The 50,790-nt window shown below is 69.4% G+C and carries 41 protein-coding genes and 1 pseudogene (1 of these 42 only partly in view); 25 read left to right on the top strand and 17 right to left on the bottom strand.

Annotation, left to right across the window (positions count from 1 at the left end; all coding sequences use genetic code 11):
- Positions 1-267 precede the first annotated feature (267 nt).
- Genes ASG72_RS18965 through ASG72_RS18945 form a run of 5 tightly spaced genes read right to left on the bottom strand, consistent with a single transcriptional unit; the run spans position 268 to position 7,616 of the window.
- Complete coding sequence (locus ASG72_RS18965) at positions 268-1,416, bottom strand: acyl-CoA dehydrogenase family protein (protein ID WP_056715965.1); 1,149 nt, start codon at positions 1,414-1,416, stop codon at positions 268-270.
- Between the two features lie 40 nt (positions 1,417-1,456).
- Positions 1,457-2,656, bottom strand: a complete 1,200-nt coding sequence (gene pimC / locus ASG72_RS18960; protein WP_056715964.1) for a pimeloyl-CoA dehydrogenase large subunit — start codon at positions 2,654-2,656, stop codon at positions 1,457-1,459.
- A 5-nt stretch (positions 2,657-2,661) separates the two neighbouring features.
- Positions 2,662-3,849, bottom strand: a complete 1,188-nt coding sequence (locus ASG72_RS18955; RefSeq protein ID WP_056715962.1) for an acetyl-CoA C-acyltransferase — start codon at positions 3,847-3,849, stop codon at positions 2,662-2,664.
- A gap of 9 nt (positions 3,850-3,858) precedes the next feature.
- Positions 3,859-5,538, bottom strand: a complete 1,680-nt coding sequence (locus ASG72_RS18950; protein WP_056715959.1) for an AMP-binding protein — start codon at positions 5,536-5,538, stop codon at positions 3,859-3,861.
- Positions 5,535-7,616 (bottom strand): 3-hydroxyacyl-CoA dehydrogenase NAD-binding domain-containing protein, encoded by a 2,082-nt coding sequence (locus ASG72_RS18945; RefSeq protein ID WP_056715957.1) that lies wholly within the window; start codon positions 7,614-7,616, stop codon positions 5,535-5,537. Before ASG72_RS18945 ends, ASG72_RS18950 begins: the two co-directional genes overlap by 4 nt.
- Before the next feature lie 240 nt (positions 7,617-7,856).
- Between ASG72_RS18945 and ASG72_RS18940 the strand changes: the two genes are divergently transcribed.
- The 9 genes from ASG72_RS18940 to ASG72_RS18900 all read left to right on the top strand — a co-directional run bounded on the left by ASG72_RS18940 (position 7,857) and on the right by ASG72_RS18900 (position 16,104).
- Positions 7,857-9,023 (top strand): ABC transporter substrate-binding protein, encoded by a 1,167-nt coding sequence (locus tag ASG72_RS18940; RefSeq protein ID WP_056715954.1) that lies wholly within the window; start codon positions 7,857-7,859, stop codon positions 9,021-9,023.
- 93 nt (positions 9,024-9,116) lie between these two features.
- Positions 9,117-9,989, top strand: a complete 873-nt coding sequence (locus tag ASG72_RS18935; protein WP_056715951.1) for a branched-chain amino acid ABC transporter permease — start codon at positions 9,117-9,119, stop codon at positions 9,987-9,989.
- Positions 9,990-9,999: 10 nt separating this feature from the next.
- Positions 10,000-10,953 carry a branched-chain amino acid ABC transporter permease gene (locus ASG72_RS18930; RefSeq protein WP_056715948.1) on the top strand — a complete coding sequence of 318 codons (954 nt, stop codon included), beginning with the start codon at positions 10,000-10,002 and terminating at the stop codon, positions 10,951-10,953.
- Entirely contained in the window at positions 10,940-11,653 is a 714-nt protein-coding gene (locus ASG72_RS18925) for an ABC transporter ATP-binding protein (RefSeq protein WP_056715945.1), read from the top strand. The genes ASG72_RS18930 and ASG72_RS18925 overlap by 14 nt, the downstream gene beginning before the upstream one ends.
- A complete protein-coding gene (locus tag ASG72_RS18920; RefSeq protein WP_056715941.1) occupies positions 11,646-12,362 on the top strand; it encodes an ABC transporter ATP-binding protein in 717 nt (238 codons plus the stop codon). The genes ASG72_RS18925 and ASG72_RS18920 overlap by 8 nt, the downstream gene beginning before the upstream one ends.
- A gap of 10 nt (positions 12,363-12,372) precedes the next feature.
- Complete coding sequence (locus tag ASG72_RS18915) at positions 12,373-13,335, top strand: nitronate monooxygenase family protein (RefSeq protein WP_056715940.1); 963 nt, start codon at positions 12,373-12,375, stop codon at positions 13,333-13,335.
- A 2-nt stretch (positions 13,336-13,337) separates the two neighbouring features.
- The gene (locus tag ASG72_RS18910) at positions 13,338-14,078 is read left to right on the top strand and encodes an enoyl-CoA hydratase-related protein (RefSeq protein ID WP_056715937.1); all 741 of its coding nucleotides are present in this window, start codon (positions 13,338-13,340) and stop codon (positions 14,076-14,078) included.
- Positions 14,079-14,086: 8 nt separating this feature from the next.
- Complete coding sequence (locus ASG72_RS21355) at positions 14,087-14,908, top strand: IclR family transcriptional regulator (RefSeq protein WP_056716558.1); 822 nt, start codon at positions 14,087-14,089, stop codon at positions 14,906-14,908.
- Positions 14,905-16,104, top strand: coding sequence for a CaiB/BaiF CoA-transferase family protein (locus ASG72_RS18900; RefSeq protein WP_056715933.1), 1,200 nt, complete (start codon positions 14,905-14,907; stop codon positions 16,102-16,104). Before ASG72_RS21355 ends, ASG72_RS18900 begins: the two co-directional genes overlap by 4 nt.
- Here ASG72_RS18900 and ASG72_RS18895 read toward each other — a convergent pair whose 3' ends face one another.
- From ASG72_RS18895 to ASG72_RS18880, 4 genes are all read right to left on the bottom strand, one after another.
- A complete protein-coding gene (locus tag ASG72_RS18895; RefSeq protein WP_056715929.1) occupies positions 16,105-17,604 on the bottom strand; it encodes a tripartite tricarboxylate transporter permease in 1,500 nt (499 codons plus the stop codon).
- Between the two features lie 10 nt (positions 17,605-17,614).
- A complete protein-coding gene (locus ASG72_RS18890) occupies positions 17,615-18,091 on the bottom strand; it encodes a tripartite tricarboxylate transporter TctB family protein (protein WP_056715926.1) in 477 nt (158 codons plus the stop codon).
- A gap of 122 nt (positions 18,092-18,213) precedes the next feature.
- A complete protein-coding gene (locus ASG72_RS18885) occupies positions 18,214-19,212 on the bottom strand; it encodes a tripartite tricarboxylate transporter substrate binding protein (RefSeq protein ID WP_056715924.1) in 999 nt (332 codons plus the stop codon).
- A gap of 126 nt (positions 19,213-19,338) precedes the next feature.
- Positions 19,339-20,754 (bottom strand): serine protease, encoded by a 1,416-nt coding sequence (locus ASG72_RS18880; RefSeq protein ID WP_056715918.1) that lies wholly within the window; start codon positions 20,752-20,754, stop codon positions 19,339-19,341.
- A 188-nt stretch (positions 20,755-20,942) separates the two neighbouring features.
- Here ASG72_RS18880 and ASG72_RS18875 point away from each other — a divergent pair, with 188 nt between their 5' ends.
- Positions 20,943-26,195, top strand: coding sequence for an alpha-2-macroglobulin (locus tag ASG72_RS18875; protein ID WP_056716555.1), 5,253 nt, complete (start codon positions 20,943-20,945; stop codon positions 26,193-26,195).
- Between the two features lie 4 nt (positions 26,196-26,199).
- Entirely contained in the window at positions 26,200-28,293 is a 2,094-nt protein-coding gene (gene pbpC / locus ASG72_RS18870) for a penicillin-binding protein 1C (RefSeq protein WP_200939978.1), read from the top strand.
- Positions 28,294-28,335: 42 nt separating this feature from the next.
- On the opposite strand, the gene ASG72_RS18865 is transcribed toward pbpC, so the two are convergent.
- Together ASG72_RS18865 and ASG72_RS18860 are read right to left on the bottom strand one after the other, a co-directional pair.
- On the bottom strand, positions 28,336-31,410 hold the full coding sequence (locus ASG72_RS18865) for an efflux RND transporter permease subunit (RefSeq protein ID WP_056715911.1): 3,075 nt from the start codon (positions 31,408-31,410) through the stop codon (positions 28,336-28,338).
- The gene (locus ASG72_RS18860; RefSeq protein WP_056715910.1) at positions 31,407-32,495 is read right to left on the bottom strand and encodes an efflux RND transporter periplasmic adaptor subunit; all 1,089 of its coding nucleotides are present in this window, start codon (positions 32,493-32,495) and stop codon (positions 31,407-31,409) included. Before ASG72_RS18860 ends, ASG72_RS18865 begins: the two co-directional genes overlap by 4 nt.
- Before the next feature lie 216 nt (positions 32,496-32,711).
- On the opposite strand from ASG72_RS18860, the gene ASG72_RS20915 reads away from it, so the two are divergent.
- The 5 genes from ASG72_RS20915 to phnE (ASG72_RS18835) all read left to right on the top strand — a co-directional run bounded on the left by ASG72_RS20915 (position 32,712) and on the right by phnE (ASG72_RS18835) (position 37,125).
- Positions 32,712-33,284 (top strand): TetR/AcrR family transcriptional regulator, encoded by a 573-nt coding sequence (locus ASG72_RS20915; RefSeq protein ID WP_056715909.1) that lies wholly within the window; start codon positions 32,712-32,714, stop codon positions 33,282-33,284.
- 151 nt (positions 33,285-33,435) lie between these two features.
- Positions 33,436-34,254 carry a phosphonate ABC transporter ATP-binding protein gene (phnC, locus tag ASG72_RS18850; RefSeq protein WP_082540484.1) on the top strand — a complete coding sequence of 273 codons (819 nt, stop codon included), beginning with the start codon at positions 33,436-33,438 and terminating at the stop codon, positions 34,252-34,254.
- Positions 34,255-34,312: 58 nt separating this feature from the next.
- Complete coding sequence (gene phnD / locus ASG72_RS18845; RefSeq protein WP_056715908.1) at positions 34,313-35,230, top strand: phosphonate ABC transporter substrate-binding protein; 918 nt, start codon at positions 34,313-34,315, stop codon at positions 35,228-35,230.
- Between the two features lie 162 nt (positions 35,231-35,392).
- Entirely contained in the window at positions 35,393-36,274 is an 882-nt protein-coding gene (gene phnE / locus ASG72_RS18840; protein ID WP_056715906.1) for a phosphonate ABC transporter, permease protein PhnE, read from the top strand.
- A complete protein-coding gene (gene phnE / locus ASG72_RS18835; RefSeq protein WP_056715903.1) occupies positions 36,271-37,125 on the top strand; it encodes a phosphonate ABC transporter, permease protein PhnE in 855 nt (284 codons plus the stop codon). The genes phnE (ASG72_RS18840) and phnE (ASG72_RS18835) overlap by 4 nt, the downstream gene beginning before the upstream one ends.
- A 21-nt stretch (positions 37,126-37,146) precedes the next feature.
- Here phnE (ASG72_RS18835) and phnF read toward each other — a convergent pair whose 3' ends face one another.
- Positions 37,147-37,893 carry a phosphonate metabolism transcriptional regulator PhnF gene (gene phnF / locus ASG72_RS18830; protein ID WP_056715900.1) on the bottom strand — a complete coding sequence of 249 codons (747 nt, stop codon included), beginning with the start codon at positions 37,891-37,893 and terminating at the stop codon, positions 37,147-37,149.
- A gap of 87 nt (positions 37,894-37,980) precedes the next feature.
- Here phnF and phnG point away from each other — a divergent pair, with 87 nt between their 5' ends.
- The 9 genes and pseudogenes from phnG (at position 37,981) to ASG72_RS18785 (ending at position 45,841) form a co-directional block, all read left to right on the top strand.
- Complete coding sequence (gene phnG, locus ASG72_RS18825) at positions 37,981-38,415, top strand: phosphonate C-P lyase system protein PhnG (RefSeq protein WP_056715897.1); 435 nt, start codon at positions 37,981-37,983, stop codon at positions 38,413-38,415.
- Complete coding sequence (gene phnH, locus ASG72_RS18820; protein WP_056715895.1) at positions 38,415-39,035, top strand: phosphonate C-P lyase system protein PhnH; 621 nt, start codon at positions 38,415-38,417, stop codon at positions 39,033-39,035. Before phnG ends, phnH begins: the two co-directional genes overlap by 1 nt.
- The gene (locus tag ASG72_RS18815; protein ID WP_056715892.1) at positions 39,035-40,156 is read left to right on the top strand and encodes a carbon-phosphorus lyase complex subunit PhnI; all 1,122 of its coding nucleotides are present in this window, start codon (positions 39,035-39,037) and stop codon (positions 40,154-40,156) included. The genes phnH and ASG72_RS18815 overlap by 1 nt, the downstream gene beginning before the upstream one ends.
- Before the next feature lie 83 nt (positions 40,157-40,239).
- A pseudogene (locus ASG72_RS18810) lies at positions 40,240-41,127 on the top strand (alpha-D-ribose 1-methylphosphonate 5-phosphate C-P-lyase PhnJ); the annotation flags it as partial.
- A 700-nt stretch (positions 41,128-41,827) separates the two neighbouring features.
- A complete protein-coding gene (gene phnK / locus ASG72_RS18805) occupies positions 41,828-42,622 on the top strand; it encodes a phosphonate C-P lyase system protein PhnK (protein WP_056715889.1) in 795 nt (264 codons plus the stop codon).
- 53 nt (positions 42,623-42,675) lie between these two features.
- Positions 42,676-43,374: a phosphonate C-P lyase system protein PhnL gene (phnL, locus tag ASG72_RS18800; protein WP_056715886.1), complete on the top strand. Its 699-nt coding sequence runs from the start codon at positions 42,676-42,678 to the stop codon at positions 43,372-43,374.
- Positions 43,374-44,513 carry an alpha-D-ribose 1-methylphosphonate 5-triphosphate diphosphatase gene (locus ASG72_RS18795; protein WP_056715883.1) on the top strand — a complete coding sequence of 380 codons (1,140 nt, stop codon included), beginning with the start codon at positions 43,374-43,376 and terminating at the stop codon, positions 44,511-44,513. The genes phnL and ASG72_RS18795 overlap by 1 nt, the downstream gene beginning before the upstream one ends.
- Entirely contained in the window at positions 44,510-45,205 is a 696-nt protein-coding gene (locus ASG72_RS18790) for a DUF1045 domain-containing protein (protein ID WP_082540482.1), read from the top strand. The genes ASG72_RS18795 and ASG72_RS18790 overlap by 4 nt, the downstream gene beginning before the upstream one ends.
- An 18-nt stretch (positions 45,206-45,223) precedes the next feature.
- The gene (locus ASG72_RS18785) at positions 45,224-45,841 is read left to right on the top strand and encodes a chloramphenicol acetyltransferase (protein WP_056715881.1); all 618 of its coding nucleotides are present in this window, start codon (positions 45,224-45,226) and stop codon (positions 45,839-45,841) included.
- A gap of 9 nt (positions 45,842-45,850) precedes the next feature.
- On the opposite strand, the gene ASG72_RS18780 is transcribed toward ASG72_RS18785, so the two are convergent.
- The 5 genes in view from ASG72_RS18780 to ASG72_RS18760 are tightly spaced (at most 57 nt apart) and all read right to left on the bottom strand, a layout consistent with a single transcriptional unit that may run on beyond the window.
- Entirely contained in the window at positions 45,851-46,513 is a 663-nt protein-coding gene (locus tag ASG72_RS18780; RefSeq protein ID WP_056715880.1) for a methyltransferase, read from the bottom strand.
- On the bottom strand, positions 46,510-47,664 hold the full coding sequence (locus tag ASG72_RS18775) for a glycosyltransferase family 4 protein (protein WP_056715879.1): 1,155 nt from the start codon (positions 47,662-47,664) through the stop codon (positions 46,510-46,512). The genes ASG72_RS18780 and ASG72_RS18775 overlap by 4 nt, the downstream gene beginning before the upstream one ends.
- Before the next feature lie 57 nt (positions 47,665-47,721).
- Positions 47,722-49,485, bottom strand: coding sequence for a S8 family serine peptidase (locus ASG72_RS18770; RefSeq protein WP_056715878.1), 1,764 nt, complete (start codon positions 49,483-49,485; stop codon positions 47,722-47,724).
- 31 nt (positions 49,486-49,516) lie between these two features.
- Entirely contained in the window at positions 49,517-50,197 is a 681-nt protein-coding gene (locus tag ASG72_RS18765; protein WP_056715872.1) for a hypothetical protein, read from the bottom strand.
- 39 nt (positions 50,198-50,236) lie between these two features.
- Positions 50,237-50,790: the 3' portion of a sigma-70 family RNA polymerase sigma factor gene (locus ASG72_RS18760; RefSeq protein ID WP_056715869.1), read on the bottom strand. Its footprint extends 7 nt past the window's final position; only the last 554 of its 561 coding nucleotides appear in the window; the start codon falls outside the window, past its right edge; the stop codon is at positions 50,237-50,239.

Genomic DNA, 50,790 nt, shown 5'->3' with positions numbered 1-50,790 from the left:
GAGCGCGACGTCCCCCTGAGTTGCTTCGTCGGCTGCGCCTCCTCGCAATGACGGCCATCCGTCCTTGCGAGCGCAGCGAAGCAACCCAGCTCGTTAAGCTCTACGACCCCCTAGGTTGCTTCGTCGGCTGCGCCTCCTCGCAATGACGGCCATCCGTCCTTGCGAGCGTAGCGAAGCAACCCAGCTCGTAGAGCTCTACGCCCCCCGGGTCGCCTCCTCGCCCACGCCTCCTCGCAATGACGCTGTGTTCCGTCGATCACGCATCGCTCAGGCCGCCAGCCCATCGGCCGCCGCGACGCGGCGGAGATGGTGCGGTGTGTCTCCGAACAGGCTCTCGATCATGGTCAGCCGCTTGAAATAATGCGCGCCGAGATATTCCATCGTCATGCCGATGCCGCCATGGAGCTGCACCGCCTCCTGACCCACCAGCCGGCAGGAGCGGTTGATCTGCACCTTCACCGCCGAAAGCGCCGCCGCCCGCTCCTGCGCATCCTCATGCTCGACCATCATCGCCGCGTAATAGGCCATGGATCGCGCCTGTTCGAGCGCGATCAGCATGTCCACGGCCCGATGCTGCAGCACCTGGAACTGGCCGATCGGCGCGCCGAATTGCTGGCGGGTCTTGAGATAATCGACGGTCAGGGCGTGCAGCGCCGCCATGATGCCGACAGCCTCCGCCGCCAGCGCCGCGATCGCGTGCTCGGCCACGCGCTCCAGGATCGGCAGACCCTGCCCCTCCTCGCCGATCAGCGCCTCGGCCCCCAGCCCGACATCCGAGAAGGCGATCTCGGCCGCCCTTCCGCCGTCCTGCGTGGCATAGCCATGGCGCGTGACGCCCTGCGCATCGGCGGGAACCAGAAACAGGCTGATGCCGTCGCGCGCGCGCCGCTCGCCGGAGGTGCGGGCGCTGACCACGAAATGCCCGGCGCTGTCGCCATGGATGACGACCGCCTTGCGGCCGTCAAGCACATAGCCGTCGCCCTGGCGGCGCGCGCTGCAGGCGACGTCCGACAGCGTGTAGCGGGACTGGGTTTCGGTGAAGGCGAGCGCCAGCCGCGCGCTGCCCTCGACGATGCCGGGGATGATGCGCTCCTTCAGCGCGGCGGAGGCTCCGAGCCGCAGCGCGCCGCCGGCCAGCACCACCGTCGCCAGATAGGGCTCCAGCGCCAGCCCCTTGCCCAGCGCCTCCATCACCACCAGCGTCTCGACCGGGCCGCCGCCGAAGCCGCCCTCCGCCTCGCTGAAGGGGATGCCGAGCAGGCCCATCTCGGCGAATTGCGCCCAGACCTCGTGGCTGAACCCGTCGGGCCCGCTGCCCAGGGCCTTGCGCGCCTCCAGCGAGCCGTAGCGCGCCGCCATCAGGCGGGAGACGCCGTCCTGCAGCTGCGTCTGTTCCGGGGAGAGATCGAAATCCATCGTTCAGTCCTTTTCGCAGCGGCGCAGGCGCGCGCCACCGTCACAATCCCAGCACCGCCTTGGCGATGATGTTCTTCTGGATCTCGTTCGACCCGCCATAGATCGAGACCTTGCGGTTGTTGAAATAGCTGGCGGCCGCGCCATCGGCCCAGTCGAAATCGAAGGGCCAGTCATTGGCCAGCGCCGCGCCGCGCACCGGCGCCGCCAGTGCGAAAGGGCCCGCCACTTCGAGCAGCAACTCGGTGGTCGCCTGCTGCAGCTCGGAGCCCTTGATCTTCAGGATCGAGGAGGCCGGATCGGGCTTGGTCGGATCGCGCCGGCCCTGCGCCGCGACCACGCGCATCTGCGTGAGCTCGAGCGCCTTGAGCTCGATCTCGACCTCGGCCAGCCGCTCGCGGAAGCCGGCATCCTCGAAGAGCATGCCCTCGCCCGCCGGCATCTCCCTGGCCAGCCGCTTGATCCGCGCGAGGCGCTCCTTCGACAGGCCGATGCGGGCGATCCCGGTGCGCTCGTTGGCGAGCAGGAATTTCGCGTAGTCCCAGCCCTTGTTCTCCTCCCCGACCAGGTTCTCGACGGGGACACGGACATTGTCGAAGAACACCTCGTTGACCTCGTGGCGGCCCTCCAGCGTGATGATCGGGCGCAGCGTGATGCCGGGCGTCTTCATGTCGATCAGGATGAAGGAAATCCCGGCCTGCTTCTTGGCGGCGGGATCGGTGCGGACGAGGCAGAAGATCCAGTCCGCATATTGGCCCAGCGTGGTCCAGGTCTTCTGGCCGTTGACGATGTAATGATCGCCCTCGCGCACCGCCCGCGTCTTCAGCGAGGCGAGGTCGGAACCGGCGCCCGGCTCGGAGAAGCCCTGGCACCACCATTCGTCGAGATTGGCGATCCGCGCGAGATGCTTCTCCTTCTGCGCCTGCGATCCGAAGGCGGCGATCACCGGCCCCACCATGTAGCAGTTGAATTGCAGCGGCAGCGGCACGGCGGCGAGCAGCATCTCCTCGGTGAAGATGTAGCGCTGGATCGGTGTCCAATCCTGCCCGCCCCATTCCTTCGGCCAATGCGGCACGCACCAGCCCTTGGCGTTGAGGATGCGCTGCGAGGTGACGTAATCCTCGCGCGTCAGCCCGCGCCCCTCCGAGACCTTGCGCCGGATCTCGGCCGGGATCTCGGTGCGGAAGAACTGCCGGACCTCGTCGCGAAACGCGATCTCCTCGGGCGTGAAACGCAGATCCATCGCGATTATCCCTGGTTGATCTCGAACAGCCCGGCGCAGCCCATGCCCCCCGCCACGCACATCGTCACCACCGCATAGCGCGCCTTGCGGCGCCGGCCCTCCAGCAGCGCATGGCCGACCAGCCGGGCGCCGCTCATGCCGAAGGGATGGCCGATGGCGATGGCGCCGCCATTGACGTTGACCTTCTCCGGATCGATCCCGAGCGTGTCGCGGCAATAGAGCGACTGCGAGGCGAAGGCCTCGTTCAGCTCCCAGAGATCGATATCCGAGACCTTGAGCCCGTTGCGCTCCAGCAGGCGCGGCACCGCATAGACCGGGCCGATGCCCATCTCGTCCGGCTCGCAGCCGGCGGAGGCGAAGCCGCGGAAGATGCCGAGCGGCGTCAGCCCGCGCCGCGCCGCCTCCTCCGCCGACATCACGACGCTAGCCGAGGCGCCGTCCGAGAGCTGGCTCGCATTGCCGGCGGTGACGAATTTGTCCTCGCCGCGCACCGGCTTGAGCTTGAGCAGCCCCTCCAGCGTGGTGTCGGGGCGGTTGCCCTCGTCCTTGGTCAGCGTCACCGGCTCCTCCCGGGTCTCACCAGTCGCCTTGTCGGTCACCAGCATCGTCGCGCTCATCGGCACGATCTCGTCGGCGAAGAGCTGGCGCTGCTGCGCCGCGGCGGTCCGGCGCTGGCTCTCCAGCGAGAACGCGTCCTGGCGCTCGCGCGAAATTCCATAGCGTTCGGCGACGATGTCGGCGGTCTCGATCATCGAGGTGTAGATCGTGGGCTTATGTGCCATCAGCCAATCGTTCTGCGTCAGCTCGCGCCTCACCACCGGCTGCACCAGCGAGATCGATTCGACGCCGCCGCCGACCGCGACCGGGACGCCATCCATCACCACGCGCCGCGCGGCATGGGCGATCGCCTCCAGCCCCGAGGCGCAGAAGCGGCTGACGGTAACGCCGGCCGATTGCACCGGGATGCCGGCGACCAGCGCGGCATGGCGGGCGACGTTTCCGCCGGTCGCGGCCTCGGGATAGCCGCAGCCCAGCACCACCTCCTCGATCGCCTCCGGCTCGACCTTCGCCCGCTCCAGCGCGTGGCGGATGGCATGGGCGGCCATGTCGGCGCCCTTGACCTGGTTGAAGGCGCCGCGATGCGCCTTGCCGATCGGCGTGCGGGCGGTCGAGACGATGACGGCTTCGGTCATGAGCGGATCCTATGCGGCTGAGGGTTCGGCGGGCGAGCCGGCCTTGGCCTGCTCTTCGGCGATCAGGACTTTGGCGAGCAGTTTTCCGGCCGGGCTGCGCGGCAATTCGGAGCGGAATTCGAGCGCGCGGGGCATTTCATGGCGGCCGATGCGCTCGCTCAGGAAGGCCTGCAGCTCCTCCAGAGTAAAAGCCTGGCACCCGCTCTTCAAGCTCACGAAGGCCTTGGCGGCCTGGCCGCGATAGGCATCGGCGATGCCGATCACCAGCACCTCCCGGACCGATGGGTGCTCGTAGATCGCACTCTCGATCGCGACGGGATAGACGTTGAACCCGCCCGAAATGATCATGTTCTTGCGGCGGTCGACCAGTTCGAACAGCCCGTCCTCGTCCATCCGGCCGAGATCGCCGGTCAGGAACCAGCCCTCGTGGAAGGCCTCGCGCGTCACCTCGGGCTCGTCGAGATAGCCCTTGAAGACGTTGGGCCCGCGGATCGCGATCTCGCCGACCTCGCCGACCGGCAGCTCGTGGCGCGGCGGATCGAGCGCGACGATCTTCATCGCCAGCCCCGGCAGCGGCGTGCCGATCAGGCCGGGCCGCGGCTTGGCCGAGCGAGGCACGCGGGCGCCGGCGGGAGCGGTCTCGGTCATGCCCCAGCCATTGTTGAGCCTTTTGCCGATCAGGGCCTCGACCCGCGCCTGCACGTCGAAGGGCAGCGGCGCCCCGCCGGAGACGCAGCTCTTCAGCGAGGAGAAATCGACCTGCTCCGTCCCGGCGCGGTTGAGCAGCGCCAGCCACATGGTCGGCACGCCGGTGAAGACGGTCGCGCGCTTGACGGCGATGTCGCGCAGCAGCGTCTCGACATCGAAGCGCTGGCGCAGGAACAGCGTATTGCCGTCGCGGACATGGCGCAGCAGCGCCGCCGTCAGCGCGTAGATATGGAACAGCGGAAGGACCAGCACGACCTTCTCGCCCGCCGGCGTCAGCGGCTCGCCATCCGTCCAGAGACGGTAGATGTTGACGGCCGCGACGAGATTGCCATGGCTCAGCATCGCCGCCTTGGGCATGCCGGTGGTGCCGCCGGTGAACTGCAGCAGCATGATGTCGTCGGGTCGGACCTCGGGCCAGGCGGCGGGAGGCTGCGCCTGCAGCAGCGTCTCCAGACCCGCCACCTCCGGCTGCGCGGGCAGGGCGAGCGGCTCGGCATCGCCTTCGCCCCAGCGCGCATCCTCCCCGACCAGCAGCCGCGGCACGTAGCCGGCCTCCAGCAGCCGCAGCGCCTGGGGCAGGAAGCCCGGCAGATCGGTGGTGATCAGCCGCACCGGGCGGGTGGTCTTCAGCTTGTGCTCGAGCTCGCGCGGCGCATCGAGCGCCGAGAGATGCACCACCGTCGCGCCGATCCGCGCCGCGGCGAAGAAGGCGATGGGGTGCCAGGGCGTATTCGGCAGGAGCAGGGCGATGCGGTCGCCCGGCGCCACGCCATCCGCCAGCAACCCGGCTGCGAGCCGCGAAACCAGCCCGTCGAGCGCGGCATAGCTGAGCCCGCGCTCGCGGAACTCGATGGCGACGGCGTCCGGATGTGCGGCGGCCGGGGCGGCGAGGATCTCGGGCACGGTGCCCGTCGCGATCGGCGCGTCCCAGTCGCAGGCCTCCGGGAAGCGACGCTGCCAGATCGGGCGCTCGGGCGTCATGCGGCGGCGGCCTTCAGGCTGGCGAAGCCCTTGCCCTCGGCCGCCAGCCTGCGCAGCAGCGGCGCCGGCTCCAGCGCCGGGTCGCCCGTCTCGGCGGCCTGCGCCGCGAGCCTGGCGGCGATCGCGTCGAGCCCCACGCCATCGGCCCAATGCATCGGGCCACCGCGCCAGGCCGGCCAATTATAGCCGTAGAGCCAGATCACATCGATGTCGCCGGGGCGCGTGGCGATGCCCTCCTCGAGGATGCGCGCGCCTTCGTTGACCATCGGGTCGAGCAGCCGCGCCAGAATCTCCTCCTGGGTGAAGCTGCGGCGGGTGACGCCCTGCTCCTGCGAGACCTTGGCGATCAGCGCCTCGACCTCCGGGTCGCGCTGGCCGGTGCGCGCCCCCTCCGGATAGAGGTAATAGCCCCGCCCGGTCTTCTGCCCGAACCACCCGGCCTCGCAGATCGCATCGGCCACAGCGGCGGTCTTGCCGCGCGATTTGCGGGTCCGCCAGCCGATATCGTTGCCGGCGAGGTCGGCCATGGCGAAGGGGCCCATCTTGAAGCCGAAACCGGTCAGCGCCGCATCCACCTCATGCGGCAGCGCGCCGGCGATCAGCAGCCGCTCGGCGGCGCGGGTGCGCTGCTCCAGCATGCGGTTGCCGACGAAGCCGAACCCGTTGCCGACGACAACCGGCACCTTGCCGAGCTCGCGCGCCAGCGCCACCGCCGTCACCACCACATCATCGGCGACCCCGGTCGGCCGGACGATCTCCAGGAGCTTCATGACATTGGCCGGGCTGAAGAAATGCATGCCCAGCACGTCCTTTGGCCGCCGAGTTGCGGCGGCGATCGTCGGAATGTCGAGATAGGAGGTATTGCTGGCGAGCACCGCGCCCGGCTTCGCGATCGCGTCGAGCTCGCCGAAGATCTGCTGCTTGACGCCCATCTCCTCGAAGGCCGCCTCGATGACGATGTCGGCGCCGGCCGCCGCGCCGAGCCCCACCGCCGGGGTGATCAGCGCCAGCCGCTGGTCGCGCCGCTCCTGCGTCAGCGACCCGCGCTTGACCGACATGTCGTAGATCGCGGCGATGCGGTTCATGCCATTGTCGATCTGCGCCTGCTGGGTCTCGATCAGCGTCACCGGGATCCCGGCATTGGCGAAGCACATGGCGATGCCGCCGCCCATGGTGCCGGCACCGATCACCGCGGCGCCGGCGATCTTGCGCGGCTTCACCGCAGCGCCGATGCCCGGCACCTTGGCCGCCTCGCGCTCGGCGAAAAACAGATGGCGCAGCGCCTTCGAGCGCTCGTCGACCACCAGCTTCAGGAACAGCGCCCGCTCCTGCGCCAGCCCCTCCGCGAGCGGCGCGGTATAGGCCGCGCGCACCGCCTCGATCAGCGCCATGGCGTTGGGCATGTCGGCAGAACTCTTGCCCGCCTGGGCGGCGAGCCCCTCGAACGCCTCGCGATCCGCAGCGCTGAGCTTGTCCGTGCGGTCGCCGGTGCGCGGCAGCCCGCCGCTCTTCGCCAGCCGCTCGGCCAGCGCGACGGCCTCGGCCAGCAGCTCCGTCTCCGCCACGGCGTCGACGAGCCCGAGTTCGAGCGCGCCGCGCGCGCTCACCGGCTCGCCGGAGAGCATCATCGGGAAGGCTTTCGCGCCGCCGATCAGCCGCGGCAGGCGCTGCGTGCCGCCGGCGCCGGGGATGATGCCGAGCTTGATCTCCGGCAGGCCGAGCTTCGCACCCGCGGCCGCGACCCGGCCATGGCAGGCCAGCGCAACCTCCAGCCCGCCACCCAGGGCGACGCCCTGGATCGCGGCGACGACCGGCTTGGCGCAGCCCTCGATCGCGTCCAGCACCTCCGGCAGGATCGGCTGCACGGGCGGCCGGCCGAACTCGCTGATATCGGCGCCGGCGATGAAGGCCCGCCCCGCGGCGGCGATGACGATCGCGTCGATCCCGGCATCGCCGGCGCATTGCCGGATGGCGGCGAGCAGATCCCGCCGCAGCCCCGCGCTCAGCGCATTGACCGGCGGGCTGTCCAGCGTCGCGATCGCGACGCGCCCATTCTGGCTCAGCCGCACGAATTCCATAGGCCTATCCCCGTCACGCTATTCTGCACTGCAGAACGATCTTTCGCAGCAATGCAGCCTCTTACGAAACGGCGCCGTCGAACTTTGTCAAGCAGGCGATCCGTGCCGGGTTTCGGCCCCAGTGTCCCGCATCGCGAAATTCAAATCCGCAACTTGACCGTCCCCGAACAGCCGTGCCAGCCTGTCGCGAAATGCCGCGTGGCTGAAACCTAGCCACGAAGAGCGACCGGAGGAAGACAGATGATACGCAGAACATTCCTGCTCTCGACGCTGCTCGCGACGAGCCTGGCCGTGGCGGCGCCCGCGCTGGCCGAAGAGATCGCGATCGGCGCCCATATGCCGCTGACCGGCTCGCTCGCCCGCTCGGGCCAGGCCTTCAACGAGGGCATGCAGGTCGCGATCAAGGTGTTCAACGAGAGCCAGAGCAAGCACAAGATCAAGGTCACGGTGATCGACGACGAGAGCCAGCCGGCCAAGGCGGTGACGGCGGTCGAGAAGCTGAACTCCGACGGCGCGGCCGCGATCATCGGCGGCTACGGCTCGAACATCGTCGGCCCCGCCTCCGATACCTCCAACCGCCTCGGCAAGGTCTACATCACCGGCGGCGCCGTCTCCGACGAGCTGGTGGCGCGCGGCAACACGCATTTCTTCCGCATCAACAACAATGCCGGCTATCAGCGCGGCGTCGAAGGGCTGATGCAGGAGCTCAAGCCGAACGGCATCTCGATCGTCGCCTCGACGCGGGAAGCCCCGGCGCTCCTGGCCAAGGGGCTCGAGGAGAGCCTGACCAAGCTCGGCTTCAAGGTGACGCTGCACCCGTTCGACCCGGCGATCACCGATTTCAAGCCGATCATCAACAAAGTGAAGCTGCAGGACAAATCCGAGATCATCTTCATGTCGGCCTATGAGAACGACTATGTCGGGATCATCCGGGCCGCCAAGGTGCTGAAGCCCCAGGTCAAGGCGATCGTCGGCGCCTGGTCGCTGGCCACGCCGAAGATGTATTCGGATTTCCCCGACCTGATGCAGAACGTCATCGGCACCACCTTCCTGCCCTTCCCGGTCGAGGTGAAGGATGAGGAGGGCAAGAAATTCGCCGCCGTCTACAAGGAGATGTTCGGCAAGGAGATCGAATACGCCTCGACCCTCGCCTTCGTCGAGACCATGGTGCTGAGCGAGGCCCTGGCGCGCGCCGCCGATGCCGGCACGCTGAAGAGCGGCGGCCTGCTGGCGGAGATGAAGAAGACCGACCGGCCCTCGCCGCTCGGCCGCATCACCTTCAACGCCGTCGGCGACAATCCCAATTTCGCGCTCAGCATGGGCCAGCACCGCGACGGCAAGATCCCGCTGGTTTCGCCCGCCGCCAGCGCCACCGGCAAGATCGCCTACCCCGCCCTTCCCTGGTGATCCCCCGCACAGCCCCGGCCTGGGACGCGGCGTGAAACCGCCGTCCCGGGCCCGGGCTGGGCTTCGCGCCGCAGCACAGGCCTACCCCTCTAAATGTTCGAACTCCTGCAGCAATCGCTCTTCTCGGGGCTGCTCGTCGGCAGCGTCTACGCGCTGGTCGCGCTCGGCATCGCCCTGACCTTCGGCGCGATGAAGATCATCAACCTCGCCCATGGCGAGCTCGTGCTGCTGGCGGCCTATATGGCCTATGTCATCGAGAGCCGGACCGGCTGGAACCCCTATGCGGCGATACCGCTGGCCTTCGCCGTCACCGCCCTCGTCAGCATCGCGATCTACCTGCTGATCGAGCGGATCCGCGAGCATCGCGAGCTCAACTCGCTGATCCTCACCTTCGCCATCGGCGTCATCCTGACCAATGCGATCCTGCTGGTCTTCGCCAGCGATGTCCGCTCCACCAACTCGCCCCTCCTGCAGGACGCCGTCTCCCTCGGCTCGGTCTATGCGATGAACAGCGAGCTGCTCGCCTTCGTCGTCAGCCTGCTGGTCATGGCCGGCCTGTGGTGGTGGCTGCGCAACAGCTGGTATGGCCGCGCCGTGCGGGCCGTCTCCTCCAATCGCGACGCCTCGATGCTGATGGGCATCGATCCCAGGCGCGTCGAGCTCGCCGCCTTCATCGTCGCCGGCATCCTCGCCAGCGTCGCCGGCGTCGCGCTCTACACGATGAGCGTGGTGCAGCCGGCGCTCGGCCCCGCCCTCACCGTCAAGGCCTTCGTGGTGACGGTGCTGGCCGGCGTCGGCTCCATCCCCGGCGTGTTCTGCGCCGCGCTCCTGCTCGGCGTCACCGAGGCGATGACGGTGACACTGGCGAGCTCGGCGCTGCAGGAGCTGGTCGGCATGGTGCTGTTCCTGCTCGTGCTCTTCTTCATGCCGAACGGGCTCTTCGGCGCCCGGGCCCGGCGCGGCTGAGGGCGGGACGATGATGCGCAACCTTCCCGCCGCGGCGCTGCTCGTCGCCGCCCTCGCCATCCCGCTGGTCTTCGGCGGCAATGGCTACATCATGGGGCTGATGGTCTCCGGGCTGATCGTCGCCGGCGTCGCCCTCGCCTGGGCGCTGCTCGGCAATCTCGGCGGCATGGTCTCCTTCGGCCACGCCGCCTTCTTCGGCGTCGGCGCCTATACCTCGGCCATCCTCTCGGCCAAGGCCGGGCTGCCGGTGCCGCTGTCGCTGCTGGCCGGCGCCCTCGGCGCGGCCCTGTGCTCGCTCGTGATGCTGCCCGCACTGCGGCTCTCGGGCCCCTATTTCGCGCTGGCGATCCTGGCCTATGCCCATATCTTCAAGATCCTCGCGACCGAGCTGAGCTCGATCACCGGCGGCTCGGCCGGGTTCCAGCGCTTCCCCACCCTGCCGACCATCGCCGGGATCGATTTCTCCAGCCGCACCGGCAGCTATGCGCTGCTGGTCGTCATGGTGGCGCTCTGCGCGCTGGTCTATCGCGCGGTCAAGCGCAGCCATGTCGGCACGGCCTTGCGGGCGATGGCGGAGAGCGAGGATGCGACGCGGGTGGTCGGCGTCAACGCCACGTTGCTGAAATCCTGGATGCTGCTTCTCTCGGCCTTCATCACCGGGCTTTTCGGCGCGATGAACGCGCATATCATCAATTTCCTCGAGCCCGATTACGCCTTTTCCGGCAATTGGTCGGTGCTGCCGATCATCGCCGCGATCTTCGGCGGCTACCGCACCATTCTGGGGCCGGTCGCGGGCGCGGTGCTGATCTATCTGTTCGACCAGATCATCGCCAAGGAGCTGCTGCCGGTCGGCCACCAGATCCTGCTCGGCCTGCTGCTGGCCGGGATGATCCTGGTCGCGCCCAACGGGCTGTTCGGCCTGTTCCAGACGAGGCGCAAGGGAGCCCCCCATGCTGCGGCTTGAGGACGTCACCGTCCGCTTCGGCGGTCTCGTCGCGCTGAAGGAGGTCTCCTTCGCCATGGGCGAGGGCGAGATCCTGGGGCTGGTCGGTCCCAACGGCGCCGGCAAGACCACGCTGTTCAACACGATTTCGGGGCTGGTACGGCCGCGCACGGGGCGGATCCTGTTCAAGGACCGCGAAATCGGGAAGTTGCCTCTGCATGCCCGCGCGCGGCTCGGCCTCGGCCGCACCTTCCAGATCCCGCAGCCCATGCACCATCTCACCGTGCGCGAGAACCTGACCGTCGCCCAGGTCTTCGGCGCCGGCGCCAGCGACCCGGCCCGCATCGACGAGATCCTGGAGGTGATGGAACTCGCCGAGCATGCCGATCGCGACGCGGCGACGGAACTCGCTTTGCAGGAGCTGAAGCGGCTCGAAGTCGCCAAGGCGCTCGCCACCAACCCGGCGCTGCTGCTGCTCGACGAAGTGCTGGCCGGGCTCGAAAGCCATGCCAAGCGCCGCTTCATCGCCAAGCTGCGCGAGCTGCACCAGCGCTACGCCCTCGCCATCGTCATTGTCGAGCACGACATCGAGACGATCTCCAGCCTCTGCTCGCGGGCCGTGGTACTGAATTTCGGCGAGCTCATCGCCGACGGTACGCCGGAGGAGGTTTTCCGCAACCCGGCCGTGGTCGAAAGCTATACGGGGACCGCCGATGCTTGAGGTCCGCGGCCTGCGCGCCGGCTATGGCCGCATCAACGTGCTCTGGGACGTGTCGCTGCAGTTCCCGACCGGCGAGCTGACGGCGATCGTCGGCCCCAACGGCGCCGGCAAGACCACCTTGTTCCGGGCGCTGATGGGCCTCGTCCCGCATCAGGGCGAGATCCTGCTGGACGGCAGGCCGATCCGCGGCAGGACCTGGGATTTGCTCGAGGCCGGCGTGGTCATGGTTCCGGAGGGCCGCATGGTCTTCAAGGATATGAGCGTGGCGGAAAACCTCGCCCTCGGCGCCTATCCGCAGCGCTGCCGCCAGGCCCGGGCCCGCAATCTGGAGCGGGTCTACGCGCTGTTCCCGCGGCTGAAGGAGCGCCATCGCCAGCTCGCCGGCTCGCTCTCGGGCGGCGAGGCGCAGATGGTGGCGATGGGCCGCGGCATGATGAGCGAGCCGCGCATCCTGCTGATCGACGAGCCGTCGCTCGGGCTGGCCCCGGTCATCGTCAAGGAGGTCTTCGGCATCATCCGGCGCCTGAAGGCCGAGGGCGTGACGATCGGGCTGATCGAGCAGAACACCCATATCGCGCTCTCCGTCGCCGATCGCATGCATCTGATGCGCTCCGGCAAGGTGCTGCTGAGCCAGGACGCCGGCAGCGTCGATCTCGACCGGCTGCACGATCTCTACCTCGCCCGCGAGAGCGGGCAGGTCCAGGCCTGAGGCCGGCGCCATGGCCCTCCCCGCCGCCCTCGCCGACCGGCTGGCCCTGCCCGTCATCGGCTCGCCGATGTTCATCGTCTCCGGGCCGGAGCTGGTCATCGGGCAATGTCTCAACGGCATCGTCGGCTCCTTCCCCGCCTTGAACGCGAGGCCCGCCGAGCAGCTCGACCTCTGGCTGACGCGGATCAGGAGCGAGCTCGCGGCCGCCAGCGCCGCCGAGCCGGGCCGGACGATCGCGCCCTTCGCGGTCAACCAGATCGTCCACGCCTCCAATGACCGGCTGATGCAGGACATGGAGTGCTGCGTCCGCCATCAGGTGCCGATCATCATCACCTCGCTGCGCGCGCCCGATGCTGTCGTCTCCGCCGCGCATTCCTATGGCGGCCTCGTCTTCCACGACGTCACCACGCTGCGCCACGCCGAGAAGGCGCTCGAGGCCGGCGTCGACGGGCTGATCCTGGTCTGCGCCGGAGCCGGCGGCCATGCCGGCACGCTGAGCCCCTTCGCGCTGGTCGGCGAGGTCCGGCGCTTCTATGACGGACCCATCATCCTCTCGGGGGCGATCGCCACCGGTCGCGCTATCCTGGCCGCGCAGGCGATGGGCGCCGACCTCGCCTATATCGGCACCCGCTTCATCGCCACGCAGGAAGCCAATGCGGCGGACGCCTACAAGCGGATGATTCTCGGCGCCGCCGCCAGCGACATCGTCTACACCCCGTTCTTCACCGGCGTCCCCGGCAATTATCTCAAGCCCAGCATCGCTGCCCAGGGGCTCGATCCCGACGCGCTGCCGGAGGCCGACAAGAGCCGGATGAATTTCGGATCCGGCAGCGTCAAGGCCTGGCGCGACATCTGGGGGTCGGGCCAGGGCGTCGGCCTGATCGACGATGCGCCCGCCGTGGCAACCGTGATAAACCGGCTGAAGCGCGAATATGCCGAAGCCAAGGCCGCTCTCTGCGGCGGGGGACCGTGACCATGAGCATCCTGACCGAAACCGTCGCCCCGGGCGTCGTCCAGATCACGATGAACCGGCCCGAGCGCAAGAACGCGCTCGACCGCGCCAGCTATCGCGGCCTGATCGACGCGATCGCGGCGGCCGAGGCCGACGAGACGATCCGCGCCATGGTGATCACCGGCGCCGGCAATTGCTTCACCAGCGGCAACGACATCAAGGATTTCGCCGCCGTGGCGGATTCCGGCCCGCGCATCGCCATGGATTTCCTGACCGCCATCTCCGGCGCGACCAAGCCCGTCCTCGCGGCGGTGGAAGGCTTCGCGGTCGGCATCGGCACCACCATGCTGCTGCATTGCGACCTCGCCTTCGCCGGGAAGGGCGCGAGCTTCCGCATGCCCTTCGTCGCGCTCGGGCTCTGCCCAGAGGGCGCCTCGAGCTACCTGCTGCCGCTCATCGCCGGCACCAAGAAGGCGGCCGAGCTGCTGATGCTCGGCGAGGCCTTCGGCCCTGAGACCGCGCGCGAGGCCGGACTCGTCAACGCCGTCGCCGATGAGGGCAAGGCGCTGGCGCTGGCGCTGGACAAGGCGCGTGCGCTCGCTTCCCTGCCGCCGCAATCGGTGGCGCTGACCAAATCCCTGCTCAAGCGCGCGCATCGCAGCCAGGTCGCGGAAACCATCGCCGAGGAAGGCCGCCTCTTCGGCGAGCGGCTCATCTCGGCCGAGGCGCAGGCCGCCTTCGCCGCCTTCCTGATGAAGCGGTGAGCCTGGCGATGAACCTGCACAGCCCCCGCGACCTGCCGGACACCGAGGCCGACGATCTCGCCGGGCTGAAGGAGGACCGTCATTTCGTCACGGCGCTGGCGCGCGGGCTCGATGTCCTGGCCTGCTTCCGCAAGGGCGAGGAATCGCTCGCCAATTCCGAGATCGCCGCGCGCTGCGGCCTCGCCCGCTCCACCGTGTCGCGGCTGACCTATACGCTGACCAAGCTCGGCTATCTCCACCAGATGCCGCAAAGCGGCGCCTATCGCCTCGGCACGGCTCTGATCGCGCTCGGCTCGACGGCGCTGGCCGGGCTCGACGTGCGCCATCTCGCGCGCCCGGGCATGCGCGAACTCGCCGCCTTCTCCAACGCGACCGTCGGCCTCGGCGTGCGCGACCGGCTCAGCATGCGCTATATCGAATGCGCCCGCGGCGATGTCGCGATCGCGCTCAACATGGACACCGGCTCGCGCCTGTCGATGGCCCGCAGCGCCATGGGCCGCGCCTTCCTCGCCGTCTGCGCGCCGGCCGAGCGCCAGGCCATCCTCGACGACATCCGCTCTGTGGACGACGCCGCCTGGCCACGGCTGCGCGACGGCATCGCCCGGGCGCTGGAGGATTACGCCAGCCATGGCTGCGCCCGCTCCTTCGGCGACTGGCAGCCGACGGTGAGCGCCATCGCCGTCGGCTTCCGGCCGGGCGGCGGCCTGCCGCCGATGTCGCTGAATTGCGGGGCGCCGACGGTGATCCTGCCTCAGGATTTCCTGATGGACGAGGTCCGGCCGCGGCTGATCGCGCTGGCGCGCAGCCTCGAAGGGGTGATGGGCTCGTGAGCGACAGCGACCTGCCGCTCGCCGGCATCAGGGTTCTCGATCTCTCCCGCATCCTCGCCGGGCCCTGGTGCGGCCAGGTCCTGGCCGATCTCGGCGCCGAGGTGGTCAAGGTCGAGCATCCCGGCCGCGGCGACGACACGCGCGACTGGGGCATGCGGCTGGGCGAGCGCAACACCTGCTACTTCAACGCGGTGAACCGCAACAAGCGCTCGATCGGGATCGATCTCGGCCAGCCCGAAGGCCTCGCCATCGTGCGCGAGCTGGCGGCGCAGAGCGACGTCCTGATCCAGAACTTCAAGACGGGCGGCGCCGACAAGCTCGGCCTCGGCTACGATGCGCTGAGCGCGCTCAACCCCGGGCTGATCTATTGCTCCGTGGCGGGCTACGACTCCCGCGGCCCGGAAGCTGCGCGCCCCGGATACGACCTCGTCATCCAGGGCGAGTCCGGGCTGATGATGATGAACGGCAATGACGACCAGCCGCCGCTGAAATTCGGCGTCGCCATCGTCGATCTCTTCACCGGCCAATTCGCCGCCCAGGCGATCCTGGCCGCGCTGGTGCAGCGTGGCCGCACCGGCCGTGGCAAGCATGTCGAGCTCGCCCTCTTCGATGGCGGCCTGTCCGTCACCTCCTATTACGGGCTCGAGGCTTTGGCCCTCGGGCGGGATCCGCCGCGCTATGGCAATGCCCACCCCTCCATCGTGCCCTATGGCGTCTTCGATGCGGCCGATGGCCCGCTCGTCATCACCGTCGGCAACAACGCCCAGTTCGACCGCTTCTGCCGGCATGTCATCGACCGGCCGGACCTCGCCGACGAGCCCGCCTACGCCACCAATCTCGAGCGGACGCGCCGCCGCGATACCCTGCTGCCGATCATCCTGGCGGAACTGCGGGCCCGGCCCCGCGCGCTCCTCCTGGAGAGGCTGGCGCGGCACGGCATCCCCTGCGGCGAGGTGCTCGGCCTGAATGCGGCGCTGACCTCGCAGCGGGCGGCGCAGGCGGGCATGGTCTCGCGGGATCCGGCCCAGGCGCAGGCGCCCGATCTGCTGGCCCCGCCCTATCGGCTGGATGGTGAGCGGGCGCCGCTGCGCCGCCGCCCGCCGGGGCTCGGAGAGCACAGCGACGAGGTGCTGGCGGAGCTCGGCCTGGCGCCCGAGCGCATCGCTGCGCTCAGGCGTTCGGGCATCGTCGGCTGATCAGACCGGGGCAGGCGCCGCGCGGCGCCCGATCGGCAGGGCCCGCCAGATCATCAGCGCCCAGAGCAGCAATGTCGCCACGCCGAGGATGCCGGCGATCGGGCGGTTCAGGAAGCCGATGAAGGATCCGTCGGATTTGATCATCGAGCTCATGAAGTTCTGCTCCAGCATCTCGCCCAGCACCAGGCCGAGGATCAGCGGCGCGACGGGCACGCCATGCTCCTCGAGCAGCCAGCCGAACACCCCCATCACCACCATCAGCACGATGCCGTAGAGCGAGTTGGTCATCGCGAACGAGCCCACCATGCAGAAGATCAGGATGACCGGCAGCAGCACGTTGCGCGGCACCCGCAGGATCTGCTTGGCGGATTTGATGGCCGCCCAGCCGAGCGGGAACATCAGCAGATTGGCGAGGATGAAGATGATGAACACCGCATAGATCAGCTCCGGCGTCTGCAGGAAGACGCTGGGGCCGGGGTTCATGCCCTTCATGTAGAGCACGCCGATGACGATGGCGGTGATGGAATCGCCGGGAATGCCGAAGACCAGCGCCGGGATCCAGGCGCCGCCCAGCGCCGAGTTGTTGGCCGAGGTCGAATCCACGATCCCCTCGATATGCCCGGTGCCGAATTTCTCCGGCTCCTTCGAGGTCTTCTTGGAGACCGCATAGGAGACCCAGGCGGCGATGTCGGCACCGGCACCCGGCAAAGCACCGATCACGGTGCCGATCACCGATCCGCGCAGGAAGTTGAACCAGTATTTCCTGAACACGGCCCCGACGCCGGTCATCAGGTTGCCGACGGCCTGGGCGATGATGTGGCCGCCCTTCTCCATCGTCACGGCGCCGCGCAGCAGCTCCGACACGGCGAACATGCCGATCAGCGTCGGGATGAAGTTGATGCCGGAGAGAAGATCGACATTGCCGAAGGTGAAGCGCGGCTGCCCGGCGGCTGGGTCGATGCCGATGCAGCCGATCGCCAGCCCAATGAACAGCGACAAAAGCCCCTTGATCGGGTCGCCCGTGCCGATGAACACCGCGCAGGTCAGGCCGAGGCAGGCCAGCCAGAAATACTCGAAGGAGGAGAAGTTGATCGCGACCTCGGCCAGGGCCGGCGCCAGCACGATCAGGATCAGGACGCCGAAGATTCCGCCGAGCACAGAGAAGACGAGGTTGACGCCCATGCACAGATCGAGCTGACCCTTCTTGGTCATCTCGTAGCTCTCATCGGCATAGGCGGCGGAGGCCGGCGTGCCCGGCATGCGCAGCATGGCGGCGGGGATGTCGCCGGCGAAGATCGCCATGGCGGTCGCGGTGACGATCGCGCCGAGGGCCGGCACCGGGGCCATGAAGAAGGTCACCGGCACCAGCAGCGCCGTCGCCATGGTGGCTGTCAGCCCGGGCATGGCACCGACGAACATGCCGAAGATCGCCGAGCCCATGATCACGGCCAGGACATAGGGGTCGAAGACCAGGCCGAAGGCGGTGGAGATCGCTGTCATCGGGGCCTCCTCAGAGCACGCTGTCGAGGATGCCGCGTGGCAGGGGCACGCGCATCAGATTGCCGAAGAAATATTGCACGGCGATCGTCATGCCGACCGCGACCAGCACCGCCGTCACCGGGCGCACGCCGAACCACAGGAACAGCACGAGCTGGATCAGGAAGGCGGACGGAATGAAGCCGAGCGGCTCGGAGGCGAGGAGATAGAACACCATCGCTCCGAGCATCAGCGCGAAGGAAGCGACGCGGCGCGGCTCCCGGGTCCAGCCCGCCAGCTCGAGCCAGGGGTCGCCGATCTCGCGCCGCGCCTTCCAGCCCCGCATGATCAGCAGCGCCGAGCACAGGATGATGCCGCCGGCGATGATGCGCGGGAACAGGCTCGGCCCGTATTTCTGCCCGGGAAAGGGCGGAAAGGTGAAGGTGAGGGCGATCATCACGCCAGCCAGCAGCATGAAGACGGCGCCGACGATCGCATCGTTGAAACGCATGATGGTGAACCTGGGGCGGTGGCGCGGGAGGCGGCGGATCGGGCTCACGCCGCATGGCAGAGGAAACATCGGAGCGGAGGCGGCAGCCGGTCGGCGGCCGCCTCCGATGACTGATGCGCGGCTCAGGCCTTCTTGGCGAGGCCCGCCGCCGACATGGCCGAGCCCATGGCCTTGTCGCCTTCGGCCATGAAGGTCGTGAAGCCGGCCTGGTCGGCGAATTTCATGCCGAAGCCGCGCGCGTTCATGAAGTCCTTGAATTCCTTGGACTCATAGGCCTTCTTCAGCTCGGCCATCAGGGTCGCCTGGATCTCGGCGGGCAGCCCCTTGGGCCCGGCGATGCCGCGCCAGGCGCCGACGGAGTAGTTGATGCCGAGCGTCTCGTTCAGCGTCGGCACGTCCTTGAACATCGGGTTGCGCTCGCTCGCCATGATGGCCAGCGCCTTGGCCTTGCCGGCGTCCAGCATGGCGCGCGCTTCCGGCACCGAGCAGGTGACGATGTCGATGCCGCCGGCGGCGAGATCCTGCATCGCCGGGGCCGCGCCGTTGGACGGCGCCCAGGCGACATGGTTCGGCTTCAGGCCCATGGCCTGCAGCCAGCCGATCAGAGCGAGATGCCAGATGCCGCCCTGGCCGGTGCCCGACGCCTTGAACTTGCCTTCCGGCGCGGCCTTGATCGCGTCGGCCAGCGCCTTGACGTCCTTGTAGGGCGAGTCGGCCTTGACCTGCACGCCCGGCGGATCCTCGTTCATCAGCGCCAGCGGGGTGTAGCTGGTCGGGTTGAGCTCGGTCAGCCCCTGATGATGCATCATGGTGATTTCCACCGTGATCATGCCGATGGTGTAGCCGTCCGGCGCCGCCGTCGCGATGGCGGAATGGCCGACCACACCCGAGCCGCCGGTCCGGTTCACGACGTTGAAGGGCTGTCCCAGGCTCTTCTCGAGCAGGGCCGCGATGATGCGCGCCGTCGCATCGGTGCCGCCGCCGGCACCCCAGGGGCACACCAGCGTCACCGGGCGGCTCGGCCATTTCGCCTGGCCGAGAGCCGGGCTGGCGATCAGCCCCGCCGCGCCGGCTGCCGCAGCGCCCTTGAGTACACTGCGCCTGTCGATCGAATTGCTCATGGTGGTTTCCTCTACCTAATCGATTTAACTCTGGCCGCTCCTCACCGCGCAGGCGGGGCTTCCTTGGCTACGCCGGCATCTGAGCCGATTGTCGCGACCGATACAACTGCTGTTTACGAACAGTCCTTACAGTCCGCAGCTCACCTGCAAGACGCCGGGACCGAGCTTCTGCACCAGCGCGCCGGTGCTCAGCACATCGGTTGCGACCGGATCGGATGCGGGGCCGGGCGTGCCGAGCGCCGGCCGCAGCTCTTTCGCGGCGAGCAGCGCATAGGCGCGCTGCGGCGCGATGCCGGCGACCAGCAGCCGGTCGGATGGATTATCCGCCACGATGCCGACCAGCCGTCCCTGCCGGTCGAAGGCCGGTGCGCCGGCCTGCCCCGGCTGCAGCGGTGCCAGCACGGAGAGCCCCTCCCCCGCGCGCCTCGCAATGCCCGGCAGCGCGACGGCGCTGCGTCGGCCCGCCTCCTCGGCATAGGCAAGCAGCAGGAGCGGCTCGGCATCGGCCGGGACCTCCTCGCGCAGGCTCGCCACCGGCCGCCCGCCCTGGATCTCGAGCAGCGCCAGCCTGTCCCCGGCGATCCTGCCGCGCAGCCGCGCCGGCCGGCCCGCCACCTGCAGGCTCCTGCAGGCCTCGAGCCCCGTGCCGGAGGTGACGGCGAGCGTCTCCGACAGAGCCGTCGCGACGCCGTAGCGCTCTGTGGGGCGCGCCGGTGCGATCGGGATCGGGCGGGCGGGGCCTGCGACCGCCGGTCCGGTGACCGGAGCCGCGCCCGTCGGAAACGGCTCGAAGCTGCTGGCGACGGCGATCACCAGCCTGTCGACGCTCTCCGAAAGCGCCCTGTCATAGCCGATCGAGAAGCCGCGGAGCCCCTGCGACCCCAGCGCCAGCCGGCGGTAGAACTTGCCGGTCGGGGTCTCGCCGCTGACCACGAAGAAATCCGGTCGCAGCAGCTTGTAGGTGATCTTCCGGCTCGGGATATTCGGGTTCGCCGCCGTCGCCTTGGCGAAGATCGCCTCCAGCGGCTCCGCCGCCGGTGTCGCCGTGACGTCGAGGGTGATCCGCCCGTCCTGGCTCTGCCAGCGGCTGCTGCCCGCCGGCGTGACCTCGTATTTCGGCAGGACGCGCTCGGGAACGCCGATCCGCACCCCGGTGCGCTGATCGTTCACCAGCTTGAAGCCGACCGCGTCGCGCGCCGCCCGCGCCGCCTCGTTCAGCGCCTGCCGCTCGGACGGCGACAGCACACCATCGGCCGGGCCGCGCCCGCTCTTGGCCTGGTTGATCGCCCGGAAGGTCAGCGGGCCATAGCCGCCGGTGGCGGCGCTGCTGAGCAGCCCCACCCAGATCAGATCGGTCTGGATCGCCTTGCGCTCGGCCTCCGGCAGGCTCTCGAACGCCGCCTGCGCCGCCGCCAGCTGCGGATTGGGCGCCTGGGCCATGGCCGCGGCGGCGAACATCAGCCACCCCGCCAGGACGAGCGCCCCCCGGCCCAGCCTGTGACGCCGCGTCGCCTCGCCGCCGATCCCGATCCCGCACACCATCGCCGCCTCCTGCCGTCGCCCGGCATTGAGCGCCAGAACCGGCGGCGCTGCAACAGCTGGTCGGAGCCTCGGTGCACAACCTTTCGCATTGCGCCGGCCCGCACCGGTGCTAGCCTGCGCGGCAGCGCGTGGGCCCCTCCTGCACCGCTTGCGGCGGGTGCGGCGGATCGCCCGGAGGACAGTTGATCATGAGCCTGCTCGCCCGTCTCGCCCTCGGTCTCGGCCTCGTTCTGGCGAGCCATCCCGCTCTGGCCCAGAAGGCCTATATCCGCAACGATCTCGCGGCGGACGGACAGCGCCTCGAGGAGCGGCTGAAGCGCGAGGTCACGACCGGCGGCCGCCCGGCCGCGACGGCCCTGCGCGACGGCCTCGCCGCGCTGGCCCGGGGCGATGCGCGCGCCGCCCTGCCGCAGGCCAACGCCGCCGTCGTCGCCGATCCCGCCAGCGCGGCCGCCTGGCGGCTGATGGCGAGCGCCGCGAACGCGATCGAGCCGCGCGATTATCGCGAGCGCTGGGAATTGCGCGAGCGCGCCATCTCCGCCGCCTATCTCGCCTATGCGCGGGCGCAGACCCGGCCGGAGGAGGCGCTCTCCCTCGGCGTGCTGGCCCGCACCTTCCAGAAGAACGAGCTCTGGCGCCCGGCCCTGACTACCTACCGGCTAAGCCTCGACATCGCCGACAACGCCTCGCTGCGGAGCGCCTATGAGGAGCTGCGGGCCCAGCGCGGCTTCCGCCTCATCTCCAACAAGGTCGATGCCGACGCCGCTTCGCCGCGCGCCTGTTTCGAGTTCTCCGAGCCCCTGGCCCGCGGCCGCGTCGATTTCGCGCCCTATGTCGCGATCTCCGGCGGCCGCGGCGATTTCGCGGTCAGCGCCGAGGACCGCCAGATCTGCGTCGACGGCCTGCGCCATGGCGAGCGTTACGCCTTCGTCATCCGGCAGGGCGTGCCTTCCGCTTTGCCCGACGAGACGCTGCTGAAATCGGCCGATTACGAGATCTATGTCCGCGACCGCACGCCGACCGTCCGCTTCACCGGCAAGAACTACGTGCTGCCGCGCACCGGCCAGCAGGGCATCCCGGTCGTCTCGGTGAATGCCGACCGGCTGGAACTGGAGGTGATGCGGATCGGCGATCGCAATCTGATCAACTCCGTCCATTCCGAGGATTTCCTCAGCCAGCTCGGCTCCTACGCCGCCCGCCAGATCGCCAGCGACAAGGGCGCCAGCGTCTGGACCGGATCGATGGAGGTGAAGCCGGAGCTCAATAAGGACGTGGTCACCGCCTTCCCGGTGATCGAGGCGGTCGGGCGGCTGCAGCCGGGCGTCTATGTGCTCTTCGCCAAGCCCGCCGGCGGCCGCGCGGCTCCCGCGCCGAGCGATGGCGACGCCGATTACGACGACGGCACCACCCGCGCCACCCAATGGTTCGTCGTCTCCGATCTCGGCCTCACCGCCTTCTCCGGGCCGGACGGCGTGCATGTACTGGTCCGCTCGCTGGCCGATGCGGCGCCGGTCGCCAATGCCGAATTGCGGCTGGTCGCGCGCAACAACGAGGTTCTCGCGACCGTCCGCAGCGACGGCAACGGCCATGCCCGCTTCGATGCGGCGCTGGGCAAGGGCCAGGGCGGCAATGCGCCGGGGCTGGTCACGGCCCTGCTCGGCGAGGATTACGGTTTCCTCGACCTGAAGCAGACCGCCTTCGATCTCTCGGATCGCGGGGTCAAGGGCCGCGTCGCGCCGGCCGGGCTGGACGCTTATCTCTACACCGAGCGCGGCGTCTACCGCTCCGGCGAGACGGTCTATCTCACCAGCCTGCTGCGCGACGCCCGGGGCGCGGCCGTCTCGGGCCTGCCCTTGACGATCGCGGTGAAACGGCCGGACGGCGTGGAATATCGCCGCCGCCAGGTCGAGGATCAGGGCGCGGGCGGGCGCGCCCATGCGATCCCACTGATCGGCGGCGCCCAGACCGGCACCTGGCGGATCCAGGCCTATGCCGATCCGAAGGGACCCGCCATCGGCGAGGCGACCTTCCTCGTCGAGGATTACGTCCCCGAAAAGCTCGAATTGACGCTGGCGCCGAAGACACCGGTGCTGCAGGCGGGCGAACCCGCGCAGCTCGACGTCACCGCCCGCTATCTCTATGGCGCCCCCGGCTCCGAGCTCGACGTCACCGGCTCGATGACCATCCGTGCCGCCGGCCAGAGCGCCATTCCGGGCTTCGCCGGCTATCAGGTCGGGCTCGGCGACGAGGAATTCCAGCCGGTCCAGAGCGATTTCGAGGAGAGCGCCACCACCGATGCGGCCGGCAAGGCCACCATCGTCACCCCCGTGCAGCAGGCCGAGACCAACCGCCCGCTCGAGGTCGAGCTGACGGTGCGGGTCGGCGAGCCGGGCGGGCGCGCCATCGCCCGCTCCGTCACCCTGCCGATCGTGCCGAAGGGCGCGGCGATCGGCGTGCGCAAGGCCTTCCGCGACGGCGAACTCGGCAATGGCCAGACCGCCCGTTTCGACGTGATCATGGCGACGGGCGACGGCCGGCGGCTGGCGCGGCCCGGGGTGAAATGGACGCTGTCGAAGATCACCCGGAACTATCAATGGTTCTTCCAGGATGGGCGCTGGAATTACGAAGGCGTCAAATCCACCCGCCGCGTCGCCGATGGCGAGATCGCCGTCGCCGCCAACGCGCCCGCCACCATCCAGGCGCCGGTGCAATGGGGCAATTACCGGCTGGACGTCGCCGCGGACGGCCCCGACGCCACCGAAACCTCGGTCAGCTTCACCGTCGGCTACGAGACCGACAAGACGGCCGATGCGCCGGATGTGCTGGACGTCGCCCTGGACAAACAGGCCTATGCCGAGGGCGAGAGCCTGCAGGTCAGGCTCGCACCGCGCTTCGCCGGCAAGGCGACGCTCGTGGTGATCAGCGACCGCGTCAACGAGATCCGCACCATCGAGGTGGCGGAAGGCGGCGCGACCGCATCGATCCCGGGCAAGGCCGAATGGGGCGCCAGCGCCTATCTGGTCGTGCTCGCGCACCGGCCGATGGACGCGGCCGCGCAGCGCGCGCCCGGCCGGGCGATCGGCCTGACCTGGTTCGCGATCGGCCAGGAGAAGCGCAGTCTGGCGCTCGATCTCGGCGCGCCGAACCTGGTGCGCCCGCTCTCGACGCTGTCGCTGCCGATCAAGGTGACAGGGGCGCAGCCGGGCGAAGATGCGTTCGTCACCGTCGCGGCGGTCGATGTCGGCATCCTCAACCTCACCCGCTACGAGAGCCCCAATCCCAGCCAGTTCTTCTTCGGCCAGCGCCAGCTCGGCCATGAGCTGCGCGACCTCTACGGCTATCTCATCGACGGCATGCAGGGCGTGCGCGGCGCGATCCGCACCGGCGGCGACGGCGCGGCCCCGCTGGCCGGCGAAAAGCCGACGCAGGAGCCGGTGGCGCGCTATTCCGGCGTGGTGAAGCTCGGCGCCGACGGCACCGCCAGGGTCTCCTTCGATCTGCCGGCGTTCAACGGCACGGTGCGGGTGATGGCCGTCGCCTGGACGTCGGGCCGCACCGGCCAGGCCAGCGCCGACGTGATCGTGCGCGACCAGATCGTGGCGCAGGCGACGCTGCCGCGCTTCCTCGCCATCGGCGACCAGTCCCGCTTCCACCTCGCCATCGACAATGTCGAGGGACCGGCGGGCGCCTACACCGTCGATCTCGACATTCGTGGCCCGGTGCTGGTGGCGGCGGATGCGACCCGGCGCACCCTCCAGCTCGCGGCCGGCGCCAAGAGCCAGATGACCATTCCGGTGACCGCGGCAGGGCTCGGACGCGCGGAATTCGACGTGCGCATCACCGGCCCCGGCGGCATCGGCACCAGCCAGAACCTGGCCGTGCGGGTGCAGCCCTCCGCCGGGACCATCGCCCGCCGCATCGTCCGGCCCATTCCGGGCAATGGCGGCGCAGTCACGGTCTCCGCCGATCTCCTCGCCGATCTCGTCCCCGGATCGGGGCAGGTCTCGGTTTCCGTCTCGCCGCTGGCGGCGCTGGATGTCCCGGCTTTGCTCAAGGCGCTCGACCGCTACCCCTATGGCTGCACCGAGCAGACGGTGAGCCGCGCCTTGCCGCTGCTGCACGTCAACCGGCTGGCCTCGCTCGAGAATCTGGCGCTGGACGGGGATGCCGACGAGCGCGTCAATGCCGCGATCGAGCGGGTGCTGTCGCGCCAGGGCGCCAACGGCTCCTTCGGGCTGTGGAGCGTCGGCGGCGAGGATCTCTGGCTCGACGCCTTCGTCACCGACTTCCTGACGCGAGCGCGCGAGCGCCAGTTCGCCGTGCCGCAGATCGCCTTCAACCTGGCGCTGGACCGGCTGCGCAACCAGGTCGTCAACACCAGCGAGATCGTCAAGGAAGAGGCGGCCGGCATGGCTTATGCGCTCTATGTGCTGGCCCGCAACGGCCGGCCCGTGATGGGCGATCTGCGCTATCTCGCCGACAACAAGCTGGCCGAATTCGGCACACCGCTGGCCCGCGGGCAGATAGGGGCCGCGCTGTCGCTGCTGGGCGACCGCAGCCGCGGCCGCGCCGCCTTCGCCAGCGCGCTGGCCGGCCTGCAGGAGAGCCGCGACGACGGCCTGTCGCGGCCCGATTACGGCTCGCGCCTGCGTGACGGCTCCGGCATCCTCGCGCTGATCGCGGAGAGCAATGGCGAGCGCGCCGATCTCGCCCGCGCCGCCGCGATCGTCGACAACGCGCGCAACGCCGCGCGCTTCACCTCCACCCAGGAGCAGATGTGGATGGTGGTGGCGGCGCAGGCCATGGCGAAGGACGCCGAGGGCATGACGCTGACGGTCGACGGCGCCGAGCGGAAGGGCCCGCTCTATCGCACCCTCGCGGCCGCGGCGCTCGAGGCGAAGCCGCTCACCATCGCCAATCCCGGGGCCGCGGCGGCCCAGGCCGTGATCACCGTCTCGGGCATCCCGACCGCGGCGGAACCGGCGCTGAACCAGGGCTTCGGGCTGGAACGGGTGATCTACACGATGAAGGGCGAGCGCGCCGATCCGTCCCGCCTGCGCCAGAACGAGCGCTACGTGGTGGCCCTCACCGTCACCGAGGCGGCGGCGCGCTTCGGCCGGCTGCTGCTGGTCGACCCGGTTCCGGCCGGGCTGGAGATCGAGAACGCCAATCTCACCGAAGGCGCCTCCGTGGCCGGGCTGGACTGGCTGAAGCAGGAGGTGACGCCGGTGCATACCGAGGCGCGCGACGACCGCTATGTCGCGGCCTTCGAGCGCAACGGCAGCCAGGACCAGAAGCCCGCCTTCACCATCGCCTATATCGCCCGTGCCGTCTCGCCCGGCCGCTATGTCCAGCCCGCGGCGGTGATCGAGGACATGTACCGGCCCGACCGCTATGGCCGCACCGCTTTCGGCACGGTCGACATCAGCTCGGCGCGGTGAGGCGATGAGCGGCCGGGGCACGGGCCGGCGCTGGTTCGGCACCGCGGCCGCCACGGCGCTGGTGCTCGGCCTCGGCCTGGCGGCGGCGCTCTGGCATTACGAACGGTCGCTGCCGCCGCTCGATCTCGCCGCGGCCGGCGACCGCTCCACCGTCGTGCTCGATCGCGAGGGCCGGCTGCTGCGGCCTTTCCTCACCGCGGATGGCCGCTGGAAACTCCCGGTCGGCACCGGCGACGTCGATCCGCGCTATCTCGCCATGCTCAAGGCCTATGAGGACCGGCGCTTCGACCGGCATTCCGGCATCGACCCGCTCGGCCTCGCCCGCGCCGCCTGGCAGATGGCGGTCAATGGCCGCATCGTCTCCGGCGGCTCGACGCTCAGCATGCAGGTGGCCCGGCTGCTGGAGCCGCGCGAGGAGCGTTCGCTCGCCGCCAAGCTGCGCCAGGCGGTGCGGGCCGTGCAGCTGGAGAGCCGCCTCGGCAAGACCGGCATCCTCGATCTCTATCTCTCGCTCGCGCCCTATGGGGGCAATCTCGAAGGGGTGCGCGCGGCGAGCTTCGCCTGGTTCGGCAAGGAGCCGAAGCGGCTCTCCACCGCCGAGGCCGCGCTGCTCGTGGCCCTGCCGCAGGCGCCGGAGACGCGCCGGCCCGACCGCTTCCCGGACGCCGCCCGCCAGGCGCGCGAGCGGGTGCTCGCCCGGGTCGCGGCCGCGGGGCTCGCCACCCCGGCCGAGGTCGCCGCGGCGCGGGACGAGCCGATCCCCACCGCGCGCCGGCCCTTCCCCCATCTCGCGCCGCATCTGGCCGAACAGATGGTGGCGGAGGCGCCGTCGCAACGCAGCCACCGGCTCGCCATCGACGCGCGGCTGCAGGCCAATCTGGAGAATCTGGCGCGCGAGCGCAGCATCGGGCTGCATCCCCAGCTCTCGATCGCCATGCTGGCGGTGGACAATGACAGCGGCGAGATCCGCGCCTCGGTCGGCGGCGTCGATTATTTCGCCAGCGAGCGGGCCGGAGCGCTCGATCTCACCCGCGCCCTGCGCTCGCCCGGCTCGGCGCTGAAGCCCTTCATCTACGCGCTCGCCTTCGACAATGGCATCGCCCATCCCGAGACCATGCTGGAGGACCGGCCGGCGCGCTACGGCATCTACGTGCCCGAGAATTTCGACATGAGCTTCCAGGGCATGGTCAGCGCGCGCAAGGCGCTGCAGCTCTCCCTGAACGTGCCCTCCGTCGAATTGCTCTCGGCGCTCGGCCCGCAGCGCTTCCTGTCGCGCCTGCGCGATACCGGCATCGGCATCGCCCTGCCGAAGGAGGGCGGCGCGCCCGGCCTCGCCATCGGGCTCGGCGGGCTCGGCATCACCCTGGCCGATCTGACGCGGCTATATGTCGGGCTGGCGCGCGGCGGCGACATGCTGCCGCTGGCGGTGAAGCCGGGCGCCGCCGCGGAGGAGCCGAGGCCCCGCCTCGTCGATCCGGTCGCCGCCTGGTACGTCGCCGACACGCTGCTCGGCGCGCCGCCGCCGCTGAACGCGCAGCCGGGAAAGATCGCCTACAAGACCGGCACATCCTATGGCTATCGCGACGCCTGGGCCGTCGGCTTCGACCGAAGGCACACCATCGGCATCTGGGTCGGCCGCGCCGATAACGGCGCCGTTCCGGGCCTGGTCGGCCGCAGCGTCGCGGCGCCGATCCTGTTCGACGCCTTCGCCAGGCTCGGCCACGACCCCCGCCCCTTCCCGCAGCCGGCCGACGCCATCGTCGCGACGGTGGCGCAGCTTCCGCCGCCGCTGCGGCATCTGCGCCAGGACGTCCCCAAGACGGTGGCCGCAATGGCGGCTCCCGGGCTCAAGCTGGCCTTCCCGCCGGCCGGGGCCAAGATCGATCTCGCCGCCTCGGCTCTGGCCGGTCGCAGCGAGCTCAACCTGAAGGTCGCGGGCGGCGCACCGCCCTTCACCTGGCTGGTCGACGGCGCCCCCGTGCTGCCGCCGACGCGCCGGCGCGAAAGCGCCTGGCAACCGCCGGGCAAGGGTTTCGTCCGGATCTCGGTGATCGACGCGGCCGGCGCCAGCGAAAGCGTCGAGGTCTGGCTGCAATAGCGCCGGCACCCACCCCGAGGCCGCGTCGCCGCGGCCGCCTCCTCACTCCGCCGGATGCATCGCCGGCAGCGGCTTGTCCGCATGCACCGCCCGCTGCTTGCGGGCGAGGTAGGTATAGGCGACCGGCACGACATAGAGCGTGAGCAGCGTGCCGAAGGTCATGCCGCCGACGATCACCCAGCCGATCTGCGCGCGGCTCTCGGCGCCGGCGCCGCTCGCCAGCGCCAGCGGCACCGCGCCCAGCACCATCGCGCCCGTGGTCATCAGGATCGGGCGCAGGCGCAGTTCGGCCGCCGCGACCAGCGCCTCGACCATCTCCTTGCCTTCCTCCCGAAGCTGGTTGGTGAATTCCAGGATCAGGATGCCGTGCTTGGTGATCAGGCCGACGAGCGTGATCAGCCCGATCTGGCTGTAGACGTTCATCGTGCCCCCGGCGAAATACAGTGCCGCTAGCGCCCCGGTGAGGGAGAGCGGCACCGAAACCATGATCACGATCGGGTCGATGAAGCTCTCGAACTGCGCCGCCAGCACGAGATAGATGAAGCCCAGCGCCAGCAGGAAGACGAGCGCGATCGACGAGCCGGACTGCTTGAACTCGCGGCTCTGGCCGGAATAGTCGATCTGCACCGTGGCCGGCAGCACGCGCTTGGCCTCCGCTTCCAGCACGGCCAGCGCATCGCCGAGCGAATAGCCGGGCGCGGGCACGGCGGTGATCGTGGCCGAACGCAGCTGGTTGAAGCGGATCAGCTCCTTGGGCGCCACGCCCTCCTCGACCTTCACCAGGCTCGACAGCTGCACCGTGGCGCCGCCGCGGCCGACCAGATAGATCGTCTGCAGCGCCTGCGGCGTGTTGCGATCCTCGCCCGCGACCTGGATGACGACGTCGTATTGTTCGCCGTTCATGTTGAAGCGGGTGACCTGGCGGCCGCCGAGCAGCGTTTCCATGGTGCGGCCGATGACGTCGATATTCACTCCGAGATCGGCGGCGCGCTGCCGGTCGATCGTCACCTTGATCTGCGGCTTGTCGAGGATGAGGTTGGATTCGACGTTGGTCAGCGCGGGATTGCCCTGCACCGCGCCGATCAGCTGGTCGACATAGCCCTTGATCTGCTCATAGGGCTCCGCCGAGCGCAGCACGAACTCGACCGGCCGCGAGCTGGCGCCGCCGCCGCCGAGCGAAGGCGGGTTGGTGGCGAAGAGCCGGATGCCGGGGATCTGCGACAGGCCGCGATTGATGTCGGCGACGATGTCCTGCTGCTTGCGCTCGCGCTGTTCCCAGGGCTTCAGCCGCGCGAAGGCGATGGCGCGGGTCACGTCGGGGAAGCCGACGATGACGAGATAGGTGTCGACCTCCTGCACCTTGCTGAAATAATCCTCGATGCGGCGCGCGTAATCGGCGGTGAAGGCCAGCGTCGCCCCCTCCGGCGCCACGCCGATGGCGGTGATCGTGCCGCGATCCTCGACCGGCGCCAGTTCCGAGCGCAGATGGGTGAAGAAGTAATAGCTGCCGCCGGCGACGCCGATGGCGAGCAGCACGATCAGCGGGCGCACCCGCAACGCGCCGCGCAGCGAGGCGCGATAGCCGCGCGACAGCGCGTCGAAGCCGCGCTCCAGCAGATTGTAGAGCCAGCTGTGCTTCTCGCTGTGCCGGAGCAGCTTGGCGCACATCATCGGCGTCAGCGTCAGCGCGACGAAGCCCGAGACCAGCACCGCCCCGGCCAGGGTCAGCGCGAATTCGATGAAGAGCTTGCCGGTCCGCCCGGTCGAAAACGCCATCGGCGCGTAGACGGCGACCAGCGTCAGCGTCATCGCCACCACGGCGAAGGCGATCTCCTTGATGCCGCGCACCGAGGCCGCCGTCGGCTCCATGCCGTCCTCGATATGGCGGTGGATGTTCTCCAGCACCACGATGGCGTCGTCGACGACGAGGCCGATAGCCAGCACCATCGAGAGCAGCGTCAGCGTGTTGACCGAGAATCCCAGCGCATACATCAGCGAGAAGGCGCCGATCAGCGAGACCGGGATGGTGACCAGCGGGATCAGGGTCGCGCGGAAGGAGCGCAGGAAGATGAAGATGATCAGCACGACCAGCACGATGGCTTCGGCGATCGTGGTGTAGACGGCCTTGATCGAGCGGTCGATGAAGATCGAGCTGTCATAGGACATGGCCAGGCGCATGCCGTCGGGCAGATCCTCGGTGATCTCGGGCAGCGCCGCGCGGATGCCGGCGGAGACGTCGAGCGGATTGGCGGTGGCCTGCTTGACGATGCCGATCGTCACCGAGGACTGGCCGCTGAACCAGGCGGCGTTGCGCTCCGCCAGCGCGCCGAGCTCGACCCGCGCGACGTCGCGCAGCTTGATCGCGAAGCCGTTGGCGTCCTTGATCACGATCTGCTGGAACTGCTCCGGCGTCGTCAGCCCGGTCTGCGAGAGCACCGTGAATTCGCGGTTGTTGCTCTCGATGCGGCCGGAGGGAATCTCGACGTTCTGCGCGCGGATCGCCGCCTCGATCTCCTGCACCGTGATGTTGTAGGCCGACATCCGCGCCCGATCGAGCCAGACGCGCATCGCATAGCGCCGCTCGCCGCGGATCTGCACCTCGGCGACGCCGGTGATGTTCTGGACGCGGTCGGTGATGAAGCGGTCGGCGAAATCGGTCAGCTCGAGCGGGTTGTGCTGCGAGCTGGTCAGCGACATGAAGATGATCGGCTGCGCGTCCGCCTCGACCTTGGCGATGATCGGTTCGTCGATCTCGCTCGGCATGCGGCCGCGGACGCGGCTGGCGCGGTCGCGCACATCCGAGGCCGCGACGTCGGGATCGACGTCGGGCCGGAAGCGCACGGTGATGTTGCTCTGTTCCTGGCGGCTGGTCGAGTTGATGATCTCGATGCCTTCGATCCCGGCGATCGAGTTCTCGAGGATCTGCGTGACCTGCGTCTCGATGATCTCGGCGCTGGCGCCGGTATAGACGGTTCGCACCGAGACGGTCGGCTCGTCGATATTGGGATATTCGCGGACGCTGAGCCGCGTATAGGACACCGCGCCGATCAGCACGACGAGCAGGCTGAGGACGGTGGAGAGGACCGGCCGGCGGACGAAGAGTTCGAACAGGCTCATCGCACGGCGCTCGTCTGGACGGGCTTCTCCTTGATCGCGACGGTCGCGCCGTCGCGCAGCCGCATCTGCCCGGCGGTCACGATCTGCATCCCGGAGGTCAGGCCCTTCACCACCTCGACCTTGCCCGGCAGCCGCTTGCCGATCTCGACCGAGACGCGCTTGGCCTTCCCGTTCTCCACGACATAGACCATCTTGCCGACGCCGTCGGGCATCACCGCCGTCTCCGGCACGACCATGGCGTTCTCGCGCTGGTCGACCTGGATCACGATGCGGGCGAAGAGCCCGGGCTTCAGCGCCAGATCGGCATTGGGCACGCTGGCGCGCAGGCGGATCGCCCGGCCGTTGATGTCGACCACCGGATCGATGGCGAAGATGCGACCCTCGAATTCCCGCCCGGCCAGCGCATCGACCTTGATGCTGATCGCCTGGCCGACCTTGACCCGCGACAGGAAGATCTCGGGCACGCGGAAATCCACCTTGATCGGATCGATATTGGTCAAGGTGACCAGCGTCTTGCCGCCGGCGACGAAATCCCCGACGCTGACCGAGCGCAGGCCGACGACGCCGTCGAACGGCGCCCTGATCGTGGATTGGGCGAGCTTGGCCTGGGCCAGCTGCACGCGCGCCTCGGCGGAAGCCAGCTTGGCGGTCGCCTCGTCCAGCGCGACCTGGGTGCCGACCCCGCGCTGGCTCAGCGAGCGGTTGCGCTCGAAGGTGTCGCGGGCCAGGCCGAGATCCGCCTGCAGCTGCTTCAGCTCGGCGTCGAGGATCGCGGTGTCGAGCTTGACGAGCTCCTGCCCCTTCTTGACGCGGTCGCCTTCCTTGAAGCCGAGCGCCACGACGCGCCCCGCGATCTCCGGCGCGATCACCACGGATTCGTCGGCGGCGAGCGTGCCGAGCGCCTCGACCTCCTCATTCACCGTCATCAGCTCGACCTTGCCGACTTCGACCGGAACGCCGGCGCGCTGGGCCGGTGCCGTATTGGCCCGTGCCTGCTGCGCACCCTGCTTCTGATGCAGCGTGAAGGCATAGTACCCGCCGCCGGCGAGTCCGGCGAGCACGAGGAGGAGAAGGAACCGCTTCATCGGGCTGGACGCTCCGCTTTCGCATCACTAGATTGGACTGGACGGTCCAGTTTGATAGATTCCCATATGGGCGGAAGCATGACCCGATCAACCTCGCACACGCAGATGTCAGCGCGCCCGGATGCTGGGCGGAGTCCGGCCCGAAGCCCTGGCCAGATACGTAATGCAAAAGCCCTGCCGTCGGATAGGCCCCGCCCTGCAAAACAACGGGCCATCGTGAAGGCCGCCTCGGAGATCTTCCTGGCGGAAGGCTTCGAGCGTGCGAGCCTGGACCAGATCGCGCAGCGGGCCGGCGTGTCGAAGCAGACCATATACAGCCACTTCGCCGACAAGCAGGGATTGTTCAGGGCGATCTGTACGGAACTGACCGAAAAACTGACGATCCCGCTGCGAACCCCCGCCAATACCGAGGCCAGCCTGGAGGATCTCCTGCTGCAGCTGGCGGAGGATGTGCAGGCGATGATGTGCGAGCCGGCCTCGCTCGAACTGCATCGGCTGCTGCTGACCGCGGTGGCGCGCGTCCCGGAGCTCGGCCAGACCGCCTATCAGGCCGGGGCGAGCCGCATGCTGGACGAGCTCTCGGAGCTGCTGGTGCAGCGTTCACGAGTTGGTGAAGCCGGGCTCTCCGCGCTGGCGCCGGCGCGGGCCCGTCGCCTGGCCGAGCAGTTCATCGGCATGATCGGCGGCTTCCACCAGCGCCGCGCTCTGCTGGGCATAGCGCCCATGGACCGCGCCGAACGCCGCCTCTACACCCGCGAATGCGTGGAGATGATCCTCCGCTCGGCCTGAGGCGACCCGCCGGCTGTCAACACAGCGTCATCCCGATGTCACCGCCCTGTCATGCAGGGCTTCTAGCGCTTCCGCACAGACGTGAGCGCTTCCGGACGGCATCTCGCCTTGTCGGTGCGCGCGCATCACCACCGCAAGCGGGACCGACCTCATGCTTCGCATCGAAGGCCTGACCAAGTGCTTCGGCGACAAGCCGGCCGTGGACAACGTCTCCCTCTCCATCCCGAAGGGCGAGATGGTCGGCATCATCGGCCGCTCGGGAGCCGGCAAATCCACCTTGCTGCGGATGATCAACCGCCTGTCGGACCCGAGCGAGGGCAGGATCCTCTCGGGTGACCGCGACGTCACCAGGCTGAGGGGCGCCAGCCTGCGCGCCTGGCGCCGCGACACGGCGATGATCTTCCAGCAGTTCAACCTGGTCGGCCGGCTCGACGTGCTGACCAATGTCCTGCTCGGCCGCCTCAACCATCGCGCGGCGGCGCTGACCCTGGTCAAGAGCTTCTCGCAGGACGACAAGATCCGCGCCATCGCCGCCCTGGAGAGGCTCGACATGGGCGCCTATCTCGCGCAGCGCGCCGAGACCCTCTCCGGCGGCCAGCAGCAGCGCGTCGCCATCGCCCGGGCGCTGGTGCAGGAGCCCAGCATCATCCTCGCCGACGAGCCGATCGCCTCGCTCGATCCGCGCAACACCCAGGTGGTGATGGACGCCCTGTTCCGGATCAACCGGGAGGACGGGATCACCGTCATCTGCAATCTCCACCATCTCGATATCGCGGCGAAATATTGCGACCGGCTGATCGGCATGGCCGCCGGCAGGATCGTCTTCGACGGAGCCCCGCACGAGCTGACCGCGGAGGTCGCGAGCGAGCTCTACGGGATCGAGGCCAAGGATGCCGGCGCCGAGGCGCTGCAGCATCTCCAGGCCATCGCCCAAGAAGAGGCGCAGCGCGCCAAGCAGAGCGCCGCCTGACCGGCCCACGACGAGCCTTCGCCTTTCGCTTCAATCCTTCACCCTCAGGAGCACCTCCATGCTGACCCGCCGCCACACGCTCGCGCTCGCCGCGACCGGCCTCGCCGCCACGCTCACCGCCCCGGCCATCGCCCAGGACTGGAAGGCGAAATATCCCGAGCTGGTCTTCGCCATCATCCCGGCGGAGAACGCCTCCGGCGTGGTCGAGCGCTACACCCCCTTCGTGACCTATCTCGCCAAGGAGCTCGGCACCAAGGTGACGCTCCGCATCGCCAGCGACTACGCCGCCCTGATCGAGGGCCAGCGCGCCGGCAACATCCATATCGGCATGTATGGCCCGGCCTCTTTCGCCCGCGCCCTGATGACCGGCGCCAAGATCGACGCCTTCGCGATCGAGACCAATCTCGACGGGACCAAGGGCTATTATTCCGTCTTCTACGTGAAGAAGGATTCGCCCTATCAGAAGATCGAGGATCTCAAGGGCAAGAATCTCGGCCTCGTCGATCCCAACTCCACCTCCGGCAATAATGTGCCGCGCTTCGTTCTCGACGGCATGAAGATCGACCCCGAGACCTTCTTCTCCAAGGTCGTCTATGCCGGCAGCCATGAGAACGCGATCATCGCGCTCGGCCAAGGCACGGTCGATGTCGCCGCCAATTGGTGGAACGACGAGCAGGAATCGAACCTGCTGCGCATGGCCCGCAAGAACATGGCCAAGCCGGATGATTTCCGCATCATCTACAAATCCGCGCAGATCGTGAATTCGCCGATGGCCTATCTCAGCGAACTGCCGGCCGACCTCAAGACCAAGATCCGCGACGCGGTCCTGAACCTCTCGACCCGGGACAAGGCCGCCTTCGACAAGATCTACGAGGGCAAGCAGGGCCCGCTCCAAGCCGTCGACAACAAGGCCTATGAGCCGATCATCGAGCTCAACAAATTCGTCGACGCCCTGCGCAAGAAGAAGTCCTCCTGAGGCGCTCGCCCTCGGCCGTCATGGTCGGGCCCGGCCCGACCATTAAACGCGCGCCCAGTGACGCACGGCACCCCCGGGCGGGGGTTCCTGTCCCGGAGCGTGCGCCTGACGGAACCGGCCGGTCGCATGGCGATCGGCCCGCTCCGCCACGAAAGATCAGCCATGACCCTCGCGATCGACCGCAACGACCCGGCCATTCGCGCCCATCAGGCGCGCTATGCCGCCGCCATGGCCACCAAGCGTCGGCAGACGCTGATCGGCGCGGCGGTGCTGGCGCTGCTGATCTGGCTCGCCGCCATCGGCTCCGAGGTCGATCTCGAGAAATTCGCCGCCAATGCCTGGCGTTTCCCCAAATACATCCTCGAGACCGTGCCGGTGCTGCGCTGGCAGAGCCTCGGCGCGGATTTCGCGGAATGGTATTGGGGCTGGAAGGGCTGGCTGAAGCTGCTCTGGCAGACCATCCTGATCGCCTATGTCGGCACTCTGCTCGGCGCGGTCGGCGGCTTCCTGCTCTGCTTCGTCGCCGCCGCCAATCTCGGCAGCAATGGCTGGCTGCGCTTCGCCACCCGCCGCTATCTCGAATTCTGCCGCACCGTTCCGGAGATCGTCTTCGCGCTGATCTTCGTGATCGCCTTCGGCCTGGGGCCGCTGCCCGGTGTCCTCGCCATCGCCATCCACACCACCGGCGCGATGGGCAAGCTCTTCTCCGAAGTCGTCGAGAACATCGACATGAAGCCGGTCGACGGCCTGGTCGCGACCGGCGCCAGCTGGTGGCAGGTCATCCGCTTCGCCGTGGTGCCGCAGGTGCTGTCGAACTTCGCCAGCTACGCGCTGCTCCGGTTCGAGATCAATGTCCGCGGCGCCTCGATCATGGGCTTCGTCGGGGCCGGCGGCATCGGCCAGGATCTGATCGAGGCCATCCGCAAATTCTACTTCACCGACATCAGCGCGATCCTGCTGCTCATCATCGCGACGGTGATGCTGATCGACTATGGCACCGAGCGCCTGCGCCATGCGCTGATCAGCCTGGAGCATCAACGATGAGCCTCGCCCTCACCGCCGCCCAGCGCAGCGACCTGCTGGCGCGGCACCGCGCCGTCATCGACGGCTCGCTGCGCCGCAAACTGGCCACCGCCGCGATCCTCGTCCTGCTCCTCGGCCTCTTCGTCTATGGGCTGTCGACGCTCGAGATCTCGCCGGGGCGCATCATCGCGGGGTTCGGCAATCTCGGCACCTTCATCGTGCTGATGCTCCCGCCCGATCCGGGCTCCCTCGCGCGCGCCCTGCTCTTCGTCAAGGCGCTGTTCGAGACCATCGCCATCGCCTTTCTCGGCACGATCCTGGCCGCGATCCTCGCCTTTCCGCTGGGTTTCATCGCGGCTCGCAACGTCGTCGCCAACCGCATCGTGCATTTCTTCGCCCGCCGCTCCCTCGATTCGATCCGCGGCGTCGACGCGCTGATCTGGGCGCTGATCTGGGTGAATGTCGTCGGCCTCGGTCCCTTCGCCGGAATGCTGGCCATCATGACCAGCGATCTCGGCGCCTTCGGCAAGCTCTATTCCGAAGCGATCGAGGCGTCCGACCGCAAGCCGGTCGAAGGTGTCACCTCGATGGGCGGCGGCCGGTTCCAGCAGATCCGCTTCGGGCTGATCCCGCAGGTGCTGCCGGTGATCGCCAGCCAGGTGCTGTACTACATCGAATCCAACACCCGCTCCTCCACCATCATCGGCATCGTCGGGGCCGGCGGCATCGGGCTCTATCTCTCGGAGACGATCCGCACGCTGGAATGGCAGCAGGTCTCCTTCCTGATCCTGCTGATCCTCGCCGCGGTCACGGTGATCGATTTCATCTCCAGCCGGCTGCGTTTCGCGATCATCGGCAGGCGCGCGATCTGACGAGCGGTGGGGAGCCCGCGCTCACTCGGCGAAGGGCTCCACCACCATCTCCATCCGTTCCCCGGCGAAGACGCTGTCGACCAGATGGATCGGCGCCAGGTCCGGCAGCGCATCGACCGCCGAGGACAGCATCACCGCTGCGCCCGGCGCGATCTTCAAGAGCAGCGCCTCGCGCTCATCCGCCAGCCGCGCCGAAAGCCGCGTCGACAGCCGCAGATAATCCGGAATGCCGGCGGCCTTGAACGCCGCGGTGATCGAGGCGCCGGCATCGGCGAGCCTGGTGTCGAAGCCGGGAAAGCGAGCCGCCTCCAGCCAATGCACCCCGGTGCCGACCGGCACGCCTCCCGCCAGGCTCAGCGTCTCGAGTCGCCACAGCTCCGTCGCCTCCGGCAGGTTCAGGCGGGCGCAGATATCTTCCGGCCCGGCCGTGATCTCCGCCGCCAGCAACGCGCTCGACACCGGAATGCCCGCCGCGCCGAAATTGGCCCGCATGCTGACGCGCCGGCCGATGCGATAGGGAAAGCGCGGTGCGCTGACCTGCGTGCCCCGCCCACGTGCCACGGTCACCAGCCCCTGCTCGGCGAGATAGCGGAACGCCTGCCGCACCGTATGGCGGTGCACGCCATAATGCTCGGCCAGCGCGACGGAGGCCGGCAGCGTGTCGCCGGGCGCGTAATCGCCCTTGGCGATGGCGGAAGCCAGCGTATCGGCGATGCGCCGCCAGGCCGTCCCGCCATCGGCCCCGGCGCCTTCCGGAGCGGGCGTCATCAAAGTTTCATCCAAAATGTATAGACCTTTCACGGCAGCTAGACTAGCATAGTCTAGACATTGAAGATTGACCAGAGAGCGCATGGGATGACGCAGACAAGCGAGAGGCAGCGCTGGATGGCGGTGCTGGCCCGGGCCAGCCGCAGCGAGATCGAGGCCGTCCTAGGTGCCGATTTGCCGGCGCATGATCTGCTGAAGGCGCCGGAGACCGGCACCGTCATGGTCGAGGGCCGCGCCGGCGGGGCCGGCCGCCGCTTCAATCTGGGCGAGGCGACGGTGACGCGCTGCGTCGTCAGGCTGGCGGATGGAGCGATGGGCTTCGCCTATGCGCTGGGCCGCGACGGCCGCAAGGCGCGGCTCGCCGCCATTCTCGATGCGCGGCTGCAGCAGGAGGCCGAGACCGGCCCGCTACGGCAGCACGTCTCGGCGCTCGCCGCCCGCCAGGCCGCCGCCCGCGACCTCGCCTCCCGCAAGGCCGCGGCCACGAAGGTCGATTTCTTCACTCTGGTCCGGGGCGCGTGATGCAGGATCATCGCCAGATATCCCGCGGCTTCACCGATCCGGTCTTCGAATCACAGGCCGCCTTCCGCGCATTGCTGGCCGCGCTGTCGGAGCCGGGCACCATCCAGACCGTGCCGGCGGCCCTCGCGCCGCCGGAGGGGCTGGGGCTCGCCGCCGCCACCACCCTGCTGACGCTCGCCGATTACGAAACGCCGATCTGGCTGCCCGAGCTTCTGCGCAGCGGCGCCGCCGGCGCCTGGCTGCGCTTCCATTGCGGAGCGGCACTCGTGCCCGCCCCCGGCGAGGCGCTGTTCGCGGTGCTGGCCGGGACGGAGGCGCCGCGCCTCTCCGAATTCGCCATCGGCACCGACCAATACCCCGATCGCTCGGCGACTGTGCTGGTGCCCTGCACCGCGTTCGAGGGCGGCGACCCCGTCACCCTCTCCGGCCCGGGCATCGCCGATCGGAGAACCGTCGCGCCGGCCGGCCTGCGCCCCGGATTCTGGCAGGAGATGGTGGAGAACGCCGCGCTCTATCCGCTCGGGGTCGATGTCGTGCTGTGCCATGGCGAGGCGCTGATCGGCCTGCCGCGCTCCACTGAGATCGCCGAGGGCGCGATGATCCGTCCGGAGACCCGCTGATGTATGTCGCCGTCAAGGGCGGCGAGGCCGCCATCCTCGCCACGCATGATCTCGTCGCCGAAGCCCGTCGCGGCGACGAGGCTGTGCCTGAGATCAGCGTCGCGCAGATCCGCGAGCAGCAGGCGCTGGCCTGCGCCCGCGTCATGAACGAAGGCTCGCTCTGCGATCCCGATCTCGCCGCGCTGGCGCTGAAACAGGCGCAGGGCGATGTGATCGAGGCCGCCTTCCTGGTGCGCGCCTACCGCACCACCCTGCCGCGCTTCGGCTCCTCCGAGCCGGTCGACACCGCCAGGATGGCGATCCGCCGCCGGGTTTCCGCGACCTATAAGGATCTGCCGGGCGGGCAGGTGCTCGGCCCGACCTATGACTACACCCACCGGCTCTTCGATTTCGCGCTGATGGAGGGGGACCGGCCGGAGCAGCCCGCGAAACCCCTGCCCGCTTCAGACGGCCTCGATCAGACCATGCCCCGCGTCCCGGATATTCTCGGGGCCGAAGGGCTGATGGAGGCCGAGGAGCCTCCGGAGGGCGATCCCCGGCCCTTCGACCTGACGCGCGAGCCGGTCTCCTTTCCGGCCGCGCGCGATGTCCGGCTGCAGGCGATGGCGCGCGGCGACGAGGGCTTTCTGCTCGGGCTGGGCTACTCCGTCCAGCGCGGTTTCGGCGGCAATCACCCCTTCGTCGGCGAAATCCGCGTCGGCGAGGTCAGCGTCGCATTCGTGCCGGAGGAGCTCGGCTTCGCCGTCGATCTCGGCGACATCACCCTGACCGAATGCCAGATGGTCAACCAGTTCACCGGCTCGAAGGAGGTCGCGCCGCAATTCACCCGCGGCTACGGCCTCGCCTTCGGCCATGCCGAGCGCAAGGCGATGTCGATGTCGCTGGTCGACCGTGCGCTGAAATGCCGGGACTTCGGCGAAGCCGCGACCTACCCGGCCCAGCAGGATGAATTCGTGCTGTACCACGCCGATAATGTCGAGGCGGCCGGTTTCGTCGAGCATCTCAAGCTGCCGCATTATGTCGATTTCCAGGGCGAGCTCGAGCTGATCCGCCGCATCCGCCGCGAGCGCGAGGCGCGCCGGGCGGCCGATGACGACGCCGTGCCGGAGGCCGCGGAATGAGCGCCCATCAGACAAATCGCGACGGGCCGGCGCGCGGCGCCGGTTCGCAGCCCGCTCCAGCCGCCGTCCAGGGATCCTTCGCCATGCAACAAGCGGCTTCGTCCCGGGAGGCTGCGTCGAGCGAGACCAGCCCGGCCTATAATTACGCCTATCTCGACGAGCAGACGAAGCGGATGATCCGCCGCGCCCTGCTCAAGGCGGTGGCCATTCCCGGCTATCAGGTGCCGTTCGGCTCGCGCGAAATGCCGCTCGCCCGTGGCTGGGGCACGGGTGGCATCCAGGTGACGGCGGCGATCATCGGCCCAAGCGACCGGCTCAAGGTCATCGACCAGGGCGCCGACGACACCACCAATGCGGTGTCGATCCGCCGCTTCTTCGAACGCACGGCCGATGCCCGCACCACCGAGGCGACGCAGGACGCGACGATCATCCAGACCCGCCACCGCATTCCGGAGGCGCCGCTGCAGCGAGGGCAGATCCTGGTCTACCAGGTTCCCCAGCCCGAGCCGCTGCGCAAGCTGGAGCCGCATGAGACCGAGACCCGCAAGATGCACGCCTGGGCCGAATACGGCCTGATGCAGGTCAAGCTCTACGAGAACATCGCCTGCTTCGGCGAGGTCACCACGACCTATGATTATCCGGTGCTGGTCAATGGCCGCTATGTCATGGCGCCTTCGCCCATTCCGAAATTCGACAATCCCAAGATGCACATGTCGCCGGCCCTGCAGTTGTTCGGCGCCGGCCGCGAGAAGCGCATCTATGCGCTGCCGCCGCATACCAGCGTCAGGAGCCTGGATTTCGACGATCATCCCTTCCGCATCCAGAGCTGGGACGAGCCCTGCGCGCTTTGCGGCGCCACCGATTCCTATCTCGACGAGGTGGTGATCGACGATCGCGGCAGCCGCATGTTCGTCTGCTCCGACAGCCATCATTGCGAGACGCGCCGGGCCGCGGGCCATCGCGGCGCGATGCTGGGTGACGCGGCGGCGAGCGGCCTGATCGAGCCCTCCCCGTCATCGGCGAACGGGCTGGTAGAGCCCTCCCCGTCATTGCGAGGAGGCAAAGCCGACGAAGCAACCGAGGAGCAACAGTGCACGACGCCCCCTGGATTGCTTCGCTCCGCTCGCAAGGACGGTGGGGAGAACGGGTCATGACCTTGCACGTCCTCCCCACGCCCCTGCGCCCTCCCCGTCATTGCGAGGAGGCAAAGCCGACGAAGCAACCCAGGAGCGGCGGCACGCTACGTCTCCTGGATTGCTTCGCTCCGCTCGGAAGAACGGGCCGGCAGCACGCTACGTCTCCTGGATCGCTTCGCTCTGCTCGCAAGGACGGGGCCGCAGTCGAGCCCTCCCCGTCATTGCGAGGAGGCAACGCCGACGAAGCAACGCAGGGGCGGCAGCGCACGACGTCTCCTGGATTGCTTCGCTCCGCTCGCAAGGACGGGGCGGCAGTCGCGCCCCCTCGTCATTGCGAGGAGGCGAAGCCGACGAAGCAACCCAGGGGCGGCAGCGCGTTACACCTCCTGGATTGCTTCGCTTTGCTCGCAAGGACGGGCGGGCAGTGCACCACTTCACCTGGATCGCTTCGCCCCACTCGCAAGGACGGCGGGCCGCGCGCCATGTCTCCCCGATCGCTCCGCTCCGCTCGCATGGACTGTGAGGACAACCGGTCATGACCCTGCATCTCTCTCCCCCCGACCCCGCCCCGTTGCTCTCGGTCACGGGCGTCAGCCGCTATTACGGCGAGCGCGTCGGCTGCGCCGATGTCTCCTTCGATCTCTGGCCGGGCGAGGTGCTCGGCATCGTCGGTGAATCCGGCTCCGGCAAATCGACCCTGCTGCGCTGCCTCGCCGGGATCGATCGCCCCGATGGCGGCGAGGTCATGTTCCGCGGAATGGGCCAGCCGCTCGACATCTATGCGCTGGCCGAGCAGGAGCGCCGCCGGCTGATGCGTACGGCCTGGGGCATCGTCCACCAGAACCCGCGCGACGGGCTGCGCATGGACGTCTCGGCCGGCGGCAATGTCGGCGAGCGGCTGATGGATCGCGGCGACCGGCATTACGGGCAGATCCGCGAGCGCGCGCTCGACTGGCTGCAGCGCGTCGAGATCGCCGGCGCGCGCATCGACGACCGGCCGCGCCAGTTTTCCGGCGGGATGCAGCAGCGCCTGCAGATCGCCCGCGTGCTGGTCTCCGAGCCGCGGCTCGTCTTCATGGACGAGCCGACGGGCGGGCTCGACGTGTCGGTCCAGGCCCGGCTGCTCGACCTGCTGCGCGTGCTGGTGCGCGATCTCGGCCTCGCCGCGATCATCGTCACCCATGATCTCGCCGTGGCGCGCCTGCTCACCGACCGGCTGATGGTGATGAAGGACGGGCATGTCGTCGAGCAGGGGCTGACCGACCAGGTGCTCGACGATCCCCACCACGCCTATACCCAGCTGCTGACATCGGCGGTGCTGACCGTATGAGACAGCCGCCTCCGTCACACCCGTGTCACGCCCTCCCCACAAGGCACTGAGCCATGACCAGGATGATTCACGTCGAGAACGTCGCCAAGAGCTTCACCCTGCATAATCAGGGTGGCGTGCGGCTGCCCGTCTTCGACAATGTCGGCTTCAGCGTCGCCGCCGGCGAGGCGCTGGTCCTGGCCGGCGCGTCGGGCGCCGGCAAATCCAGCCTGCTGCGCATTCTCTACGGCAATTACCGGCCGACGCGCGGCACCATCGCGATCACCCATGACGGGCGCGCCATCGACATCGTCTCGGCCGTGCCGCGCACCGTTCTGGAGATCCGCCGCCGCACGCTCGGCTTCGTCTCGCAATTCCTGCGGGTGATCCCGCGCGTCTCGGCGCTCGACATCGTGCGCGATCCGCTGCTGGCGCGGGGTGCGACGCCGGAGGCGGCGACCGAACGGGCGCAGGCGATGCTGGCGCGGCTCAACCTGCCCGAGCGGCTCTGGACCCTCGCCCCGGCGACCTTTTCCGGCGGCGAACAGCAGCGCGTCAACATCGCCCGCTCCTTCGTCGACCCCTCGCCGATCATGCTGATCGACGAGCCGACTGCGTCGCTCGACGCCGCCAATCGCGACGTGGTGGTGCAGCTGATCGCGGAGGCGCGGCAGGCCGGCTCCGCGATCGTCGGTATCTTCCATGACGAGGCTGTGCGAGAGGCGGTCGCGACGCGCTATCTCGACATCACCGATTTCCGGAAGGCCGCCTGATGCAGACGATCCTGACCAATGCCCGCCTGATCCTCGAGAACGAGGTCGTCACCGGCTCCATCGTCTTCGATAAGACCGGCATCCTCGCCGTCGATCGGGGCCGCTCGACCCTGTCCAGCGCGACCGATGCGGAGGGTGATTACGTCGCCCCCGGCCTGGTCGAGATGCACACCGACAATATGGAAAAGCACTTCATGCCCCGGCCGAAAGTGTTCTGGCCGAACGGGCTGGCCGCGGCGCTGGTCCATGATGCGCAGATGGCGGCGGCGGGGGTCACCACCGTCTATGACGCGATCTGCGCCGGAACGCCGTTCTCGGCCAAGGATTACCGCAAGGACATCTTCGCCGATGTGATGAGCGCGCTCGCGGCGGGCCGGCGCGAAAAAGTCTTCCGCATCGACCACCGCATCCATATGCGCTGCGAACTCACCAGCCCCGACCTGCTCAAGGACATCGAACCCTATCAGGACGATGAGCTCGTCCAGCTGGTTTCGCTGATGGACCATACGCCGGGCCAGCGGCAATGGCGCAATATCGAGCATCTCAGGACCTATGCGGTGGGCAACGGCAAGAGCGAGGCCGAGTTCGAGGAGGATGTCGCCGTGCGCCAGCGCGAGGGCGCGGCCAATGTGTCGCGCAACTGGCAGGCGGTGGTGGAGATGTTCAGGTCCCGCGGCATCCCGATCGCCACCCATGACGACACCACGCTCGATCATGTCGAGGCCGGCATCGCCTCGGGCGCCGTCATCTCGGAGTTCCCGACCACGATCGAGGCGGCCGAGGCGGCCAAGCAGCGCGGCCTGGCGACGATCGCCGGCGCGCCCAACGTCGTGCGCGGCGGCTCGCATTCCGGCGGCGTCTCCGTCTCCGAACTGGCGGAGAAGGGCCTGCTCGACGGGCTCTCTTCGGATTACGTCCCGGCGAGCCTGCTGCAGGCCGTGCTCAAGCTGCATGCCGACCATGGCATCGCTTTGCCGGAGGCGATGGGGATGGTGACCTGGAAGGTCGCCGACATACTGGGCCTGGGGGATCGCGGCCATCTCAGGCCCGGGCTGCGCGCCGATCTCGTGCGGTTCCGTGCGCTCGGCGCGACGCCGGTCATCCGCGCGGTCTGGTCGCAAGGCGAGCGCGCATTTTGAGCCCGCGCTACGCCCTCTATTTTGCGCCGCCGGCCGAGAGCGCGCTCTGGCGCTTCGGCAGCGGCGTGATCGGCTATGACGCGGTCACCGGCGAGGACATGGCCAGCGCGCCGCCCGGCGGCTGCGACCCGGCCGATTGGGCGGAGCTGACGGCCGAGCCGCGCCGCTACGGCTTTCACGCGACGCTGAAGGCGCCGTTCGAGCTGGCGGCGGGGCGCAGCGAGGCGCAATTGCGCGCCTTTTCCCATAATCTCGCGGCGAGCCTGATTCCGGTCGTCCTGGCCGGGCTGTCGGTTTCCGCGCTCGGCAGCTTCGTGGCGCTGACACCCGCGCAGCCGAGCCAGGCGCTGCAGGACCTGGCCTTCCGCATCGTGCAGGCGTTCGAGCCCTTCCGCGCGCCCCTGGGACAGGCCGACCTCGCCCGGCGCCTGCGCTCGCCGCTGACCCCGGCCCAGCGCGCCTATCTCGAAGCTTTCGGCTACCCCTATGTCGGCGATGCCTTTCGCTTCCACATGACGCTGACCGGCAGCCTGCCGGCCGAGCGGGTGGCGCCGGTTCGACGGGCTCTGGAAGCCGAGTTCGCCGCCGCCGTCCCGGCCGGAGCGGTGCCGATCGACCGCCTCGCCCTGTTTCGCCAGGAGAGCCGCGACAGCCGCTTCCGCCTGATCGAATCCGTGCCGCTCAGCAGCTGAACCGCGCGAGGACCCGTCATGGCCAGGAAACTCGGGCCCGAGCCCGTGATCGACCCCACCGCGCAGATCCGCGAGGCGACACTCGGACGCTATACGGAGATCGGGGCGCGCACCGCTTTCGTCGAATCCGCGATGGGCGACTATTCCTACGTCGTCAATGATTCCAGCATCATCTACACCTCGATCGGCAAGTTCTGCTCGATCGCGGCCCATACGCGGATCAACCCGGGCAACCACCCGATGCAGCGGGCGAGCCAGTCGCATTTCACCTATCGCGCCTCCGCCTATTTCGACGATGCCGAGGATGATGCGGCGTTCTTCGCCTGGCGCCGCTCGACGCCGGTCACCATCGGCCATGACGTCTGGATCGGCCATGGCGCGATCATCCTGCCCGGCCGCAGCATCGGCACGGGAGCCGTGGTCGCGGGCGGCGCCGTGGTCACCAAGGACGTCGCCCCCTACAGCATCGTCGCCGGAAACCCCGCCCGGCCGATCCGCGAGCGGTTTCCCGAAGCGATCGCCGAGCGGCTCATCGCGCTCGGCTGGTGGGATTGGGACCATGCGCGGCTGCGTGCGGCGCTGCAGGATTTCCGCAGCCTGACGGTCGAGGCCTTCCTCGACCGGCATGGTGGCTGAGGCGGCGGCTCAGCCCGGCTCCAGCCGCCAGACGGTGCTGCGCTTGATCTCGGCATCCTCCAACGAGCGCGTCACCGGCACCTCATAGCTCGCCAGGGCCGTGAGCCGCCGCTTCGGCAGATAGGCGCGCCCGGGATCGCCGATCAGCACCTGCGCCCCGCGTGCCTGCAGCGTCGACAGCCAGGCGACGACCCGCTCGGCCATGTCGCGCTCATAGCAGACATCCCCGGCGCAGATCACGTCCCAGCCCGCGTCGCGCCCGACCAGATCCTCGCAGATCGCGCTCATCCCGACGCCATTGGCCGCGGCGTTGAGCGCCACCGCCTCGATCGCGAAGGGGTCGATGTCGCAGCCTTCCGCCGTATCCGCCCCCGACAGCAGCGCCGCGATGCCGACGAGCCCCGAGCCCGTCGCGAAATCGAGAACGCGCCGCCCGCGCACGCTGTCCGGATGGTCCAGCAGATAGCGCGCCAGCGCCTGCCCGCCCGCCCAGGCGAAGGCCCAGAAGGGCGGCGGCAGCCCGATCACCGCAAGCTCGTCCTCGGTCTTCTGCCAGAGCTCCGTCGCCTCCTCGGCGACATGCAGCCGGATCTCGGGCGCATGCGGCACCGGCAGCAGCCGCGTCTGGGCCAGGATGAACGCCCGGCGGTCGAGCGTCGCCACCTCGCTCACGCCGCCACATCCGTGCCCGGCTGCGCCAGCAGCCCGCGATACAGGCTCTTCACGCCGGACATCACGTCGCGCTCGGTGAAGCCGTCGAGCAGCCGCGCCCGCGCGCTCGCGCCCATGCGCTCCGCCAGCGAGGGCGCGCCGGCCAGCATGATCAGCGCCTTGGCCAGCGCCGCCGGGTCATCGGGCGGGACCACCAGCCCGTCGCGCCCGTCGCGGATGAAATAGCGGCAGCCCGGCACATCCGTGGTCAGCACCGGCCGGGCGCAGGAGGCGGCTTCCAGAATGGTGCGCGGCAGCCCCTCGCCGCCGCGCGACGGCAGGATGCAGAGATGATGCGCCGCCCAGACCGCCTCGACATCGCGGGTCGCCCCGGCCCAGTGGACGCCCGGACGCCGCGTCCAGCCCTGCAGGGTTTCGAGCGGGATCGCCTTGGGATTGGACGGGTCGGGCGCGCCATGGATCGTCAGCTCGACGCGCGCACCCTCGGCCCGCGCCAGCCGCACGGCTTCGACCGCGAGATCGACGCCTTTCGACCAGAGCATGCGGGCGACGATCGCGACCTTGAGCGGCGGTGCCGGCGGCATCGGCAGCGGCATCAGGATCAGCGGGTCGACCCCGGCCCCGCCGACGATCCGGACCTTGGCCGCGTCCTGCGGGTCGAGCCCCAGGCTCAGCGCGTCGTCGGGGTTTTCGAACAGGAAGCGCACCTTGGGCCCGTCGATCGCCTCGCGCAGCCACAGCCGCGCCGCCAGCCGCGCCGCGCTGGCGACGAAGCCCTGGCTCGCGCCGAGAAAGCCGAGCCCGGTCAGCGCATAGACCCGCCGATCCACCCCCGCGAGCTTACCGGCGAGCCCCGCCAAAGCGATCGGCTTCAGCGCGATGCAATGCAGGATATCCGGCCGATAGGCCTCGATCAGCCGCTTCAGCGCCCTGACCTGCCTGAACAAAGCGCGCGGATCGAGGCTGCGGCGCTCGGCCTCCAGCGCGATCAGCTGGGCGCCCGCACCCTCGATGATCCGCCGGTGATGCCGCTCGCGCGCGATCACCGCGACGTCGTAGTCGAGCTCGCGCGCTGCCCGCAGCATCGGCAGGAAATGCGAGGCGAAGAACCAGTCTTCGGTGGCGACGAACAGCAGGCGGGGGCGGCGCATGCCGCGACATCAGGCTCAAGCACGGCGCGAGGTCAAGCCTGATCGCGCGGCGGGGCGCTAGCGACCGAGCTCCGAGACCGGCAGCGCCCGCGCCAGAGCCGCCGGCGCATCGACACGCCCCGCGCCGAACACCGCGTCGCGCCCGCGCGAGCCGAGATCGACGGCGCTTTCCGTCAGCAATTTGCGCACGCCTTCGAGGTTGAGATCCGGCCGCTTTTCCAGGAGCAGCGCGACGATGCCCGAGACATGCGCCGCCGCGATCGAGGTTCCGGAGGAAAAGGCGTAGCGCCCCTCCGGCTCGGCGGCCAGCACGTCGACGCCCGGCGCCGCCACCGCGATATGGCTGCCACGGCTGGCCTGGCTGAACGGCTTGTCCTCGGCATCGGTCGCCGTCACCGCGATGACGCTGGGATCGGCGCCCGGATAGAGCGGCGCGGCCTTGGCGCCACCATTGCCGGCGGCGGCGATGGCGACGATCCCCTTGTCGCGGGCGCCTGCCAGGCTGCGCGAGAGCAGCCTGTCCTGCGGCCCGGCGAAGGACAGGTTGAAGACGCGCGCGCCCTCCCCCGCCGCCCAGTCCAGCGCGGTGAGGATGTGGAAGGTGGTGCCGCTGGCGGCTGCGGGGCCGGCCTCGCCCGAAAAGGCCCGGGCCGCCAGCAGGCGCGCGGCCGGCGCCACGCCCTGCAGCTGCGTCTGCGCCAGGATCGCCGCGGCCATGGCGGTGCCATGCGCATGCGGCCTCGCCTCGCCGCCGAGCGCATCGAAACTCGCCTCCACCACCCCCTTCAGTTCCGGATGGGCCTGGTCGGCGCCGGAATCGATCACGGCCACGCGGATCTTCTCGCCGCGCGCCAGCTTGTGGAGATCGCCGAGGCGCAGCTTCTCGACGATATATTGCGGCTGCTTGTCCGGCACCGGCGCCGCCGGCGGAAGCGCCGCGGTATCGCCCGGCGCCGGCTGCTGCAGCGCGTAGAGATAGTTCGGCTGCGCCCCGGCGACGTCGCGGTCCCGTGCCATCTGCGCCAGCACGCCGCGCGCAGTGCGGCCGCCCTCCAGCCGCGCCCGGATCAGCGTCACCCCCGGCAGCGCGAAGCTCCGGCTCGCGAGCAGCACCGCGCGGTGGCGCCGCAGGACGGTGTCCGCCTGCGCGTTCGGCGCGAGCTCGATCAGGATCTCATCGGGCACGAACCGCGTCTCGGCGACGGCCGGCACGCTGACTGCGGGCGGGCCCGGCGCCGGCCGGGCGGTGCGCGGCGGTGTCCGGCGCGGCGGCGCCGCCTCCCGCACCGGGCGCGTCCGCCGCGGCGGGCGCGTCGCGGGCTCGTCGAAATCCTCCTCCACGGTGACCACCGGCCGCCGGGGATAGCGCGGCGGCGGCGGCTCGTCATACTCCGGCTCATAGACCCGCGGCCGCGTCGCCTGATCGAGCAGAATGCCGCCGATGATGCCCGCACCGACGCCGATGCCGACGCCGCCCCAGCCACCGCCCGGCCGCGGCCGGCCGGGCCGGCCCATCCCCGGCTCGCGCGGCGCGGGATAGCGCCCCGGCTCGGGCCGGAGCTGGGCAGCGGGCAGGTTCGCCGGCTGCCGAACAGCGGGTTGCCTGACCATGGGGAGCGGACGCTCGACCCGGGTCAGCGGCCGCACCGTGCCGGTGCCGCGCTGGAAGCGCTCGGGAAAGGCGCTCTGGGCCGAGGCCGGCGCGAGGCCGAGACCGGCGCCCCACAGGAGTACCCCCAGCAGCCCGGCCGCCAGGCGCGGCAGGGCCGGCGGAACGGCGGGCGGCGGCGAGAGCGGAAGGCCCGGGCTGCGGCTGGTCATGGCATGGTCTCCTTCCCGACGGCCCCGGCCATCATGGCGCCGGCGCGACGAAGGTCACGATCGCCCGCTCCGCCTTCATGCGGGCGGCGATCGCATCGAGCTGCGACGGCGTCAGGCTGGCATCCCCGACGCGCACCTTGAAGAAGCCGTTGGCCCGCGGCCCATCGACCACCGAGGCGTCATAGCGGCGGAAGAAGGCGGCGATGTCGCTGGCCTTCGCATCCGGGGCGAAGCTGAGCAGGACATAGCGCTCGGAGGCCGTGACGGCCGGCGCCGAAGCGGTCTGGTAGCCCTGCGGCTCGCGGATCGCGAGGCCGGTCAGCACGGCCCCCTGGATCGCGATCACCGCGACCGCCGCCGCCCCGGCATAGGCCAGCCGGCGCGGCGGCTGGGCGGCGAGCCGATCCGCGAGCCAGCCGAGCAGCCCGCGCCGGGCCCGCACGGCCAGCGGAGCCTGGCGCTCCTCCGCGTCGATCGCTTCCATCAGCCTGTCGAGCGCGCGCGGCGAGGCAGCGCCGAGGCTCTCGTTCAGCAGGATCGTCTCGGCCATGTCCTCGCGGATGATCTCGAGACGCGCCGCGAGCTCCGGATCGGCGGCCAGCGCCGCCTCGACGCGCGATCTCTCCCGCGCATCCAGGCGGCCATTGGCGTAGAAGGGCAGCAGGGCCTCGATCTCGGCCAGCCGCGGATCCTGTGCGATCCTGTCAGTCATGGCGTGTCTCCCGGGCCGGCGATGCGGTTGCGGCGCTGCTCATGGCCAGCCCCTGTCGATGCCGGCGGCCTTGAGCAAGTCGCCCAGCTTCTTGCGGGCGTGGAAGAGCCTGGTCTTGACCGTGTTTTCCGGAATGCCGACGATCCGCGCGGCCTCCTCGACACTGGTCTCGTGATAATAGACGAGATCGACGATCTCGCGATGCTCGCGGCTGAGCCTGTCGAGGCAGCCGCGGATCGCCATGCCCTTATCCTGCTTCTGCAGAAGGATTTCGGGGTCGTCCGCCTCATCCTCGATGCTTTCGGCGAAATCATCGTCGAGCCCGGCGTCGCGGCGCTTGCGCAGCAGCGAATAGGCCTTGTTGCGGGCGATGGCGAGCAGCCATGTCGCGACCGAGGCCCGCGCCTCGAATGTCGCCGCCTGTCGCCAGAGATCGAGAAAGACATCGCTGATCACATCCTCGGCAAGCGTCTCGTCGCGGACGAGCCGCAGCACGAAACGGTAGACCCGCACCTGATGCCGCGAGAACAGCACCTTCATGGCGAGCCGGTCGCCCGAGGCGATCCGCTTGACGATGTCTTCGTCCGATTCCG

Source organism: Allobosea sp. Leaf344 (genome assembly GCF_001426225.1).
Classification (GTDB): domain Bacteria; phylum Pseudomonadota; class Alphaproteobacteria; order Rhizobiales; family Beijerinckiaceae; genus Allobosea.
The sequence above is the reverse complement of the archived record's forward strand: the minus strand, read 5'-3'. Positions and strand labels throughout refer to the sequence as shown.

Bases quoted from the DNA above. Each gene is read 5' to 3' on its own strand.
- ASG72_RS18965 (WP_056715965.1), bottom strand. From the start codon at position 1,416: ATGGATTTCGATCTCTCCCCGGAACAGACGCAGCTGCAGGACGGCGTC.
- pimC (WP_056715964.1), bottom strand. From the start codon at position 2,656: ATGGATCTGCGTTTCACGCCCGAGGAGATCGCGTTTCGCGACGAGGTC.
- ASG72_RS18955 (WP_056715962.1), bottom strand. From the start codon at position 3,849: ATGACCGAAGCCGTCATCGTCTCGACCGCCCGCACGCCGATCGGCAAG.
- ASG72_RS18950 (WP_056715959.1), bottom strand. From the start codon at position 5,538: ATGACGCCCGAGCGCCCGATCTGGCAGCGTCGCTTCCCGGAGGCCTGC.
- ASG72_RS18945 (WP_056715957.1), bottom strand. From the start codon at position 7,616: ATGGAATTCGTGCGGCTGAGCCAGAATGGGCGCGTCGCGATCGCGACG.
- ASG72_RS18940 (WP_056715954.1), top strand. From the start codon at position 7,857: ATGATACGCAGAACATTCCTGCTCTCGACGCTGCTCGCGACGAGCCTG.
- ASG72_RS18935 (WP_056715951.1), top strand. From the start codon at position 9,117: ATGTTCGAACTCCTGCAGCAATCGCTCTTCTCGGGGCTGCTCGTCGGC.
- ASG72_RS18930 (WP_056715948.1), top strand. From the start codon at position 10,000: ATGATGCGCAACCTTCCCGCCGCGGCGCTGCTCGTCGCCGCCCTCGCC.
- ASG72_RS18925 (WP_056715945.1), top strand. From the start codon at position 10,940: ATGCTGCGGCTTGAGGACGTCACCGTCCGCTTCGGCGGTCTCGTCGCG.
- ASG72_RS18920 (WP_056715941.1), top strand. From the start codon at position 11,646: ATGCTTGAGGTCCGCGGCCTGCGCGCCGGCTATGGCCGCATCAACGTG.
- ASG72_RS18915 (WP_056715940.1), top strand. From the start codon at position 12,373: ATGGCCCTCCCCGCCGCCCTCGCCGACCGGCTGGCCCTGCCCGTCATC.
- ASG72_RS18910 (WP_056715937.1), top strand. From the start codon at position 13,338: ATGAGCATCCTGACCGAAACCGTCGCCCCGGGCGTCGTCCAGATCACG.
- ASG72_RS21355 (WP_056716558.1), top strand. From the start codon at position 14,087: ATGAACCTGCACAGCCCCCGCGACCTGCCGGACACCGAGGCCGACGAT.
- ASG72_RS18895 (WP_056715929.1), bottom strand. From the start codon at position 17,604: ATGACAGCGATCTCCACCGCCTTCGGCCTGGTCTTCGACCCCTATGTC.
- ASG72_RS18890 (WP_056715926.1), bottom strand. From the start codon at position 18,091: ATGCGTTTCAACGATGCGATCGTCGGCGCCGTCTTCATGCTGCTGGCT.
- ASG72_RS18885 (WP_056715924.1), bottom strand. From the start codon at position 19,212: ATGAGCAATTCGATCGACAGGCGCAGTGTACTCAAGGGCGCTGCGGCA.
- ASG72_RS18880 (WP_056715918.1), bottom strand. From the start codon at position 20,754: ATGGTGTGCGGGATCGGGATCGGCGGCGAGGCGACGCGGCGTCACAGG.
- ASG72_RS18875 (WP_056716555.1), top strand. From the start codon at position 20,943: ATGAGCCTGCTCGCCCGTCTCGCCCTCGGTCTCGGCCTCGTTCTGGCG.
- pbpC (WP_200939978.1), top strand. From the start codon at position 26,200: ATGAGCGGCCGGGGCACGGGCCGGCGCTGGTTCGGCACCGCGGCCGCC.
- ASG72_RS18865 (WP_056715911.1), bottom strand. From the start codon at position 31,410: ATGAGCCTGTTCGAACTCTTCGTCCGCCGGCCGGTCCTCTCCACCGTC.
- ASG72_RS18860 (WP_056715910.1), bottom strand. From the start codon at position 32,495: ATGAAGCGGTTCCTTCTCCTCCTCGTGCTCGCCGGACTCGCCGGCGGC.
- phnC (WP_082540484.1), top strand. From the start codon at position 33,436: ATGCTTCGCATCGAAGGCCTGACCAAGTGCTTCGGCGACAAGCCGGCC.
- phnD (WP_056715908.1), top strand. From the start codon at position 34,313: ATGCTGACCCGCCGCCACACGCTCGCGCTCGCCGCGACCGGCCTCGCC.
- phnE (WP_056715906.1), top strand. From the start codon at position 35,393: ATGACCCTCGCGATCGACCGCAACGACCCGGCCATTCGCGCCCATCAG.
- phnE (WP_056715903.1), top strand. From the start codon at position 36,271: ATGAGCCTCGCCCTCACCGCCGCCCAGCGCAGCGACCTGCTGGCGCGG.
- phnF (WP_056715900.1), bottom strand. From the start codon at position 37,893: ATGACGCCCGCTCCGGAAGGCGCCGGGGCCGATGGCGGGACGGCCTGG.
- phnG (WP_056715897.1), top strand. From the start codon at position 37,981: ATGACGCAGACAAGCGAGAGGCAGCGCTGGATGGCGGTGCTGGCCCGG.
- phnH (WP_056715895.1), top strand. From the start codon at position 38,415: ATGCAGGATCATCGCCAGATATCCCGCGGCTTCACCGATCCGGTCTTC.
- ASG72_RS18815 (WP_056715892.1), top strand. From the start codon at position 39,035: ATGTATGTCGCCGTCAAGGGCGGCGAGGCCGCCATCCTCGCCACGCAT.
- phnK (WP_056715889.1), top strand. From the start codon at position 41,828: ATGACCCTGCATCTCTCTCCCCCCGACCCCGCCCCGTTGCTCTCGGTC.
- phnL (WP_056715886.1), top strand. From the start codon at position 42,676: ATGACCAGGATGATTCACGTCGAGAACGTCGCCAAGAGCTTCACCCTG.
- ASG72_RS18795 (WP_056715883.1), top strand. From the start codon at position 43,374: ATGCAGACGATCCTGACCAATGCCCGCCTGATCCTCGAGAACGAGGTC.
- ASG72_RS18785 (WP_056715881.1), top strand. From the start codon at position 45,224: ATGGCCAGGAAACTCGGGCCCGAGCCCGTGATCGACCCCACCGCGCAG.
- ASG72_RS18775 (WP_056715879.1), bottom strand. From the start codon at position 47,664: ATGCGCCGCCCCCGCCTGCTGTTCGTCGCCACCGAAGACTGGTTCTTC.
- ASG72_RS18770 (WP_056715878.1), bottom strand. From the start codon at position 49,485: ATGACCAGCCGCAGCCCGGGCCTTCCGCTCTCGCCGCCGCCCGCCGTT.
- ASG72_RS18765 (WP_056715872.1), bottom strand. From the start codon at position 50,197: ATGACTGACAGGATCGCACAGGATCCGCGGCTGGCCGAGATCGAGGCC.